The 57,671-nt window shown below is 50.2% G+C and carries 53 protein-coding genes and 3 pseudogenes (1 of these 56 running past the window's edge); 21 read left to right on the top strand and 35 right to left on the bottom strand.

The features are described from left to right. The 12 genes from tssM to tssH form a co-directional block, all read right to left on the bottom strand. A protein-coding gene (gene tssM, locus ACUTQ5_RS13845; RefSeq protein WP_445651738.1) for a type VI secretion system membrane subunit TssM crosses the window boundary here: on the bottom strand, positions 1–1,782 show its 5' portion. 2,046 nt of this gene lie to the left of the window's left edge; the window shows 1,782 of its 3,828 coding nt (coding positions 1–1,782); the start codon lies at positions 1,780–1,782; the stop codon falls past the left edge of the window. Positions 1,783–1,793: 11 nt separating this feature from the next. Then, positions 1,794–3,161: a type VI secretion system protein TssL, long form gene (tssL, locus tag ACUTQ5_RS13840; RefSeq protein ID WP_445651737.1), complete on the bottom strand. Its 1,368-nt coding sequence runs from the start codon at positions 3,159–3,161 to the stop codon at positions 1,794–1,796. Further along, complete coding sequence (gene tssK, locus ACUTQ5_RS13835) at positions 3,161–4,507, bottom strand: type VI secretion system baseplate subunit TssK (RefSeq protein ID WP_445651736.1); 1,347 nt, start codon at positions 4,505–4,507, stop codon at positions 3,161–3,163. The genes tssL and tssK overlap by 1 nt, the downstream gene beginning before the upstream one ends. A gap of 3 nt (positions 4,508–4,510) precedes the next feature. Then, positions 4,511–5,044 (bottom strand): type VI secretion system lipoprotein TssJ, encoded by a 534-nt coding sequence (tssJ, locus tag ACUTQ5_RS13830; protein ID WP_445651735.1) that lies wholly within the window; start codon positions 5,042–5,044, stop codon positions 4,511–4,513. A gap of 153 nt (positions 5,045–5,197) precedes the next feature. Continuing rightward, entirely contained in the window at positions 5,198–5,683 is a 486-nt protein-coding gene (locus ACUTQ5_RS13825; protein WP_445651734.1) for an Hcp family type VI secretion system effector, read from the bottom strand. A gap of 182 nt (positions 5,684–5,865) precedes the next feature. Beyond that, entirely contained in the window at positions 5,866–7,365 is a 1,500-nt protein-coding gene (tssC, locus tag ACUTQ5_RS13820; protein WP_445651733.1) for a type VI secretion system contractile sheath large subunit, read from the bottom strand. Positions 7,366–7,380: 15 nt separating this feature from the next. Beyond that, positions 7,381–7,905, bottom strand: coding sequence for a type VI secretion system contractile sheath small subunit (gene tssB / locus ACUTQ5_RS13815; RefSeq protein WP_445651732.1), 525 nt, complete (start codon positions 7,903–7,905; stop codon positions 7,381–7,383). A 91-nt stretch (positions 7,906–7,996) separates the two neighbouring features. Next, positions 7,997–8,503, bottom strand: a complete 507-nt coding sequence (locus tag ACUTQ5_RS13810) for a fimbrial protein (protein ID WP_445651873.1) — start codon at positions 8,501–8,503, stop codon at positions 7,997–7,999. Positions 8,504–8,574: 71 nt separating this feature from the next. Further along, entirely contained in the window at positions 8,575–11,220 is a 2,646-nt protein-coding gene (locus tag ACUTQ5_RS13805) for a fimbria/pilus outer membrane usher protein (protein ID WP_445651731.1), read from the bottom strand. Between the two features lie 84 nt (positions 11,221–11,304). Next, on the bottom strand, positions 11,305–12,072 hold the full coding sequence (locus tag ACUTQ5_RS13800) for a fimbria/pilus periplasmic chaperone (RefSeq protein ID WP_445651730.1): 768 nt from the start codon (positions 12,070–12,072) through the stop codon (positions 11,305–11,307). Positions 12,073–12,178: 106 nt separating this feature from the next. After that, entirely contained in the window at positions 12,179–12,721 is a 543-nt protein-coding gene (locus ACUTQ5_RS13795) for a fimbrial protein (protein WP_445651729.1), read from the bottom strand. Between the two features lie 80 nt (positions 12,722–12,801). Then, the gene (tssH, locus tag ACUTQ5_RS13790; RefSeq protein ID WP_445651728.1) at positions 12,802–15,510 is read right to left on the bottom strand and encodes a type VI secretion system ATPase TssH; all 2,709 of its coding nucleotides are present in this window, start codon (positions 15,508–15,510) and stop codon (positions 12,802–12,804) included. Between the two features lie 395 nt (positions 15,511–15,905). Here tssH and tssF point away from each other — a divergent pair, with 395 nt between their 5' ends. Genes tssF through ACUTQ5_RS13755 form a run of 7 tightly spaced genes read left to right on the top strand, consistent with a single transcriptional unit; the run spans position 15,906 to position 24,637 of the window. Continuing rightward, positions 15,906–17,786 (top strand): type VI secretion system baseplate subunit TssF, encoded by a 1,881-nt coding sequence (gene tssF, locus ACUTQ5_RS13785; RefSeq protein ID WP_445651727.1) that lies wholly within the window; start codon positions 15,906–15,908, stop codon positions 17,784–17,786. Beyond that, entirely contained in the window at positions 17,783–18,802 is a 1,020-nt protein-coding gene (gene tssG, locus ACUTQ5_RS13780) for a type VI secretion system baseplate subunit TssG (protein ID WP_445651726.1), read from the top strand. The genes tssF and tssG overlap by 4 nt, the downstream gene beginning before the upstream one ends. Before the next feature lie 53 nt (positions 18,803–18,855). Beyond that, positions 18,856–19,941: a type VI secretion system protein TssA gene (locus ACUTQ5_RS13775; protein WP_445651872.1), complete on the top strand. Its 1,086-nt coding sequence runs from the start codon at positions 18,856–18,858 to the stop codon at positions 19,939–19,941. Then, positions 19,942–20,937, top strand: a complete 996-nt coding sequence (locus tag ACUTQ5_RS13770; RefSeq protein ID WP_445651725.1) for a fimbrial protein — start codon at positions 19,942–19,944, stop codon at positions 20,935–20,937. 13 nt (positions 20,938–20,950) lie between these two features. Beyond that, positions 20,951–22,309 (top strand): GlcNAc-transferase family protein, encoded by a 1,359-nt coding sequence (locus tag ACUTQ5_RS13765; protein WP_445651724.1) that lies wholly within the window; start codon positions 20,951–20,953, stop codon positions 22,307–22,309. After that, the gene (locus tag ACUTQ5_RS13760; RefSeq protein WP_445651723.1) at positions 22,306–24,132 is read left to right on the top strand and encodes an OmpA family protein; all 1,827 of its coding nucleotides are present in this window, start codon (positions 22,306–22,308) and stop codon (positions 24,130–24,132) included. Before ACUTQ5_RS13765 ends, ACUTQ5_RS13760 begins: the two co-directional genes overlap by 4 nt. Before the next feature lie 13 nt (positions 24,133–24,145). After that, positions 24,146–24,637 (top strand): DcrB-related protein, encoded by a 492-nt coding sequence (locus ACUTQ5_RS13755; protein WP_445651722.1) that lies wholly within the window; start codon positions 24,146–24,148, stop codon positions 24,635–24,637. A 69-nt stretch (positions 24,638–24,706) separates the two neighbouring features. Here ACUTQ5_RS13755 and ACUTQ5_RS13750 read toward each other — a convergent pair. From ACUTQ5_RS13750 to tssB (ACUTQ5_RS13740), 3 pseudogenes are all read right to left on the bottom strand, one after another. Continuing rightward, a pseudogene (locus tag ACUTQ5_RS13750) lies at positions 24,707–24,920 on the bottom strand (IS3 family transposase); the annotation flags it as partial. A 157-nt stretch (positions 24,921–25,077) separates the two neighbouring features. Beyond that, positions 25,078–25,296: pseudogene (locus tag ACUTQ5_RS13745) on the bottom strand (type VI secretion system contractile sheath large subunit); the annotation flags it as partial. An 89-nt stretch (positions 25,297–25,385) separates the two neighbouring features. Next, positions 25,386–25,712 (bottom strand): annotated as a pseudogene (gene tssB / locus ACUTQ5_RS13740) (type VI secretion system contractile sheath small subunit); the annotation flags it as partial. 890 nt (positions 25,713–26,602) lie between these two features. On the opposite strand from tssB (ACUTQ5_RS13740), the gene ACUTQ5_RS13735 reads away from it, so the two are divergent. Beyond that, positions 26,603–27,097, top strand: coding sequence for a hypothetical protein (locus ACUTQ5_RS13735; RefSeq protein WP_445651721.1), 495 nt, complete (start codon positions 26,603–26,605; stop codon positions 27,095–27,097). Between the two features lie 149 nt (positions 27,098–27,246). Here the strand turns inward: ACUTQ5_RS13735 and ACUTQ5_RS13730 are convergent, their stop codons facing one another. Next, entirely contained in the window at positions 27,247–27,675 is a 429-nt protein-coding gene (locus ACUTQ5_RS13730; protein WP_445651720.1) for an organic hydroperoxide resistance protein, read from the bottom strand. A 122-nt stretch (positions 27,676–27,797) separates the two neighbouring features. Next, complete coding sequence (locus ACUTQ5_RS13725) at positions 27,798–28,535, bottom strand: DsbA family protein (RefSeq protein ID WP_445651719.1); 738 nt, start codon at positions 28,533–28,535, stop codon at positions 27,798–27,800. 97 nt (positions 28,536–28,632) lie between these two features. Between ACUTQ5_RS13725 and ACUTQ5_RS13720 the strand changes: the two genes are divergently transcribed. Beyond that, on the top strand, positions 28,633–29,559 hold the full coding sequence (locus ACUTQ5_RS13720; protein ID WP_445651718.1) for a LysR family transcriptional regulator: 927 nt from the start codon (positions 28,633–28,635) through the stop codon (positions 29,557–29,559). 38 nt (positions 29,560–29,597) lie between these two features. On the opposite strand, the gene ACUTQ5_RS13715 is transcribed toward ACUTQ5_RS13720, so the two are convergent. After that, positions 29,598–30,242 (bottom strand): monooxygenase, encoded by a 645-nt coding sequence (locus tag ACUTQ5_RS13715; protein ID WP_445651717.1) that lies wholly within the window; start codon positions 30,240–30,242, stop codon positions 29,598–29,600. Positions 30,243–30,857: 615 nt separating this feature from the next. After that, positions 30,858–31,586, bottom strand: a complete 729-nt coding sequence (locus tag ACUTQ5_RS13710; RefSeq protein ID WP_445651716.1) for a hypothetical protein — start codon at positions 31,584–31,586, stop codon at positions 30,858–30,860. Between ACUTQ5_RS13710 and ACUTQ5_RS13705 the strand changes: the two genes are divergently transcribed. Next, positions 31,585–31,848 (top strand): hypothetical protein, encoded by a 264-nt coding sequence (locus ACUTQ5_RS13705; protein WP_445651715.1) that lies wholly within the window; start codon positions 31,585–31,587, stop codon positions 31,846–31,848. The two genes, ACUTQ5_RS13710 and ACUTQ5_RS13705, sit on opposite strands and share 2 nt — an antisense overlap. A 634-nt stretch (positions 31,849–32,482) precedes the next feature. Here ACUTQ5_RS13705 and ACUTQ5_RS13700 read toward each other — a convergent pair. Together ACUTQ5_RS13700 and ACUTQ5_RS13695 are read right to left on the bottom strand one after the other, a co-directional pair. Beyond that, a complete protein-coding gene (locus ACUTQ5_RS13700; RefSeq protein ID WP_445651714.1) occupies positions 32,483–32,938 on the bottom strand; it encodes a hypothetical protein in 456 nt (151 codons plus the stop codon). Beyond that, entirely contained in the window at positions 32,916–33,728 is an 813-nt protein-coding gene (locus tag ACUTQ5_RS13695) for a winged helix-turn-helix domain-containing protein (protein ID WP_445651713.1), read from the bottom strand. The genes ACUTQ5_RS13700 and ACUTQ5_RS13695 overlap by 23 nt, the downstream gene beginning before the upstream one ends. A gap of 477 nt (positions 33,729–34,205) precedes the next feature. Between ACUTQ5_RS13695 and ACUTQ5_RS13690 the strand changes: the two genes are divergently transcribed. Further along, positions 34,206–34,598 carry a hypothetical protein gene (locus tag ACUTQ5_RS13690; protein ID WP_445651712.1) on the top strand — a complete coding sequence of 131 codons (393 nt, stop codon included), beginning with the start codon at positions 34,206–34,208 and terminating at the stop codon, positions 34,596–34,598. Positions 34,599–34,814: 216 nt separating this feature from the next. On the opposite strand, the gene ACUTQ5_RS13685 is transcribed toward ACUTQ5_RS13690, so the two are convergent. The 10 genes from ACUTQ5_RS13685 to ACUTQ5_RS13640 all read right to left on the bottom strand — a co-directional run bounded on the left by ACUTQ5_RS13685 (position 34,815) and on the right by ACUTQ5_RS13640 (position 44,674). Further along, entirely contained in the window at positions 34,815–36,509 is a 1,695-nt protein-coding gene (locus ACUTQ5_RS13685) for a Wzy polymerase domain-containing protein (RefSeq protein ID WP_445651711.1), read from the bottom strand. 341 nt (positions 36,510–36,850) lie between these two features. Beyond that, positions 36,851–37,645: an MrpH family fimbial adhesin gene (locus ACUTQ5_RS13680; RefSeq protein ID WP_445651710.1), complete on the bottom strand. Its 795-nt coding sequence runs from the start codon at positions 37,643–37,645 to the stop codon at positions 36,851–36,853. A 229-nt stretch (positions 37,646–37,874) separates the two neighbouring features. Then, positions 37,875–38,438, bottom strand: a complete 564-nt coding sequence (locus ACUTQ5_RS13675) for a fimbrial protein (RefSeq protein ID WP_445651709.1) — start codon at positions 38,436–38,438, stop codon at positions 37,875–37,877. Then, on the bottom strand, positions 38,435–38,926 hold the full coding sequence (locus tag ACUTQ5_RS13670) for a fimbrial protein (protein ID WP_445651708.1): 492 nt from the start codon (positions 38,924–38,926) through the stop codon (positions 38,435–38,437). The genes ACUTQ5_RS13675 and ACUTQ5_RS13670 overlap by 4 nt, the downstream gene beginning before the upstream one ends. A 14-nt stretch (positions 38,927–38,940) precedes the next feature. Then, positions 38,941–39,363, bottom strand: coding sequence for a fimbrial protein (locus tag ACUTQ5_RS13665; protein ID WP_445651871.1), 423 nt, complete (start codon positions 39,361–39,363; stop codon positions 38,941–38,943). A gap of 78 nt (positions 39,364–39,441) precedes the next feature. Then, positions 39,442–40,098: a fimbrial protein gene (locus tag ACUTQ5_RS13660; protein ID WP_445651707.1), complete on the bottom strand. Its 657-nt coding sequence runs from the start codon at positions 40,096–40,098 to the stop codon at positions 39,442–39,444. Positions 40,099–40,127: 29 nt separating this feature from the next. Next, entirely contained in the window at positions 40,128–40,871 is a 744-nt protein-coding gene (locus tag ACUTQ5_RS13655) for a fimbria/pilus periplasmic chaperone (protein WP_445651870.1), read from the bottom strand. Between the two features lie 25 nt (positions 40,872–40,896). Then, complete coding sequence (locus ACUTQ5_RS13650; RefSeq protein ID WP_445651706.1) at positions 40,897–43,425, bottom strand: outer membrane usher protein; 2,529 nt, start codon at positions 43,423–43,425, stop codon at positions 40,897–40,899. Between the two features lie 89 nt (positions 43,426–43,514). Then, positions 43,515–44,051: a fimbrial protein gene (locus ACUTQ5_RS13645; protein WP_445651705.1), complete on the bottom strand. Its 537-nt coding sequence runs from the start codon at positions 44,049–44,051 to the stop codon at positions 43,515–43,517. Between the two features lie 98 nt (positions 44,052–44,149). Beyond that, positions 44,150–44,674, bottom strand: coding sequence for a fimbrial protein (locus ACUTQ5_RS13640; RefSeq protein WP_445651704.1), 525 nt, complete (start codon positions 44,672–44,674; stop codon positions 44,150–44,152). 714 nt (positions 44,675–45,388) lie between these two features. Between ACUTQ5_RS13640 and ACUTQ5_RS13635 the strand changes: the two genes are divergently transcribed. From ACUTQ5_RS13635 to ACUTQ5_RS13590, 10 genes are all read left to right on the top strand, one after another. Beyond that, positions 45,389–45,745, top strand: a complete 357-nt coding sequence (locus tag ACUTQ5_RS13635; protein WP_445651703.1) for a FaeA/PapI family transcriptional regulator — start codon at positions 45,389–45,391, stop codon at positions 45,743–45,745. Between the two features lie 55 nt (positions 45,746–45,800). Further along, entirely contained in the window at positions 45,801–46,493 is a 693-nt protein-coding gene (locus ACUTQ5_RS13630; RefSeq protein WP_445651702.1) for a helix-turn-helix domain-containing protein, read from the top strand. A 25-nt stretch (positions 46,494–46,518) separates the two neighbouring features. Further along, complete coding sequence (locus tag ACUTQ5_RS13625) at positions 46,519–46,914, top strand: hypothetical protein (protein WP_445651701.1); 396 nt, start codon at positions 46,519–46,521, stop codon at positions 46,912–46,914. After that, positions 46,911–48,521: an FKBP-type peptidyl-prolyl cis-trans isomerase N-terminal domain-containing protein gene (locus tag ACUTQ5_RS13620; RefSeq protein WP_445651700.1), complete on the top strand. Its 1,611-nt coding sequence runs from the start codon at positions 46,911–46,913 to the stop codon at positions 48,519–48,521. The genes ACUTQ5_RS13625 and ACUTQ5_RS13620 overlap by 4 nt, the downstream gene beginning before the upstream one ends. 150 nt (positions 48,522–48,671) lie before the next feature. Next, a complete protein-coding gene (locus tag ACUTQ5_RS13615) occupies positions 48,672–48,809 on the top strand; it encodes a hypothetical protein (protein WP_445651699.1) in 138 nt (45 codons plus the stop codon). 433 nt (positions 48,810–49,242) lie between these two features. Further along, positions 49,243–49,827, top strand: coding sequence for a fimbrial protein (locus tag ACUTQ5_RS13610; RefSeq protein WP_445651698.1), 585 nt, complete (start codon positions 49,243–49,245; stop codon positions 49,825–49,827). A 49-nt stretch (positions 49,828–49,876) separates the two neighbouring features. After that, entirely contained in the window at positions 49,877–50,572 is a 696-nt protein-coding gene (locus tag ACUTQ5_RS13605; RefSeq protein ID WP_445651697.1) for a fimbrial biogenesis chaperone, read from the top strand. 15 nt (positions 50,573–50,587) lie between these two features. Beyond that, entirely contained in the window at positions 50,588–53,095 is a 2,508-nt protein-coding gene (locus ACUTQ5_RS13600; protein WP_445651696.1) for a fimbria/pilus outer membrane usher protein, read from the top strand. 21 nt (positions 53,096–53,116) lie between these two features. Next, the gene (locus tag ACUTQ5_RS13595) at positions 53,117–54,184 is read left to right on the top strand and encodes a fimbrial protein (protein WP_445651695.1); all 1,068 of its coding nucleotides are present in this window, start codon (positions 53,117–53,119) and stop codon (positions 54,182–54,184) included. Between the two features lie 49 nt (positions 54,185–54,233). Beyond that, a complete protein-coding gene (locus ACUTQ5_RS13590) occupies positions 54,234–54,770 on the top strand; it encodes a hypothetical protein (protein WP_445651694.1) in 537 nt (178 codons plus the stop codon). A gap of 296 nt (positions 54,771–55,066) precedes the next feature. Here ACUTQ5_RS13590 and ACUTQ5_RS13585 read toward each other — a convergent pair whose 3' ends face one another. Genes ACUTQ5_RS13585 through ACUTQ5_RS13570 form a run of 4 tightly spaced genes read right to left on the bottom strand, consistent with a single transcriptional unit; the run spans position 55,067 to position 57,442 of the window. Further along, entirely contained in the window at positions 55,067–55,558 is a 492-nt protein-coding gene (locus tag ACUTQ5_RS13585; RefSeq protein WP_445651693.1) for a type VI secretion system baseplate subunit TssE, read from the bottom strand. Next, the gene (locus ACUTQ5_RS13580; RefSeq protein WP_445651692.1) at positions 55,548–56,336 is read right to left on the bottom strand and encodes a type VI secretion system accessory protein TagJ; all 789 of its coding nucleotides are present in this window, start codon (positions 56,334–56,336) and stop codon (positions 55,548–55,550) included. Before ACUTQ5_RS13580 ends, ACUTQ5_RS13585 begins: the two co-directional genes overlap by 11 nt. Before the next feature lie 45 nt (positions 56,337–56,381). Continuing rightward, on the bottom strand, positions 56,382–57,164 hold the full coding sequence (locus ACUTQ5_RS13575) for a TagK domain-containing protein (RefSeq protein ID WP_445651691.1): 783 nt from the start codon (positions 57,162–57,164) through the stop codon (positions 56,382–56,384). Positions 57,165–57,181: 17 nt separating this feature from the next. After that, positions 57,182–57,442 (bottom strand): PAAR domain-containing protein, encoded by a 261-nt coding sequence (locus ACUTQ5_RS13570; RefSeq protein ID WP_445651690.1) that lies wholly within the window; start codon positions 57,440–57,442, stop codon positions 57,182–57,184. Between the last annotated feature and the right edge of the window lie 229 nt (positions 57,443–57,671).

The raw sequence follows: 57,671 nt of genomic DNA, 5'->3' as shown, positions 1-57,671 counted from the left end.
GCCATACTCCGGCAAATATTGTGAAAGCGTCAACAAACGAGGAAGCAACTTGTCATTTGACGTTTTGACAAAACGATTAACTTCGGTGCGCAGCCCGTCGACTTTTGTCTCAACAGTGTTCAGATACTCAGTATTGTGACGGTAGCTGTTATAAAAGCCGTTCAGCAGGATAACGGCCATCAAAATACACACCGAATGCCCCAGAAAACGTTGCAGGCGATACTTCGATTCGTTAGCCAGATTATGACGTGCCAAATCAACATCTTTTACAATGACGTCACTGAACAGTTGCTTGAGAAAATACTGTCGCCCATAGGACACATCGTTGATGAGAAAATCACGCTCGCCAGGCTGCTCAGTCAAAGAGGCTGTTACCACCGGGGCTTTATTCTCGACGTAATTGGACCATTTGCGAATGATGCTTTGATTATTCAACAGGCTAAAATCAACCGGCTGATGGCTACTTGAGAAATAGATGCCACGCAACAGGGTAAAGCTCAGCGTTTCATCATAGCGGGATGCAAAAAAGATGTTGTGCACCACCTCGGCCACCATGCTGGAAAGCAGATGGAAATCCTGAGGCAGCGCGTACATTTTCTTGCGATCCCGATTGTCATATTCTTCCTGCTGACGCACGATCATATCCCGTTCGATACGCTCCTCAAGCAGAGAGAACTCTGCTTTTATCTGGTCGTGCAATTCCGATACGGAATCGGTTCTGGCATCGCCATACGGGAAAGTCACTCCCCAAACCTGCTCCCGCTCCTGCTCGGTCAGGATCCTGAAATATTCCGCAAAGCCGGGCAGTTGGTCCAGTTTAGTGACCAAGACATAAACCGGGAAACGCACGCCCAGCGTCTGACGTAAATCGTCTACTCTAGCTCTCAAACTGGCCGCCAACTCAAATAACTCCGCCTTGCTACGCCCCATGACATCGGCGGCGGAGAACGTGAGTACCGCGCCGTTCAGCGCTTTGACCGGACGATACTTTTTAAGCGCTTTGAGCATTGCGCGCCATTCGTTGAGGTACTTTTCCGGTTGGCTGACATATTTCCCGGCGGTATCGATATAAATGGCGTCATTGGCAAACCAGCATTCACAATTACGTGTCAACGGCGCAGATTTGCCTATCCGGTTAAGCTGTTCCGGCAACGGGAAGTTCTGCCCTGAGGCCAGGATAGCGGAGGTCTTCCCGGCATCTTCGGTGCCGAGCATCATGTACCAGGGCAAAATATCAAGCGGCTTACGTGCCAGAATCACGCGCTGGAAGAAGGAGAGGTTGCTGCGATTCTTATTAACGTAATCGACCGCATTACCGATAACGGAGGCAACTTCAGAGGTGTCATTTTCCTCCGCAGACACTTTATTACGGGCAAATTTATCGAGCAGCGTCGGATTATCTTTTAATGCCAACAACAGCAACCACAGGCCATACAACAGTGTAATCAGCAAGATAGCCGCAATAATCGCCAATCTGACGCTGACCGGTTCTACCGGGTATTTTTCCCCCACCAGCAGGAAGGGGCCCAGAACCCAGACCAGCACGCAAAGTACGGCGGCAACGACAATGAAAATAGGCCAGCGCAGCCAGAAACTCACCAGGCAAAACGCCGCCAGCAGGATGAAAATAACTCGCGACTCTACACTAAGCAGGGGACGTGATTCACCAAATCCGAAAAACGGCCCAAGGAACCAGATGGCGGCAACCAGTAGCGCGATGCAACACACAATCAGCAGCGTCTTCAGAAACCGCGCCGCGAAGACTCTATTAAAATAAGACATTGTCATTCTCGTTAATACGTGACAAAAAACTCTACGCGGCGATTCTTCGCGCGCCCCTGAGGAGTAGCATCGGAGGCCAGCGGCTTGTTATTCCCAACCCCTTCCACTTTCACCTTGCTTTCAGGCAACCCTGCAGCAATGAAATAACGAGCCACTTCCGCTGCACGTTTTTCCGACAGCACAATGTTATTAGGCAATCCCGGCCGATTAATGGGCGTTGAGTCTGTATGGCCAACAATAATGATATCCCCGTTGACGCGGCGCACTTCGTGCGCCACACGCTCGATGACCTTCACCATTTCAGGCTGAACTTTGGTCGAACCGGATAAAAACAGCGAATCCCCCTTCAGCACCACTTTGCTCTGCCTCTGCGTTTCATCAACGCTAAGTAACTGTTGCTGGATTTCGTTACGGAGCAAAACGGCCAATCTCAGACGCATTTTCACTGGCATCGTGGCCACCTTAATATTTTGCATAGCATAAATATTATTGGTAATGCGATCGCCGCGCACCGACAGCCAGTATTTGCACCAGATAAAGGCCGAAGCCACCAATACACCTGCACACAGCGCGGTCAGCCTTACAGGAATGATCGTCTTCTCCCGACGCGCCGGTCCCTGCGGCTGGAGCCCATGCGGCGACAACGCTGGCTGGGTAGTATTGCGAGTACTTTGGATCAGGGTCAGCAGACGTTGGCGGATTTTTGTCAGTTGGCGGTCGCCATCTTCAATAATGCTGTAGCGCCCTTCAAAGCCCAGCCCAAGAATGAGCAGCAGCACTTCGAGCACATCGGCAAATTCATTGGGATTCATGGAGAGACGGCCTATAAGCAGGAAGTATTTGTTCCCACCATCGTTGTCCCCCTCAAAGTGGTTCAACAAATTGCTCTGCGACCAGCCAGACTCGAGCCCCCACGGCGCGGTATGCGCCGCCTCGTCAAGCGCGGTGCAGAGGCAATAACGAACTATCGCCATCTTTTTCCAAGGAATATTCACTTCGTCGCAAACAATGCTGAACAGATTGACCTCGCTTTTGAGCGTATTCTTTAAGATCTCGACATGAGCGATGTCGGCAATCCGCTCCGGCATATCGCTAAGCGCACGTAGCAAAGGTTGAGCCGCCTCCAGTAGCGGATTCTCGGCCTTACTTACTTTCAGCATACGCTGCTGTACGCTTTCGCTTTTCACCACCCTTTCATTTCTGAGCCCTTTATCGTCAGCGCCGGATGCCGTATTCTGGCCGGATTGTGCTGTACCTGACTCCTGAATCCAGTCGCCCTGCTCATCAAGAAGGAACTTCCCCTGCGCTTGCGGAGAACTTTCCTCATTGAGAACAGGCTCGGAAGAAGCCGCTGTTTGCTGGCTAATATCGTCTTTCATCAGCCCCTGATTCCCCAGAGATCCATTTTCAAGCCAGGAAACTCACCGGCAACGTGCAGCGCCAATGCGCCGGTAACCGAGATCCGCTCCCAGAAAGGTCCATTTTTAAGCAATTCGAAATAGACATAGCCTGTGCTGTAAGGAATTTGACGCGGCGGAACCGGCAAGCCTTGTAGTACCAACCCCGGCAAGTGCGAACGAACCAGCTCGTGCAACTGCTGCGGGGCGCTGATTTTGGCTTGCGCCTGGAACTGTTGCTGCAGAACATCCATTGGCAATTGCGCGTGCACCGCCAGCACCAGGTGAGAGAACGAACGCAGTTCATTAGGCAGCATCGATGCCGACCAGACGCCGTTGCCCTTAGCGTGCAATTCGATAAGTTGGCCTGCCCGCACCAGAATCTGATTAAGCAAGTCATGCACATCGTCCACCAGCGGACGAATTGAAGGATAAAGCCTGGCATGGTCATACCCTGGCGCACTTTTCGGACGGCGAGTTTTGGTGCGAACAAAGGTCGAAAGCTCACCCGCCAATTTTGACAACTCTTCATACAGCACAATTGGCGGCAGCTCGGGGATATGACGCAGATGATCGAGGATCGGCTCATATTTGTTGAAAATTTGCAGCAGCAGGTAATCGACAATCTCCGCGCTGGCACTGGCTTTGCCATCCGAAGAGGACAGACGGTTCGCCAACATTTCGGCGCGCATTTTCACCAGGCCATTCAGGTGCGTCAGCCACTCACTAAGCAGGGGATTGGCCGCATAGCCGGTTACCGGCGGAATATAATCGTCCAGATGCAACAAAACGCTACCGTCCGGCTGAATGGCCTTCACCTTGGTCAATTCCAGACCTATCCACGATTCGGTCATTTCCGCTTGTGAAACCAGCTTTAACCTGAGCTTGGCAAGTTGCACCGGCTTTGGCCCCTGACGGATAGAATTGGTGTCGCAGAGTTCAGCTTCCTCCGCGCGAAAACGCGCCAGTGAACTGGCGTCATGTTGGCTAAAAATGGTTTCATCGCTGTTATCAAGGCGCAGCGGCACAGCCAGATAGAGGCTCTTGCCCAGATGCTCAGGCAAAATCGTTAGCGGTTCCGGCAGGTCCGCGTGATCGGGAATGTCGAAAGGCGTGCCATCCGGCAATACGCCGCGCGCGGAACGCAAGACCAGTTTCCCATAGCTCAGCGCCTCACGGTCGATTTCGTATTGCGAGAACCCCCAGAAGAAGGGACTCAGCGTCGAGGCGCGTTTATGAGCGTAATATTCAAAATAACGCTCTTGCTGTTGAAAAAGTTGCGGGCGCAAAAACAACCCTTCACTCCAGACGACTTTATTCGTTTTCACGATTTAATCCATTTTTTTAATTGTAATTGCTGATTTTTGGAAATGCGCATTCAATTCAAGCGAATCATTGCCAAAAAATCCCCGCCACCACGATTTTTTCTTTTCTGGTAAATCCCAACTCACCAGCCAGATAGAATCGTTAAGATCGCGATATGCACCAATAAAACCCAAAGTTCTGGTATCGCTGTCCGGCTTGATGAAAACAACACGCGACTCTCCAGGTTGGAGTATCGCTTCATAAATCTTTGACGCCGCGACTTGCAGAGGCTTACTGCCACCATCAACAATTTCAAAAAAATCGGCATTCACGAAAACATCGGCTTCCTTTACGTTGAAGATAAAAATATTTAGTGGTGCCGGCTCACCCTTTCCATTGGGGTTGATATCTTTATCTGCAATCAGATTGATTTTAATTTCACCGCCAACTGGTTCAGACCGATTGCTGCCACAGGACGTCAAAACGACTGCCAGTAATATTGCTACCAATCCCTTCAGCGGATCCAGCCGGTATTTTTTTATTTCTGTGCTGAAAAACATATCCCTAACCACGCAACCTATTTTTTCTGAACTGTGTATTCTGAATTGACGACTTAAACAGAGGATAGGGAAACCTGCGGCTTTCCGTATCTAACTACCTAATGGGAGTTTTGCCGCCGAAGCGGCAAAACTCTTTTAGCTTGCCTGGCGATATTAGCTGCGCAGGTTAGCTTTAACATCGTAGCTGGTAGAAATAACGCCAGATTTGGCGCCTTCAGCATTTTGCATCACATAATCTTGAGTCATCTTAGTGAAGGCAAAGGTAACTCTTTCACGCGGACGAGTTTCATCCTCTACGGAACCGGCCGTTTCAACGCAAGTAATAATTACATCAGTGAATTTAATAGTCAGATATTCAAGAGGATCACCGCCCGCTTTACGTACTACGAACTGAATGTCCTTAATGTGTTTACCAGACAGACAGTAGCTCAGCAGATTGGTACTGGCTTTATCGACATAGTGCTCGAAGCAAAAATCTTCTACCGTCGCTTTGCCGGAACCACCACCGGAACCACTGTGCATATTTGAATGCTGAGCGCTGGCCCAACGCCATGAAAGCACCTCGATCTCATTTTTATGAGTAGCATCCAGAGATTCACCTTCGATGCCATCAATTTTAATAAACATATCTTGAGCCATAATATTTCCTTATTTACTTTCATTAAAAATGTCACACAGAGTGCAACAGACCAAACTAAGACAGAGAAAAGTTCTCATCATGAAAAAAAATCTCTGGCCTTTTACAGCGCGCAAGAAATCCCAGCGCAGCCGTATCTATTAAGAAGAATAAAATGAATATTCTTCCGGTTTACTTATCAGAATCAGGCAACATTTTTGAGCGAAGGTAATTTGGCAACCATACGCAGAGAAACGGTCAACCCTTCCAGTTGGAAATGCGGACGCAGGAAGAACTTCGCTTGGTAATACCCCGGGTTGCCCTCAACGTCTTCCACCACCACTTCTGCCGCAGCCAATGGACGACGAGCCTTAGTTTCCTGAGAAGAGTTTGCCGGATCCCCGTCAACGTAATTCATCACCCAGTTATTCAACCAGCGCTGCATATCTTCACGCTCTTTGAAAGAACCGATCTTGTCACGCACAATGCATTTCAGATAATGAGCAAAGCGCGAGCAGGCAAACAGGTACGGTAAACGAGCGGAAAGATTGGCGTTTGCCGTAGCGTCCGGGTCGTAATACTCGGCAGGCTTTTGCAAAGACTGGGCACCAATAAATGCCGCATAGTCTGTATTTTTACGATGGACCAGGGGAATAAAGCCATTCTTGGCCAGTTCCGCTTCCCGACGGTCAGAAATCGCGATTTCAGTCGGGCACTTCATATCCACGCCGCCATCATCGGTCGGGAAAGTATGGCAGGGAAGGTCTTCCACCACACCGCCGCTCTCAACGCCGCGAATCATGGTGCACCAGCCGTAATTTTTGAATGAACGGTTGATGTTTACCGCCATTGCATATGCCGCATTAGACCAAACATATTTGCTGTGATCCGCGCCGTCAGTCGTTTCTTCAAAATTGAAGTCATCAACAGGATTATGCTTGATTCCATACGGCAGGCGAGCGAGGAAACGCGGCATCGCCAAACCGATATAACGAGAATCCTCAGACTGACGCAGCGAATTCCAAGCCGCATATTCCAGGTTTTGAGTAAAGATTTTCGTCAAATCACGCGGGTTGGCCAACTCTTGCCAAGAATCCATCTGCATTACGGACGGCGCGGCACCAGTGATAAATGGCATATGAGCAGAAGCCGCAACCTTACCCATCGAAGACAGCAGATCCACATCCTGTGCACTGTGATCGAAGTGATAATCCGCCACCAGACAGCCATAAGGTTCACCGCCGAGCTGACCATACTCCTCTTCATAGATTTGCTTAAATAGCGGGCTCTGATCCCAGGCGATGCCTTTGTAACGTTTCATGTTGCGTCGCAGGTCATTTTTTGAAATGTCCATAAAACGCAGCTTCAGCTTTTCATCGGTTTCAGTGTTATAGACCAGATAGTGCAAACCACGCCACGCACTTTCCAGACGCTGAAATTCTTCGTGATGAAGGATCAGGTTTATTTGTTCGGAAAGCTTGAGATCAATTTCCGCAATGATCGCCGCGATGTTTTTATATGCGTCATCGGCCATCGTGATCGAGGAGTTCAATGCCTGTTCGGCAAGGGTCTTCACCGCGATTTCAACCGCCGTTTTCGCCTGATCGGATTTCGGCTTAAACTCACGGGTCAGCAAAGCATTAAAATCATTTTGCGTTCCGGCCTGAGTCATAGCCTGTTTATTTGATTCTGCTTGAGTTGCCATAGTTCTCTCTCTACATCACTTTTGGGACGCGGCTTCATCAGCCTGTTTTGGCTTGGGAGCTGAAGCCAGAGTATTCAGCAGCGACTTGTCGTTAAGCACTTTCATAACCAGACTTTCCGCGCCTGCTTTGCCATCCATATAGGTTTGCAGGTTGGCAAGCTGGGTCCGTGCCTCAAGTAACTGCGATAATGAATCGACTTTGCGGGCAATAGCGTCGGGAGCAAAATCATCCATGCTCTCGAAGGTCATATCGACCATCAGTTGCCCTTCTCCCGTCAAGGTGTTAGGTACTGCAAACGCCACGCGCGGCCGCATTCCCTTCATACGTTCGTCGAAGTTATCGATATCGATGCTCAGGAACTTCCTGTCGGTAACGGGAGGCAATGGCTCCAACGGTTTACCGGACAAGTCGGCCAGCACGCCCATAACAAACGGCAGTTCTATTTTCTTTTCACTGCCATAAATCTCCACGTCATACTCAATCTGTACACGTGGCGCACGGTTACGTGCGATAAATTTTTGCGAATTGCTTTTGCTCATAGTAGTCAACACTCTTTAATAACCGTTTATGGATAAACCGTCGTTCGCCTGATGGTTAACGTTCAGATAATTAGGCAGCCTTGCCTCCCTGTTATTTATAAACAAGCTCAACCCTTGCTACAGAATGAACTTTCCCAGCAGTAACGGCTGAGTCCCCCTTTGCATAATAACTCGCTGTAAATCTGTGACTTAATGATTCAGCAGCAGAAGAAATAACATAATCCTGCCCTGTTGTAGCATTATCAATAATAACTTGAGAGTTATTTTCTTTTCGTAACCGAATTTGCACATTGCGACTGAAAAGAACACCTGCATCATTAACTAAATTTCCCGTTTCCGTATCTGAACCAGAAACGCTGCTGTTAAAAAATACCGTCACGGTTCGGCTGGCAGGACAATCTTTCAATGTAATATCAAAAGGCACACTTCCCGCTTCACTGCCATTTTTTTTGAGAGCCCCTACCGCTATCCGGGGTAAGGTAACAACCTCATTAATGCCGGCGTTATTAATTACCACGTTACAAGTTTCGTCGATATATTTACCTGTAAAGTAAACGTCTATTGAGCAATTTGTCGAGCAGGCCATCGCCGTTAACATCGATTGAATCGCAATAAACACCGTATATAAAGCAATACGGATAGACTTCATACCCGGAGTGATAATAATAGTTAATGACATAAAACCTCTACCTGGGTAATAGCACCAGAAGCGCTCTTGATTTTATGGGAAATATCGTCATCCGAATAAATGGTACAAAGGCGTACTCCAGATGAATCTTTCACGTACAGGTTATTATTCTGTGCTTGCCAACCGCGAACAAATGCCATCCCCCCTTGCCCGATAATGCCAATATTGTTGTTGCCTTCATCAACCATATTCATACCAATCGGCAACGGTTTACCTTGCTTGTCATGCACCACCAGCACGACAGGATCGCCAACCATTGTTTTCACATCGATTTTTAGTGCCGCTCCCAGGCGCGGAATGACGATACTTTCGCTTTCCAATACATCAACAGTATCTGGCAGCCCCTGGGTGTTCACCGCGACGGTATTCTCGCGATAAGGCGTCAGGGATGGCACGATGGCATAACCATTCGAATCAATTCTTGCACCATAACCGTTGAGTATTCTGGCACCTTCAGCACCCGGCGCATTGACCAGCGCAAATGGATAGTCACCCAAACGCGGTCCTGCGGTTATGCCACCACCATGCGCCACCAAGCTCCCGTTCGCCGAGAATGAAAGCTGACGCGATTTATTACCTACCGAAGCGGTAGAGCCAAACTCTCCCATCGGGGAGTTGTAGTGTATGTTGCCGTTAAAAACGGTTTGGGAAGAATCATTCTTCGCTCTGGAAACCGAAGTCCCGATACCATAGTTCAGCTCGTTTTGCTCGCCTTGGCTACCAATAGCGTTTGCTTGAATCGAACCGGCGCCATCGTTGTCGTGGGAGACGGAAGAATAAAGCGAGCTAAATACAGGTTTCTCCGTAATGTTGTTTTGCCCCAGAGGAACGCTAAAGGACAGCATAACGCTATTCACATTCCGTTCTTCGCTGCTATAGGATCGCGAGGCCGAAATTCCCCAAGAGAAATAGCGCTCGGACTTGTTATACGAAAGCTGGTACTGGCTGGTCGATGAGCGGCCCCCCCAGTAATTGTAAAAATTGCCGGTTAAATTTAGCCTTCCACCATTCCATAGCGGCTGACCGACATTAATGGTAAAACGCTGCCGGGTACGATAATCCACCATATAGCGATCGTTCTTTTCGCCATACCTGTCCAACGCCGCATCTCGCAGGCTGTAAAACCCGCTCGATGAATAGCGATAAGCCGCCAAAGTGACGTCCGTTGAGGTTGAATCCACATATTTGCTAAACCCGACATTGAAACTATTACCTGTAGAAACCTTGCCATTTTTCAGTTCGCTGCGCGCCCTGGTAACATCTACCGATACGCCGCCTAGTGGCGTATTAAACGCATTCCCCAACCCCAACGCGGCGTAATTGTCAGAAAGCTGGCCACCGCCATACAGCGTATACATATTGCCGATGCCGTACTGATAAAAGCCCTCCGCCAGCCCAGGTTTTTCCAATAACGAATCATCCTGCAGCTTGCCTACCGTAATGCCAAAACGGGAAACACCAGCATGCAGCAACATGGGGGGAGCCGAGAAAGGCACCACCTGAGTTTTCTGCCGGCCATCAGCTTCTGTCACCGTTACCAGCAGATCGCCACCGTAACCCATTGCGCCAATATCGCTGATTTCAAAGGGCCCCGGTGGCACCGTAGTTTCATAAAGGGTTCGGCCACGCTGAGTTACCAACACTTTCGCGTTGCTGTCGGCCACACCGCGCACTAAAGGCGTGTAGTACCGCAGCCCTTCCGGCAGCATGAGTTCGTCAGACTGCAATTGAATGCCCCGTACGGTCATACTGTCAAACAGATTACCGCTGGTCGTGCTGTCACCAAGTGTTAACCGGCTTTTCAGTACCGGTACGTCTCTCTGCAGGTAGGTGAACAAGGATTGAGTATGGGCCGAAGAACCGCTGCTCCAATTGGTGTTGATGCGTTTGCGCAAACGCCAAGCAGAAAAGTTCAGACCCGCCATCGCCCCTAAACTACCGCTAACAGCATGTTCATCATTGCCTTTAAAGAAACTACTGGTTGACTGCTGAACGTAAAAGTTAGAGTTATAATCTAACAGCCCTATCGTCACACCAGAGTCCCAAGAACTCGGATCGATATAACCACGCGGATACTGCACCACATAAGCCTGGGGGACCACCAGGTCGAGATAAAAATCCCCAGAGTCATAATTGGCCTTAGCACCAGCAATCCACTTACCAATCATGGCACACTGCGCTTTTTCCTTAATTCCGCTTTTATCCGTCCTCTTTGCCATTGAAACATCTGTTACCTTGAGGCCCAGACTGGTCAGTTCGTGTTGATTAAAGCAAGGCTGGGCACCAATTTGACCTTCAACTTGCCTGAATACCACTTTACGCTGCCCCCGATTTTCACCATTGACGGCAACCGAGACCGTATATTCACCGGCTAAACTTGGATTCCCCTGATAATATTGAGAAATGTCGACGCTGAGGCCGTGGATAAACGCACCATTAAACTTCACATTTTCAGGTTGCGTATTATTTTCAAGTATTTCCGGTACATTAGCGGAATTACCCTGAGCAAATACAGAAAAACTGATCCCTAAAGAAGTAATAAGGACACGTCGGATCGCATGCGTTAACTTAGATACACACATTGCTTGTCGCGCATATTTTTTTATTTCTTTCGGTTGCACGTCCATGTCTCCTGAACACAAGGTGTGAATGCCAGAGCGATAATCAAAAACCGTTCCTACCTGAACGAAGAATCACCACTATTTTGCACACTATTCTTCTTTTATGGTTAATCTCTTTCCTGATGCAGGAATTAATTGATACTCAACCACACTGCCATAATCGCTAAGCATATTAATATTCACACCATTCGCAGTCACTGGTGCATTATTTTTATTTTCCAGTAAAAAATCTTTACTGCCAAAAGGTGGAATCATATCAACGTTCAGAGGATATTTAATAGCACCAGAGATTATTGATGCCGAATCGAACGAGTAATAATACGGCGTAGGATTGGTTACTTTAATGCCTTTCGCCGGGCTGATAATTTCCCAGTGTAACTTGCCAACTTCATTCGTACTGCTGCTTTTTAGCACGCTTGGCCGATAAAAAATTTTAATACGCGTTCTGAATGCCAGCTCAAGGTGATCGGTTTCCTTCGCCGTCTCTTGCATCGGCGGTACTTCCAGCAAATTAAACCAAAATACGGACTCTCGATCCTGCGGTAAAGCCATACCGTTGTAAATAAGGCGTATGCTTTGCCCTTTTCCTGGTTCAACACGATAAATAGGCGGCGTCACGGTAAACGGAACTTTGACGCTATTAATATCATCATTAGCATTACCATCGTCAACCCAAACCTGCGCCAGCAAAGGTATACTTCCCTTATTGGTAGTTCTCACGGTTTGCTCGCGCTCAGCTCCCGGAAAAATAATTCGAGTCCCAGAAATGGTCATGCCGGCAAAAGACATCTGGGTCGTTAATATCAGGCAGAAAAAAGCCTTGGTTAACGTTGAAAAAATTCCACTTTGATATTTCATAACACTACCCTGTGCGCGTTGCATCCCACCTTATAAAAGGTAAAACAGGAACGTTTCTTAATAAGGGGCGATAATTCGCCCCAATGCCAACCTTGAGGCTGATTTATTACGGGTAAGCTAAGGTATAACGCGCTTGCGCATAAACCATACCAGCACCAGTGGCTGCCGTTGCGTAATAACCACCATAGTAGGTCATGGTGGCACTACCTTTATCGTCGACTTTCGCCGCGGTGCCCGTGTCACCCAGTTTCAGTTGTGTCGTCCCATCGGTGTTGTACAGGCGAACCTGAACCTCCGTGGCTTTGGTTTCCGCGCCCTGATACTCGTTTTTTAGGTTCCCTGTTGCGCCATCCAGGCCGCTACTGCCAATAGCTTCAAAATGTGCAGCAACTTGAGTAAGACCCTTCGGGCAGTTTTCAGCCGTCAGTTGGAACATTTTTGAACCGGCTTCTTTCCCATTAGCATTAAGAGTCTGAATAGCAACTTTTGGCAAAGTAACTATGCGGTTTTGAGAGCCATTCTCAATAGAACAGGTCTCAGCAGTCAACTCACCATTAAAGGTTACGGTCCCCTGAGTAACTTCATCCGCAGCCAAGACGGAAGTCGATACCGCAGCCAGCGCGCACAGCGTTAACGTTAATTTACGCATTAATAATTCCCTATATTTATGTTTTTAAATTAAATTCATCGATTAACATATCATTTGATGCTTTCTGATTTTAATTTTAATCACTCTATCGGCAGATCCTCCATTGACATAACAACCTCAATTGCTTTCTCTTGTGAATAAATGACACGAATAATTATTGTTTTATTCTTTTCTGCATCAGCACCTGTCAGGTTTAAAACGGTAACGCCAATTTTTGGCAGAATATTTTTCTCGATAAAACGGATTAACATCCTGGCCCCAGTTTCAGCTACCGGACATTGCTCAACCACGTGCTGAACCAATTCTTCGCTGAAGGTCAGCGCAATACCATAATTCGCTTTTGCCCGCTCAGCGATACGGTTCAGGTGAATGTTGACAATCTGCCGCAACGAGGCAGTCTCCAATGGGAAATACGGTATGACAGTGACCCGCCCCAAGAAAGCGGCGGGGAATACTTTCAGCAATGCCGGCTGCAATAACGTTAATAAGCGGTCTTCATCCGGCATCGTTTCCGGATCCGCGCAGGCGCTGCTGATTATTTCACTACCTGTATTGCTGGTAAGTAAAATAACGGTATTGCGGAAATCGATATGGCGACCTTCACCGTCCTCCATCGAGCCTTTATCGAAGACCTGGAAGAACAGCTCGTGCACATCCGAATGCGCTTTTTCCACTTCATCGAGCAGAATAACGCTATAAGGTTTACGCCGAACCGCTTCGGTTAATACGCCGCCTTCCCCGTAGCCCACATAGCCTGGCGGAGACCCCTTCAGCGAAGAAACAGTATGCGCTTCCTGATATTCGCTCATATTGATGGTGATAAGATTCTGCTCGCCGCCATAAAGCTGGCTGGCGATCGCCAATGCGGTTTCTGTTTTGCCGACACCAGAAGGCCCCACCAGCATAAAGACGCCAAACGGTTTTTGCGGGTCAGCCAGGCCAGCACGCGCAGTCTGAATGCTCTGGCTTAGGCAAGTCAGCGCATATTGCTGACCAATCACTCTTTCAGAGAGGCGCTGCGGCAGCTCCATTACTGCACTAACATCATCCTTAAGTACCTGCCCTACCGGTATTCCGGTCCAGTTCGCTACGATAGAGGCAACCACACCGGCATTCACTTCAGCCTGCACAAGCGGCTGCTCACCGCGAATTTTTCTCAGCGTTTCCTCTAATTCATTCAAACGCGCCTGTAAATACTCGACTTTTTCTGCTTTCGGGACCTGAGATTCTTCCACCGCAGCGGCCAAAAGTTGCTGACGCGTATCGATGATGCTGGCAACCAGCTCGCATTCCTGCGCCCAACGGCGATCGAGAAGCTTCGCCCCTTCAGCATGCTCAGCGATGGAATTCTGAATAGACTGGACGCGTTCACCGTCTTCTTTACCAAAACCGATCGCTTTTTCGAGCAAAGACAATTCCGTCTGCGCCGACTGGCTGCGGAATTTCAGTATTTGCAATTCTTCCGGCGGAGCATGCTGCGCAACGGCAACCCTGGCACAAGCGGTATCCAGCAGGCTAATCGCCTTATCAGGCAATTGACGGGCAGGAATATAACGATGAGAAAGGCGCACAGCCGCTCGTATCGCCTCGTCCATGATCCAGACGCCATGATGCTTCTCCAGCACCGGCAGTAGCCCGCGCAGCATGGCGATAGCCAGCTCTTCGGAAGGCTCTTCAACTTGAAGCACCTGGAAGCGACGCGTCAGAGCCGGATCTTTTTCAATGTGGCGCTTGAATTCGCTCCACGTAGTGGCACCGATCGTACGCAACTGACCACGCGCCAACATGGGTTTCATTAGATTGGCGGCATCGCCCGTACCGGCATTACCGCCCGCACCAACCAGCGTATGTACTTCATCAATAAACAAAATCACCGGCTCGGCGGAATTGACGGCTTCTTCCAGGACCGCTTTTAAACGCGCTTCGAATTCGCCTTTCATGCTGGCACCCGCAGAAAGCGCAACGACATCCAGCGCCAATAGGCGGACGTTCTCAAGCGAAGGCGGCACTTCACCGGCAACGATAGCCAACGCCAGGCCTTCCACCACGGCAGTCTTACCTACACCGGCCTCACCGGTCAGCAATGGATTGTTCTGCCGACGGCGCAGCAAGATATCTACCAGGGTATTTATCTCTTTATCGCGCCCCAAAACCGGATCAATTTTTCCCTCACGCGCCAGTGCCGTCAGATCCGTCGAATACTGCGACAGGCCGCCCCCCTGTGCTGATCCCAATGCATTACTGGCTTCGCCAGGAACGCCAGCTTCGCCTGGAATAACCGCGCCGCCGGTCAAATCGCCTTCTTCGGCCGAATCGCGAATGATATAACCGAGATCTTTGCTTAAATGCTCCAGCGGGATCTTTTCGAACGCCGGGGAAATGGCAAACAGCGCACGGCGTAATTCCATGGTGGTGAGCAACGCAATAAGCAAGTGACCACTGCGGATGCAATTATTGTGGCATTCCAGACTGGCAAATACCCACGAACGCTCGATGGCCAGTTCGATATGGTATGAGAAATCGGAGATAGAGCTCGCACCTGCCGGTAGACGCGTTAATGCCTGCGCGAAATCACGCTCCAGCATTTCGGCGTCCACTTCAAAGTGCCGAATGATATGCTTGATATCACTATCTTGCTGTTGATATATCTGATTTAGCCAGTGCACCAACTCAACGTAAGGATTACCACGCAGTTTGCACAACGTAGTCGCACTCTCTACGCTTTTAAACAAACTAGTATTTAGCTTGCCGAATAGGTTTTTTCTGGTTATCGCCACGATAAAACTCACCCTGTTTTAATTCTTCCATAGTGGATCTGAGAACCGTTTTGGTTACAAAAATCCGGCGTAACGGTACGCTGCTTTGTAAGAATTCTAATTAAAAAAATTGAAATAAAAACCCTAAAACGCGACGCATAACAATTTTGAGAATTAAGCCCGGAAGTTATTCTTAGTCTTAATCATTAATTTTTATTTTTTAAGAATAAAGCCCGAGGCGCATTCTTAAAATAGCAACTGGGATTAATAATACCATCGTAAAAAACAATTAAATTTATAGAATCGCTACCGTTAAAGAGAAAAGTTCGGCAGAAGGCCAGCGGGACACTTTTGATTTAATTTCGGGTATTGTTCTCCTGACCAACAAGAAAAGTTCTTTTTGCCGTTATAAATTGACAGGGTGCTAAGTGGAACACAACTTCCTAGACTACTACAATCGAGAGCTGACATTCGTCAGGGAAATGGCGCAAGAATTTGCCGAACGACATCCTAAAATTGCCGGGCGTTTAGGGATGCACGGCATCGAGGTTGCGGACCCTTACGTGGAGCGTTTGATTGAGGCATTTTGCTTTTTATCTGCCAGAACGCAAATAAAACTTGACGCTGAATTCCCTAAATTCACCCAGCGGTTACTGGATCTTATCTATCCAAACTATAATTCCCCCACCCCCTCTATGGGTGTTGTCCAGCTGAAACCTAATTTGAGCGAGGGGGATTTAACGCATGGCTATAAAATCCCCAAACAAAGCGCTTTCTATAGCAGGATCTTGCCTGGTGAAATGACCCGCTGTGAATTCAGGAATAACCAAGACGTTACCCTATGGCCGCTGGAGATAGCAGAGGTAAGACTGACGTCCGTACCACCGGATATTCCTAATTTGGAAAGTTATCGTCTCAATCATCATCAGTTGAAAGGCGCACTGCGGATAAAACTAAAACTGCAGGGCGACCTTGTTTTTTCTGCGCTAAAAGGGCTGGATAATCTTCCTTTTTATATTCAAGGTGATGAACGCGTTGTGTCTCATACCTTTGAGCTTCTGCACGGCAGCCATGTTGCGACAGTGATCCGCAGTGAGAATAGAGAAAAACCTCAGCATCATGTCATCAACAATCAACCTCTGAAATTCGAAGGCCTGGATCCGGACCAGAGCCTTTTGCCCCTGCAGTGGAATATGTTCCATGGTCACACTCTGATTCAGGAATATATTGCCTGCCGCGAAAGATTTTACTTTTTCTCTCTCACGCAGTTGGGCACGGCATTGGAAGAAAATAATACAAATGAAGTGGAGATTATTATTCTCCTGAATAGATTACCGCAGGATTTAATCGCCCATCTGGACAGCTCACGTTTTTTGCTGTTTTGTACGCCGGTGATTAATCTTTTCCCGAAGAGGGTAGACCGCATCGAAGTCAATCGGGCGCTGAACCACTTTCATATTGTCCCGGACCGTAGCCGCCCGCTCGATTACGAGATTTTTTCCGTTAATAAGGTCCTTGGTTTGCAGGCGGAAACCAGTGAGGAGCTGACATTTAACCCGCTTTATCAGACCCGGCACAGCGACACCGGCAATTTCGGGCGCTACTTCTCGGTAAAGCGTGAAGTCAGAACAAAAGAAAGCCTCAGTCGTAAATACGATACCCGCACGCCTTACAGCGGCACCGAAATTTTTATCTCGCTGGTCGATCAACAAGAAGCGCCCTACGGGGAGCAGATTCGCTATCTATTGGTCGACGCGGTGGTTACTAATCGTGATTTACCCCGTTTGCTAACCAGCACCGGCAGCTTTGATCTCACTATGTCAGATTCCGTTCCCATCCATGGCGCCCGATTCGTAAGCTCGCCAAGCGCCCCGCGCGCGCCGTTCGCCTTAGGCGAGTCGGCATGGCGGCTAATTCGCCAGCTTAGCTTTAACTACCTGCCATTATCTGACATGGACCATGCTCAGGGGGGCGAGTCGCTGCGTAATATGTTGCGGCTTTTCACTACCGCAGCCGATCTGGATTCCGTAGCGCAAATTAACAGCCTGGTAGGGTGCAAAACCGAACCCGTGGTTCGCCGTCTGTCGAATGAAGGGCTGCTGGTTTACGGACGCGGAGTTTGCTGCAGCTTGACCGTAGACGAAGAGGGTTTTTCCGGAGTCAGCCCCTATCTCTTTGGCCTGATAATGGAAAACTATCTGGCGCGCCACGCCGCCATCAACATCTTTACGGAGACTGAACTGCATTCAATGCAGCGTGGTTTAATCGCGCGCTGGAAAGCGCGGCCAGGCAGGCGAGGTGCGCTATGAATCATCGCGACGCCTCCCGGCAACCTGCAAATCTGGACAACTGGTACGACATCGATAAACCCTGGGAAGCCGGTTTTATCAGCATAATGCGGGCTATTGCGGCCCGCACGCCAGACTCTCCACCGCCGGGCAAGGCAACGCTGCCTTCACAAGAAGGCTTTCGACTTGGGCAGGTTGCCAGTATGGCATTCTCGCCACGTGAAATTTCCGCCATTAGCCAACAGGACGAAAAAATCAAGCTCCAGCTATTCGGTTTAGGGATCTGGGGCGCACAAGGCGCCATGCCGCTTCATCTTTCCGAACTGGCCTACTCCCGCTACGAGCAGCACGATCGTACGCTAACCGATTTTGCGGATATTTTTCACCACCGGGCACTCAGCCTGTTTTATCGCGCGTGGTTTTTATCGCAGGACACCGCCTCGCTGGACCGCAAAGACGATGAACGTTTTTCGTTTTATGTCGGTAGTCTGATAGGGCTGGATCCTGCCGAACTCCCCCCTGCGCCGCTTCCGATTCATACCCGGCTGGCCTCTTCTGCACACCTGATTCGAGAAGCGCGCAACCCGGACGGCTTACTGGGCGCAATGCAGTATTACTTCGAAGTGCCGGTCCGTATGGAAGAATTCGAGCTGCAATGGATTTTTCTGGAAAGCAAAGATCAAACCGCGCTAGGCGACGATCACTACGCCACATTGTTAGGCGACGGTGCCATTCTCGGCAACACCGTACTGGACAGGCAATGCAAATTCAAATTGCTGATGGGACCGCTAACGCTGGCCCAGTACACCCAGTTTAGTCCGTGGGGCCGCGATTTGTCGGTACTGCGCGAACTGGTGCGCAGTTTTATTGGTTTTGAATATGCATGGGATGTAGAGCTAGTGCTGGCCGCCGATCAGGTACCGCAGGCCACGCTGGATGGCAGCCATCAACTGGGCTACGCCAGTTGGCTGGAGCGAAACACCTGCGATTCGCCAGTCTCCGGCATGAGCTTCGAACCGGAAATGTATCACCGCTAGCGGCTCCCTACGGGCCGATTACGCAGCCACTCATGGATGAAAGTGAAGTCGCTATGAATCAGACACACAGCCTGAACTGTTCAGATTATTACCAGCACCTTATGCAACCCATTGAGGGTGATGCCCCCTGTGGTGAGAACCTCGATTACGATCCTGCCTTTATCATGCTGCAATCCAAGCTGCAGCCCAAACTTGGCGTTGAGTACGGCAATTTTTTTGAAGCGGCGGAGCCGATTAACTGGACGGAAACCGAGCGTGAATGCCAGACCTTGCTGCAAAAAAGCAAGGACATCAGGCTGATTATCATCCTGATGCGCTGTCAACTACGCAAGATTGGCCTCCCTGCTCTGGCGGAAGGGCTCGAAGCTCTGCATTCCTTGCTTCACGCCTGGCCGGACGATCTCCATCCGCAGCTTTTGGACGAGGGCGAATTTACCCCCGTTCTGCGCGCTAATGCCCTGGCCGAACTGAATGACGTCAATGGTTTATTGGCAGACTTGCGTAACCAACTGCTGCCAAAAGCTGCCGGTCTGCAAGTCACCGTCAAAGAATTCGAGAAAGCGCATCAGATTCCGCGTGAAGAAGGAGCGCTTTCGGATACTGCCGTCGCCGCACTGATCCATGAATGGCACAGCAGCGCCCGCGAAGAGATTCGTCCTTTGAGCCAGGCATATCATTTCATACTTGAAATGAAAAAAGCGCTCTCGGAGATGCTGGCGCAAGAAGCGCCGGAGTTTGACGCTTTGGTCAGTATTCTGAAGTTGTTCTCCGGCGAATTCGGCAGCGAACCGCCTGCTGCGGCGGCTCCCTTTCCTGACTCCATTCCCGCCGCAGTTGGCGGGCAAGACGACTTGCCGGCACCCACCGTTGAAGCGCCCGTCGCTGCTGTGAAGACCGTATCTCCCCAGGTTGAGGCTGCGACATGCACTGTGCCAGAGGTGCAACGCGGCATTGGCAGCCGTATTGATGCGTTGCATCGCCTACAGGAAGTTCGCAGCTGGTTTGCCATGACCGAACCCAGCAGCCCGCTGATTCAGGTATTGAAGTACGCCGAGGATAGCATCGGTAAAAACTTTGCCGACCTCTTAAAAATGTACCCTCCTGAAATCGTTGCAGTGCTGAATCAAGAAAAGGAATAAATGATGTTAAAGATCTCTATCATTATGCTCTCCGCCCTTATTCTGTCGCCCAATGCCGAGGCCGCCTGTAAGCTTGCCCGTGGCTCGCTCACCAAGCTGAGCATTCCTTCGCAGGTAATTCGCATTTCTGCTGATGCCCCGGTCAGTACTTCAAATCCTCTGGCTCAGTTCGATAGCCCGACAACATCGCAGGATATTGGCTTCGATGATTGCATAGCGGGGACACCATACGGTAAACGTACGATAAATCTCCGAAACCAGAACCCGGCGACAAAAATCTTCCCAACCAATATTCCCGGCATCGGAATTAGAGTGCTTGCGAGAGCTGGGGACGCTACCGGCGACTTTCCCTCAAGCGGTGCCGTCACATTTCCTGGTGGCGAACAGATAGGGACATTCGATATCAAGGCAGGGCTTGGTTATCGCATTCAAATTTTTAAAACCGGTAGTCGACTTTCTCTACAGCATGGAGAGAATACTTTCCTACCAGCCGGTCTCATTGCTTATAACTACCTGGGGATAGCGGATCCGGCCTATTTCACCACCGATCTGACCATCGGTGAAATGAAAATTACCAGCACGCCGGCCTGTACCTGTACCTCCGATAAAGCGAAAACCGTCAATTTTAACGATATCACCCCTTCACAGTTAAAAAACGGCGTTACGCGCAAGCTGGATTTCGCCATTGTCTGCAAAAGCGACTTTGGCTCCTATTCGGCCAAAGCATCGATTATTACAGCGACCCCCTCCTCTGATGCCTCGTATATCCGTGCCAAAGATGCGGCAGGCAAACAAGACCGGTTAGGAATAAAAATCACTGATAGTGCCGGTAAGACAATGAAAGTCGACGGCAGCACGTCGGAACAAAAAACCGGTATCTCCAGTCTTGGACCCGCTGAGTTTGCCTGGAATGCCACACTGTTCGCCAGCAGTCAATCCGCCCCAACAGGGGGAGTTCTCTCCGCTAAAGCGGAAATCGTTTTTGATATTCAGTAATAGGGATTTTTATATGGTTCGGGAAAACAGGGATAACCCAGCAACAATTTTTATCAGCATAGCCAGTTACCGTGATCCGGAATTGCAGTCCACGCTTCAGGATATGCTGCAGCACGCCGCACATCCTGAAAATCTGCATATCGCCATTTGCTGGCAGGATAACGAAGAACGGGATGTTTTCGAACAGACTGGGCTGGAACCGATAGGCAAGCGGTTCGTCGCGGGCAATGAGGTCTTTGCTTATCGCTATCATCAGGCTCGCATCGATGTTATTAGCATACATTATTACGCCAGCCAAGGAGCCTGTTGGGCACGTAACCTGGCGGAAACGCTATTTGATAATGAAAGCTACTTCCTGCAGATAGACTCCCATTGCCGCTTCATACCCAACTGGGATGAAGAAATGATCGCCATGTTACGACAATTACAAGCAACATCGCCTCTGCCCATTATTTCTTCTTATCCCCCTGCTTATACGCCAGGAGACAATGAAGAAGCGAGCAAGATATCTAGTGTCACCCGCTTACTTTTTCGCGCCTACGAGGACAGGATTCCGATGTTAGGTTCCACGATTTTTGAAGCGACCAAACCGCTCCGAGGCAGCTATCTCGCAGGCGGATTCACCTTTTCCACCGGGAGTTATGTTAAGGCCGTTCCTAACGACCCGCAGATATTCTTCGCTGGTGAAGAAATTGCCATGGCCGTGCGTGCATTCACTCACGGGTACGATATCTATCACCCGCATAAACCGCTGCTCTGGCACTACTATCAACGCGCGGAACACAACAAGATCTGGGGTGATCACACCAATCAGGCTAAGGATGATGGCATGGTTGAAAAAGCGTGGTGGGAATGGGACAACGCCTCGAAAAAACGCGTCAGAACCTTGTTGGGGCTGGAAAGTGATGGGGCTGCCAGTCTGGCTCCCTACACACTGGGCAGTAAGCGAACCCTAAGGCAATTCGAGTATCAAGCAGGGATTTGTCTGGAAAACGGCACAGTCCTACCTGAAGTGATGGGCCCATCATTGATAAATTTTTTTGCTGATCCTCCCATTGACGAGCAGGAATGGCTCAACCGCCAATACGCCTACTACAAGAAAACCATCACACTGAATGCGTCGGAATATAGCACCATTGAACCGGGCATGAGCGACCTGCACTTGAACGTTTATAACAAGGAAAATGTCCTGCTGTATAAGCGCACACTGGGAACCGAGGAATTTGAGACGTTACGGAAAAAATCGCCACATGACGGGCTAACCTTATCAATCGAATTCAAAACTGCCAACACAGTTCACCCCGCCGTCGTACGGTTATGCCCGTGGTCTACGGCGTCAGGCTGGGGTGCTATCACGGAGAAAGCCTGGTGAAAAGCGAAACCTTTTTTTGCAGGCTTATTGGGATCGATACCCTGTTCTCTTTCGACGGGATCATTCCTTCCGCTGCAGATTTTCAGCTCAAGCTAACCTCGTTGATAGAGCAGCTCAATAAAGCCTTGCTGGCGGAAAACCAACTGCCAGCAGAGAGCGAAGCGCTCTGCCAAGCCTTGTGCGGTTATTTCGACATGCGTCTCACCAACGCCCCGCAGAATAACTCCTTATCCTGGCAACGTTATTCATTGATGCACTACTTTTACGGTTACAACGAAAGTCAAGAGGCCCCTTCATTACCCGCTCAGTTGGAGGTTCTCTTGAAGACCGGCAGCGACGTGATTTTCCGCTACGCCTGGAAACTGCTGCTGCTCCTGATGAAGGAAGAAGGGCAAACTGAAACCTTGGTTTCGCTACGCTCAGCTTCCCGTGCCCGTTACTTTTCCCGTGTTCGCCCCCACTTAACGCCACCGGAACCAGAACCCACCCTCTGGGGATCGCAAAACGATACGCTCTCAGATTCGCCGCGCCTGATGGTGTGTGTTATTGGGCCATTTGCCGGCAAATGGTTTAGCCAATCTGATCTTTCCACAAGCAACGACAGCGGGATTGTTTGGGTTGTCGCTGAGCACGCGACGTCACTGGTTAAACGACTCGAGCATTTGAAGGAAAGCTACAGTTCGATGGCTACCCTCGCTTTTTTCCCGCTGCTTGCCGACGGATTTCAAAACAGCGGGATCATGATTGAACAAATTACTGCGTGGCAGTATGCCTTTTCATCTACGCGACTTCCCGATCACTTGCCCTGCATGCTGGGGCTGTATACGCGCCTGAGCCAACAGCGTTATCCACACGATCCCGATAGAGCAATCTGGACCGGAGGTTTAGCGGCTCCTCCCTACGGGGAGCTAAAACTGGAACCCCGCCTTATTGAGCTTATTGACGAGCTTGATGCCAGCGATGATGGCAACGATGTTTACACCATTCAACGACACGCGCTGGGCTCTATGTGCGTAGTCTGGCTTGCCGAAAATCGGATACTGAATGCCCTGCAAACGTTGTTTGACAGCACACAGCTCGATCTCGCCGGCGTTACGCTGGCCGACCACGGGCAAGGATTCACCCGCCACGGCGCATGGTCCCTTTGGCTTGCGGAAAAGTATGGCATTCTGCCAGGCCTTGCTGCCTCCTTAGCTATGCATCCACTCCCTGCCGTCCCCCTTCCGCCTGTGATGACAGAAGATCCTCTTCTACCGACGCCGGTTTTGCCTCTCGCCAAACCTCATCCTCCGCAACGACGCAGAAAAACAGCCTTCACACTGTTGGTGTTATTTGCTTGTGTGGCAGGTGGTTTGGGGTATTACAGTTGGCAATCTGGCGGTGAAATACGTGAGCAGTTGAAACAGTCGGCATTTTTTAACGCGCTGTTCGGAGACTCCAGCCTAAACACTGACGTTGTGCTATTCACTTTGAGCGGCAACACACCGTTATTCGAAAACGGCAGCAGCAACCTAATGCCCAGCAGCGAAAAACAACTCGCTGAAATCGTACCAAAAATGACGCACATCCCAGGCCAAATGTTCCTCATCATCGGTCATTCTGACAATACCGGTTCCGCCGCTACCAACCTTGCGTTGTCAACCGAACGGGCGCGTGTCGTTCGGGACTGGTTGGTTGAACACAGTGGGTTATCTGTCAACCAATTCCTCATTGAAGGTGCAGGGAACTCACGTCCGGCCGCCAGCAACGCCACCCAAAAAGGACGCGCGCAAAATCGCCGCGTTGAGATTATTCCACTATCTATGCAAAACAATCAGGATTGAGAGAAATTCGCTTATGAGCAAAAAACCTGTGACTTACCCACTTAATGAAGGCACTTTCGTAACACTGGATCCGCAAGAGGATAGGACAATCAATATCCTACGCTATATGGATGACGAGAATACCCCCTACAATATTCTGATTAATCGTGCCATATTGGAAGAAGGTCAAACCGTAGATGATTTTTGTGAAAAGCAATGGGAAAAAATGAAACGTTCCGTCCCAGGATTTGAAGTGGAAGGGAAAAACCTGAAACATGAAATTGGCCCGGCTAAACTACCCGTCCTACAGACTGCCAATAAATTCCTGGAGGACGGCGGCTGGGTTCGGCAGGTCTCGTCCATCATTACGCTGCCTTGGCACCCACAGATAAACCCAGACTCTCGCAAACTGTTGGTGTTTACGTTGGCGGTAAACAATGATTTTACCGAAGCGCAACGCAAGCATTACGTGCGTATTATCAACAGCTTTATCCCTGTAGAAACCCCAATCAGCGTCGAAAGTTGACTCTTCCCTTCGTTCTGCTCCAAGGCCCCATAAAAGGCCTTGGGCATTAATTATTTATATCTCGACAAACTTTAGCAGGCAGTAAATTCGGTGTACACGCTTGTGGTTCCAAACGTGGTCCTGTCTGAGAAGCACCTGAAGAAGCGTCTTAAATCCGCAGCGAGGGTAACATTCAACCGCCTCGGATCACTGCTTCATCACGTCGTGTATAGGGCTGATAACGAAACACCGCCCTGCTCAGCGATAAAGTCCTGCATGCTTGCCGTATGCTCATCGTAAGTGCCCGGGTTTTCCACCCGGTTAAGGTCGGTTCCTGGACACGCTACCGCCCATCGCTGTTTCCCATGAAGGGGACCAGAGCGCATGCGGTCAGGCTGGCAGGCAGATTGTGGTTTTCTTTACTCAATGCCCACCGTGCAGGCACTCAGAAAAAACGGCGGGCACTCCAGGAACACCTGCATCCCCGCCGTTAAACGTTCATCCGCGATCGCATCCGACATCGTCTGCGCGTCCTGCCAGATGTCCAGCGCACTCAGCTCAGAGACCGGGTTCAGGTTGATTTTTTCAAACAGGGACGCGTAAACGCCACCCGCAGCAGGACGTTCCAGCACCACACTCTCACCACCAGCCGCATTCTCATTTTTTACAGACATCAGCATCTTCCTTATTAATCCGTTAAATCATCGTGACCGTTATGGCTGTCTTGGGGCCAAGGCTGAAAGTTCGGCTCAGAGTTCTGCACTTAATGCCGGGAAACCTGCTCAGGAGTGAAATCCTTCATGCTCAGGAAGGTCAGACTGATATTGTCTTCACTACCATCATCGGCAAGCGTGTTTTTAACGGTCAGATTGACTTTTGGGGAATATTTGGAAAGAACTGAATCAAAATTATTTTTGTTCAAGTTAACTTTTTTGCGCTCAGACAATGGTGCAGACTCCTGATCATTACTGAAGTCGCCCGCCACCAGTAATTTCAGAGGGAGCTCAGTTTTCTTGCTCGCGCCCCCCGTATGCAAATCGAGTTTCAGATTAATGCGCGCTTTAGGGATTTCGGACTGAAAGGAAGAGTTAGACATGGCTGTCCCTGTTCTATGGAGTAATAGAAACGGTCAATGCCAGTGAGAAATTAATAAGAAAGGCTTACCCTGCCAGAACAACATCCCTGCTTACGTCATCCAACGTAAATCAAAATCCCGGAACTAAAAAGCGGGTGTATTCCATCCACCAGCATGCCGACACTGTATTTTTGAGTATTTCTCTGAAATAAGAAATTTCAGATAAGACCCAGTAGCCGGAGTGTAGGAACGTTCTCTGCCTGATCGGAAATGAAAAAATGTAACAAAATTTTACAAAGTCAACCTTTAACACCAACAGATCATCTTTCTGATTTATAAGAATTTTCCTTAAAAACCACTTCAATCCATGTGGAATAAGGGTGTTCAGCAAACGATCAATTGAGCTTAGGGAGTATATTTGTACAAAACACCACCAATCACGTGAAATATCTGATTTTGTACTTTTATCAAAAAATGAGAAGCAGGACGTGACTGAGCATGTGAAAAATTGACGACATCTTCGGGTTATCATCATTTCTTATTATTCACTTAAACGAGGCTTATTTGTTTTCGTCAGAAGAAAGGAAATTTCACGACTGCCCTTTACTCAAACCATAGGGCAGGATCGTCTACCGGGGTGGGGCCAGTCCAAACAGGCTATTGAGGTGTCCGGAATTGCTGATCAACTACAGCAATGGTGGGCTGATTTTCTGGGGATCAACAGAGAAGGCATGATTTCTCCGTTTGATTATGCGAAATTGACGTTGCCACGAACCGGATGTGAGCACGCATGGACACCCAGCCGATAAAGACTGGGTGTCTACTCTGACGTTATTTTTTCAGTAAAGGCACCCTAACCCGAGATGATTGAGTGGCAGGGGCAATAAAACAGGTCTAAAAAGGAAAATGAAGTGAAAAAATGGATATTGCACAGACTCGCATTATTACTGTTAGCAGCCCTGCCCTTCTGCAGCGCGCAGGCCGAATTATCAGTCACCGCCCATAACACCGGCGAGTTGGCCGGCACATGGGGGGGCAAAAATTGGTATAACGTTAACGGGCATGCGCTTTGGCGACAGCAGGACGCTGCAGCTATTCAGGTGAGCTGCACGGCCGTGCTGGGCTGCGCGCTGGCAGTCGGCACCGTCGTCGGCGATAAATTCTACCCAAGATACGGGTTTATCCCTGTCGCGAGGGGGATGGCTTGGGAAAAGGCCTACACGCAGTGGATTTACACGCACACGACCGATATGGCCTTTACCTACCCCGAGCCGGCAGAGCGACTTTCCGCGCCCGGGGCCTGCAGCACAGTCGGTTTATACTGGGGTCGCGAGGAAGGCGACGGTTACTCACAGTGGTTGCCTGTCCCCGGCAGCCTTTGTGCGCCTATCAGCGGCCCCCAATAACAGGGTGAGTCGCGTCAGGCCCACCCTCGACTCGCGGGAACCGGTTCAGATGCCTTCCCCGACGGCTCAGAGAAGGAGACCAGGCTATCCCGTCATCAATGGTACAACCCGTCTTCGGTAAAAAATAATCAGACGGGTGACCTCATCTGTCAGGCCACAAGGTGAGTGAGCACCTTAATGTTATCGCGGACGGCATTGGAATAAGGGCAGACGACATGGGCTTCTTCGATCAGCTTTTCCGCCTGTGCGGAAGACATGCCGGGTAATGTCACCCTCAGTTCTGCTTCAATGCCAAAACCGGTGGGTGTCGGCCCTATACCGACAAGACCCTCGACATTAGTACCTGCCGGTAAGGCTATTTTCTGCCGCGCTGCCACATACGTCATCGCGCCAAGAAAGCAGGCTGAATAACCCGCGGCAAAAAGCTCTTCGGGATTGGTTCCCGGTACGCCTGCCCCACCAAGCTGTTTGGGGATGGAAAGGCTGACGTCCAGCACTTTACTTTCAGACCAGGCGCGACCATCGCGGCCCCCCGTTGCAGTGGCTTTTGCTGTATATTTTACATCTTCAACTTTCATGGTTTTCTCTCTATGTCTGAAATAATGTGCAGATAAATGTGGTTTTTCCGCCCATGCCAACCGTTTGACAGAAAAATTGCAGGCTGGCCATACTTTTGCTAACGCATTCAACCTCGGGCAATTCAGGCACTTTTTCCTGCCCCGTCCTGACCATAGACGACTTTATTAAACAGGCCTTCAAGATTTTCAGGCGGCAGATATCCATTGATGAACGTGCTTAATCTGCCATTTCTCCTGAAACAGACTGTCGGAAATGATTGCACGCCTGATATTCTGCAGAACCTAAACTGTGCCTGTGTAGCAGACTTGATTTCATTACTTTCAAACCAGGAAATAAAATCCTCAACCGGAATGGAATGTAACTCACACAAACTTCTGTAGAACTCTTTTTCCTTGGGATCCTCACCAGAAACATAAAACTTTTCCTGAATGCTGCGAAAAAAAGATAGCTTCTTACTTTCTCCAATAAAAATCCCGGCGGTGATGACGGCCCGGCAGGCCGGCTCTGTGTCATAATTGAAGGAATGCCTATCAAGTAGTGTGTAGCTGAAAGGCTTTCCTGTTTTTAACGCGATATAAGCCCATTCATTTCTGAGAAATTCCGTAAATTCCGGCCCCCACAGATCCCCCCCTCCGGCCCGCAATCCTCCTGTTATCACGTTGAAGCCGATGTCGTTTTTTTCACACAGGTTTTCCAGCGCAGAAAACGTATCAGACCCACCCCAGCACCACGAACACATCGGATCGCCGAAATAATAAAATGAAATATCCTCTTTATTCCCGACATCCGAAAATAAATGGGCGTTGATATCAGGCACACTCTCGGCCAAACAAATACCTTTTTCATTTTCGCATTTCATTGTTGTCTCCTGTTAATTAGTATGCGGGTATCTTATCAACCGCCCGGTCAGGTACAATGCGCTGTATCCCAACAACTGTGTGCAGAAAACCTGAACGATGGACAAACTCACCGCGATGCAGACCTTCATAAACGTGGCCGAGGCTGGCAGCTTCAGCCAGGCGGCCAGGCTGATGAATGCACCCAAAACGCGGGTATCGCAGCGAATTTCTGAGCTGGAAAAAGAGTTAGGTGTCAGGCTCCTTGAAAGAAATACCCGCTCACTCAAGCTGACACCCGCAGGGGAAAACTATCTGTCGCGCTGCAGGGATATTATTGGCGCCCTTGATAATGCTGAACACGAAGTGCGTGGGGAGGTTTATGGGGCCCGGGGACATATTCGCGTTGACATACTGTCCCCCATAGCACGTTGGGTTATTGCACCACGCCTGCATGAGTTCATGGCGCTTCATCCTGACGTCACGCTGAGCATTATCAGTAACGACAGTTTCGCCAGACTCTACGAAGACAACGTGGACTGCGCCATTCGCGGCGGCGAACTGAAAGATTCGGGCATGATATCTCGCCACCTATGCAACGTAGAACTGGCGCTTTATGCTTCACCTGAATATGCGGCAACGCTGAGTGAAAGTCCGAAATTATTGTCTGACCGCGATCTCATTACCTGGCTCAGCGCCGATGAACGCAATTTGGTGTGGTCGCTGAAGCGGGAAAATGAAACCCTCACGCTTCGCTCGGAAGCTCATCTTTATATGAACGATCATGATGCCGCACTGCTACATTGTGCGGCAGGAAAAGGAATATGTCCGGGGATCGGTGCAGGGGTGAGCGAACTGGTCTCTGCCGGCAGGCTGGTGCAGGTATTTCCTGGGTGGACCCTTGCCCCAAGGCCGGTCAGCATCGTTTATCCAAGCAGAAAGAATCTGCCGCAGAGAGTCAGTCTTTTTGTTGAGTGGGTATGTCGCACCGTTTCACTGGCTGAAAAAGAGATTAACAGCATCAGCAAAGCGCTGACGCTGGAGTAGGCTTGGCCCCATGAAAAGCGCTTGCCGGCATAACGTTTTCAACGGGGCGGTAGCGAGATCTCAGATAACGGGATATTGATGGCGTACATCTTACATGTGGCATTACAGAATCCGCCGCGCGCCAGGCGAACGCGGTGCTCATGAAGGAAACGCCCGGCATTCTCTTCGTCTCTGAAGACAAAAAGCCCCCCGGCAGCCTGTTCTTCAGCATTCTCCGTCCAAATTTTCCACATCAGTCCTGCTTCCGCTGAAAAATCATGGGCAAGCGGGCCATAGGTTGCCGACATCTCACGGCCCCAGGGGCCCTGATGAGAAAAGTCGGTTTGTATAAGATACAATGCCTCTTCTTTGTCAGAGCCGCAACTGAACGGACGTGTATGAAGAGGTGCTGAGTTGATGGCTGAAAGGGGTTCATTAACCTCAAAAACGTTCATCTCAATGCCGGAAATCCCCGCCAGTGACAGCCTTTCGGCATGCATCCGGCCGTAACGCAAGGCATCATCCCGGTTGTCAAAAAGATAGATCCCCCCTGCTTCGCAGGTTAAGGCATTCTCGGTCCAGAGTTTCCAGTACAGGCCGGGCTCCTGAGCAATAGTTGAAGCCAGGTCGCGGAAATTCTCGGTCATGGCATGCTGCCAGGGGCCCGCATACGGGAAATCCACCTGCAGGATATGAAGTGTCATTTTTTCGTACCTTCTTATTTTTTCATTTGATAATGGAACTGTGACGTTGTTGAGGCGCTGATAGTAGCAGGGGGCTGAAGACAAACAATAACCCGGCCCAGAGAAACAGTGTGCAGGAAAATTGGACAATCATGCATAAGCGATGACGACCAAGTCGTCAGCCTGCTGATTAACCTCGTTGAAAATAAAACAGCGGTTTTTAACCCTATTTTCTTAAAGAAAGGCAGTAATTCGCGATCATTATCATCGAACGACGCGTCAATTCGTTCGTTGTCAGTGTGAAAAATCTCACCCGTGGCCTTGCTGTGTGTCACCCGCGCTGTTGCCCTCAAGGTGTTACCCTCGATGATGCGATTATCCGTGGAGGTTAGCCATACTGACCGCGTGCTGCGCAGTGTGTGCAGCAGCGGGCCCGGTAGCGCTGTGGTTTCCCCTTACTCTTGAGATAAATCTTTCTAACAAGAAAATCTCTTGCAGGGCACAACAGGGAAAAAATAAAACCAACCGACCTGAAAATCTCAAGCACTAAAATAAGTTTAAAACCCATAAAAATAAATCAACGCAACAGTGGGTTATACTTATTTATTAATGCAATCGTCTTGATTTTATTTTATCTTACAAAATATCAACCTTGAAAAGCGCAAACCCACTCACGGTTTGCCCAAGTGTCCCTGTATCGGTAACAACAAAGAGCGGGTTAAACGTATAGGGGCCAATGATATCCCGTTCAGCCGTAGAACCGCAGCCATCACAGGCAGATATTTTCACCCGGACACCGCCATTCATCACGATTGTATCCTTCATGTCCAAGGTTGTTACACTTACACGCACCCGTACACTAAGGGGATTACAAATAACACGTACTGCCGCAGTGCCCCGCGTCGACTTACCCACTTGAGTGATTAAGTTTACATGGTTCAAGACTTCAGCAGAGCAGGATTTTGTGGGTACCGGGGGGATGTATTGATTATAAATATAATATCCGTACATGCCCTTTGGATAACATTTAATGATAAGGGTATTCTCTCTTTTCCCTCCTCCAGGAAAAATCACCGACGTCAAAGTCTCGCCAGAATACCTATTTACAAAATCAGATGCCGCCTTCTCATTCGGACAATCCAAGCTAGCTGAAGGCTCCTGTCTGGCATAAACATCTTTTTTTTCATCGCTGTATTCAATGTAGCCCAGAGTACCAGCATTTTGAGAGATCGCTGGAAAAAACATCATATCCGCAGGAGTGCTCGATCCAACAACAATATAACCATTGTTAATTTTTTCCGTAGCAAACACGGCATAAACCATAGGCGAAAAAGAAAAAAATAAAGAAAAAAATAAAAACCTCATGATTTACCACCTCAACAAACTAGCACCTAAAATAAAACCAAGCACTATTAAAGCCCCAGCAAGAAATATAAAAACGACGGGGATTATTACCCTCCCCCCACTCAACGAGACAATTATTGCAAAACAGAAGCAATTTGAAAATATAAAAAATGAGATTAAAAAAAATAAAAGACATAACTCTTTCCCAATATTAATTTTACAACTTTCACGACCTTTAATATCAAAAAAGAAAATAAATCAGAATAAAAAACCATTGAAATAAAATGCTTAACATTATCGAACGTTAATTTAAAAGGTGCGTTATAATCATCTAAAATTAGAAGGGAATGTGAGCACGTATCTCAGGCTGGACGCGAAAAGTACTTGATTGATAAGTCTCAGAGAACACCTCGCCAAGAAACTAATAGTTTGAAAACTAACAGGTACCTATTTGGTTGCTGCCGTATTAAATACCACCTGGCGCCTGAGCACAAAATCCAGCGTGGGTAGTTCGACATACCATGCCATTCAGCACACAAAGACACCCAGCCGAGATGATTGAGTGGCAGGGGCAATAAAAACAGGTCTAAAAAGGAAAATGAAGTGAAAAAATGGATATTGCACAGACTCGCCTCGTCGAAAATAAAACAGCGGTTTTTAACCCTATTTTCTTAAAGAAAGGCAGTAATTCGCGATCATTATCATCGAACGACGCGTCAATTCGTTCGTTGTCAGTGTGAAAAATCTCACCCGCAGCCTTGCTGTGTGTCACCCGCGCTGTTGCCCTCAAGGTGTTACCCTCGATGACGCGATTATCCGTGGAGGTTAGCCATACTGACCGCGTGCTGCGCAGTGCGTGCAGCAGCGGGCCTATCGTTGGCATGCAGAAAATGACGGACGGCCCCCAAGCCACGGATTCACTCTCGCTTGCAGACCATGGGAGTCTGCCAGGGAGATGACAACAGATACTCCTGTCCCCCCAGGGGGATAATTTTAAACTTCACCTCGTCATATCTGAACAATTTAAAAATAACCGCCAGGTCAGGATTGCGTGCGCCAAAACGGACCGCGTAATAGCTGCCTTCCTTTTTATAGGTAAACTCTACAATTCTCTCGACCAACTGAGGCTGAGCATTGGGGCAGGTATAACTGCCCGAAACAACTACATAGCCTTTCCCATTACCGTGCATGGCCAGAAACAATTCGGTAATGCTATCCCCCTGACAGGTATTCGCCGCCATCCGGGTGTGTATGCGAGCCTGGCATTCAAATCCGCCATCAAGTTCTTGTCCTACACTTTTCCACCCCAAATACCCCAGGAGAAGTCCCACCATTATCAGCAAAAATACGCTACTTTTCGTCTTTATTTTCATAGTTAAAAACATAGTCATTATCGCAAGGCAGCTTACTGTCGTACGGACAATAAACCACTAAATGATTGGTAAACGCTTTGCCCACCGAATCTATCGTACTGTCCACGAAGAAATACACGTTTGCTTTACGGGTACAGTCCAGCGGCTTACGGCGGAGCCGCGTTTTGAAAACGTTGATGGCTTCCGGCCTTGCCATGGCTTGGGCCCCGCCCCCTGCCAGATAAAACCGACACTGGTCAAGGGTGAACACCTGCGTTCTCACCGGGTGCCGCCAGAGACTCAGAGACACACCGAGCGCCATCACGGCCGCGCAAAGCGAAAGGGCAACTATGAGCCATTTTCTTTTAGTGGAACCTTTGATCCCGACAACCGGGAGCTGCTCTTCAGACACCACCAATTCAGAGAGTGGACTCAAGTCTGCCGCAACAACCGGTGATGCCTCTGCCTTTTTCTCCTCGTCGTCAATGACGCTGAGGCTCTCGGCCTCAAACACAAAACCATGTTTAGGAAGGGTGGTTATCAGGCCCGTCAACCCACACTGCGAAAATGCTTTTCTCAGCATGGAAACGTGATTGTTCAAATTATTACTGGAGGCATTAAGCCCTCTGCTCTCCCAAATTTCATTTAAAATAACCTCTCTACGTAAGGGGAGCCCGTTATTTTTCACAAATAGCAACAAGAGCTCATTACCCACACTGCTCAGCGTGAGCATATCTATACTATTTTCAGGACAAAAAAGCGTGCCATCTGAAGAGTTGTACTTTGCAACTCCATTAATAATGTACTTCATAAAACTCCCCGGTAATAACTCTCCGTAATTGTATTTATTTTCTACATCTCCACAAGCCTGCCGTCCTGTCCTCCCTGAGGTTGTTCTCCCTTGCAGTTCGCTCCGCCCCCCCCTTGTATTGTAAAAGAAAATTCCAAAGCAGCGCACTGGCCTTCCGGCCTGAATCGCCCAACCCCCCTTTTATTCAGAACAAAAATCTAACTAATGTTAATAATCAGAATTAAAATCTATGCTCAATAAAACAATGATATATATGACCGTTAGGATTTTACTGAGTGTTAGGATTATTCCCATCAAGCAGCACACCCCAGGGAGATGACGCTCAGACGTGTCCACGTTGAACACTGAGCTGCGGAACCATGACAGCCCCTCAGGGCGTCACGCAGTCAATAACAATACGCCTTAAAAACACCATTACGTTGGGGAAACTTTTTCTCCAAGAGATTTTTTTGCAAACCAAAAATACAGAAGAAAATAATGAAAACTGTAAGTAACGAGCCCTATTTTGAAAATAGCAGACTAGTCCTAATCAATAATACCCTGACCTTAAAAGAAGAAAATATCTCGGTACGACTGAGTGTCCTGCAAAACACATTCCTCATGTGTTTAGTCAGGGGTATTACGGAGAGGCAAGCCATTATTCAGGCAATATGGCCAAGCACCCATTGGAAAGATAAAGGAAATAACTACAAACAGTTGCTGTTTCAAACCCGGACGACTTTGAAACGCCATGGCTGTCCTGAAGACACGCTAATCCTCTCCCCGGGGAGGGGTATCGGCTTAAATGTGAATTTGATGAAACCCCTTGGCCCGGCGTTTGATGAGGGCGCATACCCCCTACATGACCAGGGGTTGATGTATATCCTTTAGCACAGAGAAGTCGTTTGTCAACGTGACACATAAAGGTCCTGCAGATGCCTGTACAACGGGGCGCGAATATGCCAGCCCCGTTAATCATCCACAGCGCTGATTGCTCAGTCAGAGAATGAACTGCACCTCTAGATGGCCCCACTCTTAGCTTAGTATTCTGGGTGATAATTGATTTATACCTATATTAATATAAAAATCAATAAACCACTCTGGAGGTTATTTAAATCGCGGATCAGAAGGGAATAGTAACTCGGCCTCTTGGTGCAATGCATCCGCCTCAACCAATTTTTTCTGATAACGCAAAATTATCAGAAGATTTGCATAGACGTTTTTATCGATACGATATTTCAAGTAATCTTGCGCCCATTGGGTATACCCTTCCAGTAATTTTTCATCTCCGGTCTGGTTAAAACGCAACACCCCATACAAATGACGATCAAACTGCCAACGATCTTTGTGCACCCAGGTCAGCACCACAGGCAATGCCAACACCTTGTCCATATTGTTGAACCGCTGTTTTTCGGACTGGGTTAACAGCATACCGGTATAAAACGCCATCACCATGATGGCCATGCCAGCAGCAGATAATATAAACACAGCGCTCCCCACCAGGGGTTGCCAATATGTTGGCAGCGAATAACGATGAGCAGTAGGAGAAACCAGGCGATCCAGCATCGCTAGCAACAGCAAGAATACCATCCAGTGTATGGCAGAAAGATAAAATGGGTATTCCGTCTGTGTATGTAACAATATGGGCAGCAACGAAAAACATAAGGCCATTCCTTGTCCGGCAGAGTCCTTACCATTATGAAAAGCCACACTATCATATCGCCAGGCCTTGAGAAGTAAGAAAATCCCTGCAACTATTAGCAGCAACATACCTGTCAGACCGACCATTCCTCCCTCAACCCACCACAATAGCAGTTCATTGTGCGGATGACGGGCAATACCTACACCTTCGGTTGATAAGCCCTGCGCCAGACGAAAATGCTGGAAGCTATATTCAAAACCTCCGTAGCCCCAACCTAACCAGGGTTTCTCCGCTATCATTTGCAGCGTGGAGAACAACATAGCAGAGCGTGCCTGATCAGAACCATCATGGGGTTGATAGGCCATATTCTGGTCGAACTGCATTACCCCGATGGCCATCAGTACACCAGCTGCGATAGGCAAAGTTGACAAACAACAACGCCATGGCATTCGCCGGCCGTAGTACAGTAAAAACAACCCAATCAGCAAGATACCAGCCAGCCAGCCGGTGCGTGATTGTCCCCAGACGAGCGTCGCCGGGAATACCGCTAGCATGACCCCCAACGCAGCACTGCGGCAGCACTCCCAATATTTTTGCCTTAAAGCAAAGCCTGGCAATAAAAACACCATTAACGTTAACGCCAAACCGGTAGCCAGAAAGCTGGCTAACAGGTTGGGTTGCTGAAAAATACCGACTGCCCGACGGGTTGCAAGCGGTGCCCAGGCATCCGCTAACCCAGGGAGAAAGAGTTGTAATAGAGCCAACAACGCCTGTATCCCAGCCGCGATGATTATCAAATACACGACCCACCGCTGCCAGCACGCCTGCAACCGCAATTGTAAACACATAAAGTAAAAAAATACGCCCGTAAACAAACCTAATGCACGCCAGCCTGCGCTCTGTAACCATTCAGGGCGTGTATAAAACAACGGTACCAGCAACACGACCATGGCACACATAATAAGCCGACTGGTTTCTGTTACCCTAATTGCACGCAAAGGCAACCTGAGCCAGCACGACAATATCAGTCCTGTCATTAATAAATAAGTGATTATATTATTAGGCATGGCCAACCCCACGCCCCCGGGATTGGATATATAGAAAGAGAGCCCGCCAAGTGCAGCAAAAATCCATAAGAAAGTAATATTATTTGTTCTCATACATAAGCCTCACCAGAATATTAAACTGCTTTCATCCAGGTTGGGGGTTATTCATTTTTCGCTATACCGAATAAAAATTCCACAACGCAAATAAGCTCAGCCGTTACTCACTTCCGCGGTCACACGCAACCCTTAATCCATTTTTTCGGTTTGCTACGAGCCAACTCAGCCTGCCCCGCTCCTGGGGCGACTATACACGTCATAGATTGCGGGCTAATCCTGAAGCCGCACTGATGGACAAGTACATTAACCCAGCGCCAGTAGAACTGCCTTGACCACCTGCCGCATACACCGCAAGTGGTCATCACTTGGAAGCATTTTGCAAAGGTAGCCAAGCTCCATCAATCATAGCTAAGGTTCACGATGACACTTCCACGAAAAGCGCCAGGTTTACCGAGGTCACGCCCCCCCAGTCGTCCTTTGAGATTTACTGTGTTCCATCCCCCCCCACGGAATTTATAGGGGCGCCCATAGCCGCCGCCCCAATCGAGTTCAGCATAGATATCATCCGTTATGCTCAGCGGAATCCGTTCCCCAGAGTTGGTCTCAATGACGAGATCAACCGAGGCCCCTATTGTACAAGACACGTTCACAGTCGTAGAGGCCGTAGCATTCACTCTATCCGCAGTGATTGTACCAAAATCCAGCTGCATGCTATTGGAGAAAAAGCTACATGAGGTAGCTTGTACAATACCCTTGGCGCAGTTCGAAACGAGAGTGCCAACTTTCAGGTAACCATCAATGCCAGCAGCGATGACGACACAAGGCTTATTCCCCAGTAGCGGTTCGAGGTAATCTCGCCCAACCCTCCCTTTATTCTGTACACCCGCCCACCATGTATCAAGGTATTCAAAGGTTGATATGTGCCTTCCCGATTGGTGAATCCAATCATCTACGTCAGTAGCAGAGTAGTGTGCACCGTTAGGGAGCCAAGATTCGTCGATCGTATAGAAGTGGAGCCTGCACCTAGATTCGCCGTAACATGGGTTACGGATGTGGCCAGGGGGACCAACAACGGCGGCCGAAAAAAAACCATTAACACTGATAGGGACCTCCACCACAGATATGGTAAAATTGGCATATACTGGAGCAGATACAACAAGCAGGAATAACCTAAAAAGAGAAAGAAAATTCATAATACGGTCCTAATATTCGCCAACCTTGCATCTGGGAAAACACTAAATAACTAGTTAGGGACTCTAGGTGCTTCCCTCAGCAATCGGTGCCGCCCTCAACATACCCTCACCCCGTTTTTTCACCGTGCTGTGCGCGTCCGCTTATTGCCATTGATAACACACTACGATACATCGACATTGGACGGGGAGGCATAACCAACCGCAGGCAAACTCCCCTTGGGTTATTGCCCTATTCATATTCCAGACTAAAGGTGGCGGTGGCACTAAAGGGCCCGCGCACAATCGCCTTTTGAGCTAACGCCTTCGGCTCGCCCTGCACATAGGTATGAATCGTCAGGGTATTGCTGCCGCTCACCAGCACCTGCGCCTGTCCGCTTTTATTCACCGGCAAAGGCTGCCCTTCGGGGGTTTCCATACCAATGGCAATACCGTTGGCCTGGCTGCCGCCGTCCAATGCCAGCATTCCCGGTAGCGCGGCGTTTTCGGTGCCGCTAAAGGTGACTTTCACCGTTTTCCCCAGGCTCAAGTCACATTCCGCCAGGTGCAGCGCAAACGCCTTCCCCAGTGTGCGGGTGTTCAGATACAGGTATTTATCGATCACCGTGTCAAAATCCAGTACCACCGTTTCATCTCCCGGAGGGATCACACAGGGTTCCGCCACCAGCGCCCCGTGCAAACGCATATTGTCCGCACTATGGAGTGATTGACTGAGCAACAACAGCACTCCCGCCACTCCATACAGCCAACGGGCGCTGTAAGCCTTCCCGGCCAGCAAAGAGGATAAGCTCGTCATTGATACACCGCCAATAAAGTAGCCGTAGCCTCAAACACCCCTTCGCTTAAGGTTGAGCCTGGCCGTTTTACCGGCACCGCCTCCAGCCGTGGTGGGCTATTAAGAGTAATGGCAACCGGTTTGTTCAGCTCAAAGGCACTGCCGTCACGCAACAAACGAATCCCCAAGTCGGTTGCATTCGTTTGCAGCGCCGCTGTGTCATAGGTGGTCGGCGTCCCGATCACCGTCAGCGTCAGCGTCATCTGCCAGACATTTGCCCCTGAGTCGCAGGTGATCTGGTAATTCACAGGCTGCAGATAGTTGTTGCCATTCACTTTCGTCACCCCAACCCGGCTGCCAAAATCAACGTCCACTTCGCCACCGTCGTTAATGGTGCAAGGCGGCGGTTCAATCAGTGTGCCGTAGAACTTCATGTTCTCTGCAGCCGACGCCTTGCCCGCGAGCAGCCCGCTGAGCAGCAGGCCGGTAAATACCGCGTATTGCATCATTTCCAGGCCCCTATTCACTGGTATTCCACCTTCATGGTCGCCCCGGCGGAAAACGCCCCGCCGCTCAACGTCGCGCCCGCCTGCTTGACCAGCACAGCCTCCAGCGTCGGCGTGTTCGGATAAGTAAAGTTCAGCCAGCTATTTAACGGTACACGATTGCCGTTCCTGACAAACGCCACCCCCAGGTCGGCGCGATTGGTTTGCAACACGCCGCTGTCAAAACCGGCACCGTTGCCGGAAACCTGCATTTTCATCGCGTTGGTCGGCGCGTTTGTGCATTCCACACGATAGGCCACCGGCATTTTTTTGTAGCTGCCATCCACCCGGGTGGTCATAACGTCATTACCAAAGTTCACTTCGATCACATTATTGCCGTTAATCACACAGGGCGGCGGTGCCACAATGGTGACGGTTACTGTCAGGGTCGTCACCGCCATTAACGGCGTGCTAATAATCAGCAGCCCCGCAGCCCAAGGGAGATATCGCCAATTCACGCCATACATGTTGTGCTTTCCTTAGTCATAACTGAGCCTGAAATCCACATGGGCGGAATACGCACCGGCTTGCAAGGGTGCGCGGGTCCGCTCCGGGGTCACGCTGTAGTTCAGGGTGTTTTGCCCCACGGCCAGCAGCAACGGTGCACCACGCCCCCCGAGACGCACATCCCGCCCTTGTGCATCCGCAATACGCAACGCAAGCCCGGATGCCCCCGCAACCCTAACGAGCTGTGGGTTGTCGGCATCCGCCGGGGCCATAAAGCTCACCGAAACCGCTGGTTGCTGGGCATCCCATAACAAGTTACCGCTGCGCGTATCCCGGTTATTCGCGGCGCTACGCAGACAATCTTGCAGCCGCAACTGTACGGTGACCGGTCTGCCACGTGCACCCACGCTGGCAAGTTGAGCGGTGCCTGTTTGCCCCAGATAGACCGCTTGGTCGGCAGATTCCATGTCCAGCCGGCAAGCACTTTCACTGAGTGCACCATGCACATGCAGTTGGCCGTTGGCTCCTTCTACCTGCCAGTTGTCTGCCGCTGCCGCCACCGGTAACAACAGCACCATGGCGCATACCACCAGTGGGATCATCATCACCATGGCACTGATGACCAGCACGTACAGCCATTCATGCCATTGATGGCGATGGTTATTGATATAGCGAAATACCCCTTGCATGCTGCCGTTCCTTATCCGTTAGCCTGTGGTTAGTTGCCGCTCTTACCCGGCATCACCTTGCAGCTTGCACCGTTACACTGGAAGGTCAGTACCGGACGACCGCCAAAATCATTGACATAAGTCAGCACCGGCGCATTGCCCAACGCGGCTGCCGCAACGCCCAACGTTTCACTACTTTTCGGGGCGATCATCAGCGGGTTAAAACCACTGGCACTAGCACCGCCTTTATGGCTGGCGGCATCCACCAACGTGACGTAATACGGTGTCGGGTTATTTACCTGGTATTTATCGCCCTGCTTGGTCAGGGTCAGTTGTTCCTGCCAGGGCGCCGTAGTCTGGGCATTGACTACTGCAATGGCTTTTGGCCGATAAAACAGCTTGATACGGGTTTGCAGCGCCAGTTGTAGCGTATTGGGCTTGTCGCTTTTCGGTGGGATCTCGCGTAAATTGAAGTAAAACAGCGTCTCGCGATCCTGCGCCATCAGGTTGGCCGCAGGTAACCCTTGCACCTTCACCTGGCTTTTCGCACCCGGCTCCAGGCGTTGCACCGGCGGCAGCACCGTCAACGGGCTGCTGATTTTGTTGCCTTGGGCATCTTCAATCCAGCCCTGTGCCAAATAAGGCAATTGCTTGTTCTCATTGCTAATACTCAGACTGACGGATTTATCTTCACCGTTGAAAATCACCCGAGTACGATCCAGAGAAATCGCTGCACTGGCCTGCTGTGCCAGTAACAAAGCGGCGATTAAAGTTACTGTTGAATTCAGTTTCATCATTAAGGACTCGTCGAAAAATAAATTAAGGGTCTGTTTTGGCCAACGGGCCACACGGCAACAACAGGTTTGCCAACTGGCTGGCCTGCAACCGCTCGGGCAACGTAAAACCACACTGTGCAATACCGCCCCAGTTCACACTCATGGTTTCACCGGCATTGATGCCACTGAGGTAAACGTTGCCGCCGTCGTTGATGATGCCCACTTCCTGTCTTTTGTGGTTCAGCACGGTGGCGCCAAATGGCGGTGCACTGCCGTCAGCCAACCGTACAATAGCCATCGCTTTTTCACCGGAGATCACCTCAAAATGCCGATAGCCGATCGCCCCCTCGGTCAGGGTGGCCTGCGTCACCGAACCGTTCACCTCGGCGGTATCCGGCAACCCATTCAAATCAATGTTGAACTGGTTTCGGTAGTAATTGCTCACGTTCACCATCACTGCTTTACCAAACCTGTTACTCTTCGTCGGGGTGCTATAACCACGGATCGGGATCCCTTCGACACCGTCTGTGTCCAGCATCATGCGCGTACCTCCTGCCGTGCTGTTGCGGTGCAATGCCGCGCCTTGCAAGGTCGCCGTAGCCCCCCCCTGCATTGATAATCCCAGTGAACTGTACTGGCCCGCTTGGTAACTGGCACTGGCACTCACTTGATTAATGTCGCCCTCGTGGCTGTAATAACCACTCGCCATTGCTCCATTACGTGACATACCGCTGCTCAGTTGATAGCTGTCGCGTTCGTTCACACGATCGTAATAACTCACTTGGTTACTGTTGTTCTTACTGTTGACGCTACCGTTGTAGCTCAGACTGCCGTTGTCACCCCAGGGCATGGACAGCGATAAATACATGCCATCGTCGTTCACACCGTTATACTTATTGCGATAAGCGGATAATGACAGGCTCAGGTTTCTGAAGCTCCCGACATCGAAATAGTGCGCCAGGGTCAATTTGTACGTATCATTCGCTGGGCGATCCCAATAGGTCTGGTGATGGTAGTCAAGGAATGCACTCAACCCCAGATCGCGGAACTGCTGATTAAAGGTGATGTTGTACATTTCCTTGCTGCTGTTGATCCGCGAGCCAAACGCCTGCGCATCCAGATACTCACCCATCGTCATATAATTGCGCTGTGAGAAACGATAAGCGGCGAAGGTCACCTGACTATCGTAATCGTCAAAGCGTTTGGAGTAGCTCAACCGGTAGGAACCGCCGCTCAATGTGTCTTTATCCTGTAACTTAGCCCGTGACTGTGTGGCGTCAAAAGACAAGGCACCAAACATCATAAGGTCACGGCCAACGCCCAGTGCCAGAGCGTTGTAATCCCCGCCAGCGACCGCACCGCCGTACAGTGACCATCCGTTGCTCACCCCCCAGGAGAATTCACCGATGCCAAATATAGGCCCATTACTACGGTGCTGATAATCTGAAGGGCGGCCGGCGCTCACTTTGTAACGTACTGATCCTGGGCGCGTCAGGTAGGGAATACTGGCAGTGTCCATACGGAACTCCTGCACGCTGCCATCCTGTTCTTCGACCCGCACGTCAAGCTGACCATTCACCGCATCATTAATGTCCTGGATACGGAACGGCCCCGCCGCTACCTGGGCTTCATACAAAACTCGCCCTTGCTGGCGGATCACCACTTTGGCGTTGGTACGGGCGATACCGGTCACCTCAGGCGCGTAACCGCGCAGGTTCGGTGGCAACATATTATCGTCGCTCGCCAGACTGGCACCGGCAAAACGGAAGCTCTCAAAAATGTCGGAATATAAATAGTTTTCACCGACGGTCAGCTTGGCGCCGATGCGCGGAATGGCCCGATAAGCGTAATACCGGCTCCATTCCCACTTATTGCGGTTTGCCGCTCCCCCTCCGCCCTGGTGTTCCAGCCGTGATTGCCAATCCGCCCGCAAACGCCATGCACCGAGGTTAGCCCCTGCTGTGCCATTGCCGCTCAGGTTATAGGCTTGCGTGCCTTGTTTTTGCTGGCGCTGGCTCTGCGCGTTCAGGTTATAATCAAATAAAATTCCAGGAATCCCATTATCCCAACGCGCAGGTGGGTCCCAGTTTTCCGCGGTATACTCCAGATAAGCCTGTGGAATATTCAGATACAGCGCTGCTGCACCTAAATCACCACGAACTTCCATGCCGTCTAAACTACGCGGATCCAGACATTGTTCCTGATGCCACCATTTCAGTTTCGCTAATACAGCCTCTTTTAACCCCAACTGTTCAACCAATTTCGGGGAGATACAGGCTTCGCTGCCTTTAGCATCGTCATCTGGTGGATAAAACACCACCGGTTGTTCCTGAAGCATCTGTTTATTGATATGCACAGTGAAAAGATAATCACCAGGCATAATAAAATTATTGCGGGAGAATTGGTCCAAATCGATATTGGCGCGGTCGTTAACATCCAGCACATCGGTGTTAAACTCTATATCCCTGGCCAAACCACTCGATGTGTTACTAATTATCGCCAGGCAAATGAATACACTTAAAATACGCGGTCGTGCATTCCATGCACGGTAACCCGATGAAAGAATTAACATCCGCAGACCTTTATCTATTATAAAAAAGTAAAATATTACTAATCTTCTGCCATTGAAATCTCATGCCGATAACCTCACAAAACAAGCGGTCAGTAATAATCCATTTTGTAACGCACAGTGGAGTAATATCTCCCTGATTCGACAATCTGATTGTTTCCAACTAAACGCATGCTATAGCTCAGCATCATTGCTTTGGGTTCAATTTCACTTTTTGACAACGGTTTCCCTGGTATCGCGCTCTGGCCTTGTGCATCAGTAATTTGTAAGGCGATTCCTTTTGCTTCACCATACAGACCAAAAAGACCTGAATCATTTTCACCGTCAAAGGTTATTTCAAAATAGCGCCAGTCTGCTTGTGCAGTCGCAGATCGTTCCAAAACACAATTGACCAGCTTAATGCTAAAAGGGTGTGACTCCCCCTGACCGTCGCGGATAATGCGGCTGATAGGCATATGACCGAGATTAATAGTCTGATCCCGGCTTTCGGTATCAATGGCGCAGGCAGACGCGATAATTCTCCCTTGCATGCTTACTTCGCCGCTTCCTTGATTGGCTGCAAATAACAATTTAGAAAACAACAGCATACTGGCACACAGTGTACGCAATAATGTCAGGCTTATTGTCATTCGAAACATGCTTGATTATCCGTTCATTGCCACCAACACATAACTAAGAAGCATGCGGGTTACCCCGCATGCGGCTCTTTATTCAAAAGCTTATTAACTTACTGGTATGCCAGGGTGAAATCAGCTACAGAGTTAAATTCACCTGGAGTGATAGCGGCAGAAGCGCCATCGCCCTGCAGGTGAGCAGAGAAACGCAAGGTTGCCTGACCATCTTCAAGCTCCTGTGGTTTACTCGCTTTACCTAATGCCAGCGTTTTTCCATCAACATCATTAATAGAAATACTAGCCCCGCGTGCGCTGCCCTTCATTGCGAGCATACCAGGCTGAGCATTAGACTCGGTTCCTTTAAAGGTCGTAGTCACGTTTTTGGCAGTGCTAATGTCACAACCAACCAACTTAATCAGGATATCTTGTGGCGTTGATTTCCCGCCATTTTTCAGTTGAGCCGTAGCAATGTCGCCCAATTTTACCGTTTGGTCCAGAGTACCCGGATCAATAGAACATGGCGCATCAATGATAGAGCCTTTAAAAGTCACAGTGCCAGCACCCTGATTAGCTGCGTTAGCCATAGATACAGCACCAAAAGTCAGTGCTGCTGCCAGCATAATTTTGTTCAATTGCATTTTGTTATCCTTAATTCATTAACGATGATGAACCGGCGTTCAGACATCGACACTAATCCCCGCCTACTTTGTTATTCCCATAGCAGCAGGGCTCTATTACATTCATTAGAATATGAATGCATCTCACGCAAAACCTTTCTGCCAGAAATCTGGCAGATTAATGAATTGCATCAAATCAGTCCGTGTGTGTATTTCATATAATTCAAAGTAAGAAAAACCAAAATCTACCTTTCGAGAAAATCAAATAGATAGTCCGTTAATTTCTAGCGGTACACACTGCGAAAAAAAACGAGTTACACATCACAATTGAGCCCACCACGATGAGCTCAACTGAGAGAATTATTACAAAACAAAATTAATTTTAAAACGTAAAAAATTATATTCAAAAAAATACACGATATAACTCTTCGACTATATTAAATTTCTAATTTTTGCGATCTTTAATATCAAAAAAACAAAAACAACAAGAATAATATTCTGAAAAAAATCCATACACCAACATCATAGATCGCGCTTTCTAAATGTGCGTTATAATCATCTAAATAGAGGAGATTGTGAGCACCCATTAAGGGCCTTGCTGAAAAGCAATTGATTTATAAGCCTCATTAAAATCCATCACCGGAATATTATTAGCGTGGGAAGGATTATTCACGTTGTGGGTGATGGCCTAATTAAACTTGTAGCTATACAGGCGATGAAAGAAGGAGCCATGGAATGAATACGGTCTTTGAGCAAAGAATAGAGGGTTTGTCGCCGGTTGAGCTTCTGATTGAAGCCGTCACCCAATTGTGTGCCACACAACAGGGGCGAAACGCCTGCGCGCCGGAAACCTGGCCCAGCACACGTGATATTGCCGAAAACTGTGATTTCAGCATTTATAAGACGCGTTATTTATTGATGAAAATGGTGGCTAAAGGATGGATCCAGGTAACCCCGCGTCCGGTAAAAAATACGCTGCGTTGGTATATCTGCCCGGAAATAAACACCCAAGGCTTTTGTGGTAAAAAAGAGGAAGACCTCGCAAGCCATCTGAAAAACAGGCTTCCCACAGTCAACCCTGATGTCCCCTAAAAACCGCATGACTGACCAGTGTAGTCTTGCCTGGTGTTTAATAAGGAGAACAAACATGAAGTCCTATGCGACTATCTTGATTGTCGAATCCAATCAGTATTTTTCCCGTGGATTTATGCACGGGCTCTTGAAACATTTTGACAGCCTGGAAATCCCGATCATGTTTACCCACTCGCTTGTGGATAAATCGATTGCTGATGTGGTGTTTATGGCGGCCGAGTTGGAGGGCGCGCAGCTGCGTTATTTAGCTCAGCGTGAAACAGCCCCTCCCTATCAACATATCTATCTTTTTAAGGAAAGGCCGGCTCAGGCAGATAAAGTCCTATACAAAGCGCTGAATGGCATATTTTATCGCTATCAAAGTCTTGATTGGGCGGTGCAGATTGTGGCACAAGCGTTACGGAACATATCGGTTACCAAGACGCGTTATCGCCGGGCGAGACCTGCAATTCCTCTGACCGAACGGGAAAGAGAGATCCTGAGCTACTTATCCAAGGGGCAACGTTCCTGTGATATCAGCCGCAGGTTACGCATCAGCCAAAAAACAGTGAGCGGTCATAAGCGCAACGCCATGGAGAAGCTGGGACTCAGCCGTTCGTCAGATCTCAATTACTGGCTGTTGCATGGTGGAATAAATCAACTGGCCCACACAGCGTCACCCGGCGTACGACCGATGTTCGCTTACCGAGCATTTTCTTCTTCGCAACCTCATTTAATCCCTTCCCTGCCGCCACTGCGGGCGGAGTAAAACACGTATTTATCAGAGAATGACTATGCCTAACTGCACTGCCCTGTCCGTGTCACTGCTAATTTTCACCACACTGCTGAGTGGGTGCAAAGCGCCTGCCCGTCCTTCTGCAACCGGGACGACGCCAGCTTCCACATCAGCCGAACCACTGGTAGGACAGGAAGTGCAACGCCTGCGCCAATGTCAGCAACAATTAAAAGCGCTCAGCACGCTGCAAGACGCCAGTTACCCGGCCACCCAAGGCGCGTTTGATCGACTGATGCGTGGTGCCGCGCAATATGCAGGCTTGCGCACCAGTGTTAATGAAAGCACGCAGGACACCGTAGATGCCTTGTACCGGTATCGTGTGAACCTACTGTGCGCCCAAATCAATCAAGCCGTGCTCAATCGCCTGGCGGAACAAGGTGGAACGGCACCATGACTATTGGCCTCATCCCGTTCCCGCTGCGCAGCAGCCCCCTGATGCTCGGACTCATGATGGCGATTGGCCTGACCACGTCGGGCTCTGCGCTGGCGACGCCGAAGGCCGGTATCCCGGCGATCTTGCAATTTGCAGAACAATATCAGCAACAATCCACTGTGGATAACACCCCGAAAAAAGAAAAAGCGCCGGCTCAAAATAGCCACGAGGTCTCCGGAACGAATCCTCAGCTAAAAAAAAGCGTCACGACAACGACCCGCTGGCAAACCAAAGAAGCAGAGATCCAACGCCAACAAGGGACCATTGACCGCCTGGAGCGTGAGGTGGCGGCGCTGAAAAAGACCCTGGCGCTCAGAGCCTCCGCCCCGGCGGCCACCGTCGCCTCCCCGCCTCAACCGCCGGTGGATCTGCAGCAATGGGGGAAACTGGCCCAGGGCCTGCGCCAGGCACTCGCATTGACCCCCAATGAAACCCAGGCCCGAGAACGTCTGCGACTGGCTCAGCAACAGCAGATGCAAGCCCAGACCTTGCAAGATCGGCTGCAGTCAGAAAATCAGGCCCTCAAAACACGACTGTCGACCCTGAAAACACAGCAGCAGGTCGCCGTCACCGATGCCCAGGCCGACCTCAAAAACCGCTTGCAAGCGGCTGAACAAGACAGGGCGACGTTGCAAACCCATCTATCAGAAGCGCAAAACAGCACCCAGAGCCTGAACGCAACAACTGAAAACCTGAAGGCACAGTTGGCCAGGGCAAAAACGACCGAGGCAGAACTACGCCAAACACAAACGCAACAACAACAACAGCAGAACAAACTGCAACAACAACATACAACGCTACAGACCGAGCTGGACGCAAATATTACCCGCGTGGCCGATTTGACCGCGGAGCTCACGGCGTTGCAAAAGGTGGTACCGGCCAAAATCCAGGCCGAGAGCCTGAAACAGCCCTCGGTGCGGCAAGACTACGCGGCCGGTGTCTCTCTGGGTGAAGAAATTTTACAAATGCATGCTGAGCGCCAGCGTTGGGGGGTAAACGTCGATAAAAAAACGCTTCTGGCAGGGCTTATCGACACCTTCAATGGGCAACGGCAACTCGATGAGCCAGCCCTCAATCAGGCGCTGGCCGACTCGGAAAAACAAGTGACCAAGGCCAGAGAAAATGTTTTCTCAACCCAGAAAAAGCAGGGTGACGCTTATCTGGCCACGTTCAAAAAAGACAAGCGGGTGAAAACCACTGCCGGCGGGGCCTGGTATCGCATTGATTATGCCGGTGATAACCCGATCCCCCCTGATGCCACCCTGGATGTGGTCGTGAAAGAAACCCTGACCGATGGCACAGTCATTCAGGATATGGAGGCCAACGACAGCGTGTTGTCCCAGTCCCTGGCACAGTTCCCGCCGTTATTTGCCGATGCTCTGCGTCAGTTGAATAACCACGGTTCTTTAACCTTGGTGGTACCACCAGCGCTGGCGTACGGCGATAAAGGCTATCCACCAAACGTGCCGCCTAACGCGACCATGGTATATACGTTGCGCATTGCCGAAGTGTACCCCGCCACACAGAAAAAAAAGGCGACACCTGAAGCCGCATCGCCTTCCAGGTAAGCGTCTGCTGCCAGGAAGACCCGTGTTAAGCCGTTGACGTCTCCTATCCGTCAACGGCTATTTTTTAGCGCCGTCGATGATCTCATAAAACGGCAATTTATTGTGGAAGAGGCCAGGCCCTTCCTGTGTGACTGCACTAAGGATTTTTTTGTGAAAACCTATTACCACTCCCTGAAAGAAAAAGTCGCCACACATCCTTATACTCGCCGAGATGGTTGCCTGCTGGTTATCGGTGTCAGCCTGTTGTTTTGGAGTCTGGTCATCGCGAGCCTGATCTGGCTGTGGTAATACCTTGCCCCGCGGTGATGACACCCCAGCCAGGTAATGACGGTCACCGTGGGAGCAATTAAAGGAAATAAAAGAGATAGATTATTTTATATAAAATGTGACTCCTTCGTTTTACGCTAAACCGCCACACCCAAGAAACGAAAAGTTATAATAAACACCTTCTCGTCACGCCTTGTTTTTAAATGATATTTATCCGCGTTCGAATGCATTATAAAAATTTATATTTCTCGTTACTCTTTATCCCATATGAATTATCATGTTTTTACTGAGCCCGCATAGCGTTGCGCCTCAGTCATTCACCTTACGTAATATAGGAACAGTGATATATCCGTCTGACGCTCCCCGTGGGAAACGTAGACTGTCTTTACGGCGGAGCGCCTCAATATATACCTCATAGATACCTATAACTCACTATATGGAATTTGGAGTCAATATGGTTAATAAAATCCTGTCACTCTCATTATTGGCGGCCACACTCGGCTCAACCGGTGTTATTGCCGCAGATCAATCTGCCGGTGGCGTTATTTCTTTTTCGGGTGCCATTACGGACACCACCTGTACCATTAACGGTGGCAAAAGCGCTGACTTTACCGTCGCCCTCAGCCCGATTTCTGTAACCGATGCCGGGACCACCGTGGGCCCCATCACCAAAAACAAGAAGACCTTCTCACTCACCTTCTCCAACTGTGCACCTGCTGCGGGAACCGCCGGTGTCCCGCTCAAAATCTACTTCTCCTCCGCGGATACCATTTCCACCGACGGGAAGTACCTGCTGAACGATACCGTGAACGAAAACGACGCCAGCGTCGCGAAAAATGTCGGTTTCTCTCTGGCAAAAACCACCTCCTCTGCCCCGCTGGCGCTGAATCAGCCGCTGGTGACTGACCTGAAAGGCAGCAACGTCAGCCCGGATTCAGAAACGCTGACACTGGATGCGTATTATTACAAAACCAATGCCGAGGCAGCCAAAGTCGGGGCTTTACACTCTAACGTGACCTACACCATTTCTTACCTGTAATTGAACTGTCAGCCAGGCTCAAAGGATGAGCCTGGCTATCGGGAGCCTTATGATTAAAAAAATCCTCCTCGCCGGGTGTATCCTGGGGGCGGCCCCTGCCTCGGCCAATGTCGTGATCAATACCACCCGCGTGATTTATCCGGAAGCCCATAAAGACGTTGTCGTACAATTGATCAATAACGGTGATACCCCGTCCCTGGTGCAAACCTGGATCGACGCCGGCGATATGAACTCCACCCCCGAAACCGCCAACGTGCCTTTTTTATTGTCCCCCCCCGTGGTAAAAGTTGCCGCCCAGGGTGGCCAACAATTACGGATAAAAAAAACGGGCCCTCGCCTCGCGGCCGACAGGGAATCGGTATTTTATCTGAACGTACTGGATATCCCGCCGGTACCGGAAAATCTGCAAGGGCAAAATACACTGCAACTCGCCGTCAAATCCCGAATAAAGCTGTTTTATCGTCCCCGCGATCTGAAAATAAAACCCGATGCCGTGGCCGACAATATTGCGTTGTATCCGCGCGGTGATCTTCTCGTCATCAAAAACGACGCCCCCTACCATTTCACCCTGGCAAACCTCACCCGTGGCACACAGCAGAATCTACTCACCGATGCCGTCATGGTCGCGCCGTTTTCGACCGCCACCATCCCGACGCGTGAGCCGATCAAAGCCAACGAGCACCTGACGCTGAAGTACGTTGACGACCTGGGTGCGTATCAAGAAAAAGCCATCACGTCTCATTGATGAAGGGAAGCCATCATGACTATCACCCACGCATTCGCTTCGCGGCTGGCGCTGGCGTTCCTGCTGCTCGTAAATCGGGCAGCGGCCGTCGAGTTTGACACCCGCTTACTGGCCGGCAGCTCGTCGCAGGCCGATCTGTCACGCTTTTATCGCCACACCGACCTCCCGGTCGGGCCCCAGACACTTGATGTGTATGTGAATGACAGCTGGAAAGGGCGCTTCACCCTGCACCTCGGCGAGTCGCCTGAACAGACCACCATCAGCGCGCGCGACGCCGCAGCGTTAGGAATAAACCTCTCCGCGTGGGAAACGGGCCCGACGCGCGTGACGAATCTCCCCTTGGGCGACCTGGTGCAGGGCGGCAGTGTCCGGCAGGAAACCGACACCCTCAGCGTCAGGCTGTTTGTGCCACAAGCCCATCTCCTTCGCGCGGAAAGCGGTTATGTGGACCCGCAGTTTTGGCAACAGGGTGAGCCCGCCCTGCTGTTCTCGTACAATACCACCTACTACCATTCCCGGTTCCAGACCGGCAGCCGGGGCACGCAGGATGACCTGTATGCCGGACTCAACGCCGGCGTGAATCTGGGAGGATGGCAGTTTCGTGACAACAGCACTTTTTCACATTATTCCGGTCGCGACAGCCACTGGCGGAACAACACCCGCTATGTGCAACGCGCCTTTTCCTCCCTGACGTCGACACTGACCGGGGGCGACTTCTATTCACCCAGCACCCTGTTTGACTCGATCCGCCTGCGGGGGGTATCGCTGGCGTCGGACATGAGCATGCTGCCCAATGCGCAACAGGGCTTCGCGCCCGTAGTCCACGGTGTGGCACAGACCAATGCCCTGGTGAAAGTCGTGCAAAATGGCAATGTTATCTACCAAGAGAATGTCCCGCCCGGCGCCTTTACTCTCGACAGTATCCAACCCACCGGCTCCGGGGGAGATCTGCGGGTGATTGTGAAAGAAGCCGACGGCAGCGAACAGTCCTTTAGTGTGCCGTTCTCGTCTGTCCCCAACATGCTCAAGCAAGGGATCGCAAAATACGGGCTGCTCGCCGGCAAGGTCAACCAAAGCAACACCCGGTACGATCCCGATTTTTTCCAGGGGACCCTGCAATACGGTGTGAATAACCTCGTCACCGGGTATGCCGGCGCGTTGATCAGCGAGGATTACCGAGCCTGGTTGTTAGGCAGCGGCTGGAACCTGCCGATAGGCGCGGTGTCGGTGGATCTCACCCAGGCCGACACCCAACTTCCCGGCCGCCGGGAGCGCGGGCAAAGTTATCGCATCGCCTACAGCAAATTTCTCGACACCACCGCAACCAACTTTACCCTGGCGGCCTATCGCTATTCGACCCAGGGGTATTATAGTTTTTCAGACGCCATTTACAGCCATGAAGGTTTTCGCCAGCTTGCCGAACGGCCACACGACCTCTTGGGGCGTCCCGGCAGCGAACCACTCGAACAGCTGGATATGAATACGCTGGACGCTCTGCGTTCCGCCCGCCCCCGTAACACCTTTACGCTGAGCCTGAACCAGCGGCTCGGGGAGAACCTGGGTACAGCCTTCTTTTCCGGCACCCAGCGTGATTACTGGAGTGAGCAGGGCAACAGCCGGGAATACCAATTGGGTTACGCCAACGCCCTGGGCAAGGTGGATTACGCGCTCTCGGCCAGCCGCGTCCGCAACACCGAGCATCAGGAAGAAACACGCTTTTACCTGTCGCTCAATGTGCCTTTCGATGCGTTCGATAATACCGCCTACCTGAGCAGCAGCCTGTCGATGACGGACAGCCATTATCAACAGAGCCAGCTCAGCGTCAGCGGCGTGGCCGGTGATGCCAACCGGCTGAGTTATACCCTGTCCGGTGCCAACCAGTCCGGCGGGAACAACATGGCCGGCGTCAACGCCGACTACCGGACGACGTTCTCCACACTCGGCGGTTCCTACAGTGAGGCGACCGAATACCGACAGGCCGGCTTAAGCGCCCGCGGCAGTCTGGTGGCCATCCCCTGGCATCTGCTGCCCGCCAACGAAATAGGGCACACGCTGACGGTAATCGAAGCCCCGCAGGCCGCCGGGCTGATGGTGAACGGAGACGAGAGTATTGTCACCAACCGGGACGGGCTGGCCCTGGTGCCCTATGCCACCCCCTATCGCCAAAATACCCTCACGCTGTCCGATACCCAGGACGCGTCCGGGGCAGAGATCGTCAGCAACATTGGCCATACCGTGCCGTTCTACGGCGCCGTTAACCGGGTCACCTTTGACACAGACCGTCGTCAGTCCACAACGCTGACCGCCACCTTCCCCGACGGGACCCCCTTGCCCTTCGGGACTGAAGTCGTGGATCGTACCGGTGAGCCCGTGGGTTACGTTGGTCAGGCCAGCGTGCTGTACATCAAGACCGAACAGGCGCCCACGCACCTTGAGGTCAAACTCAACAAACGCGACGCGGGCCACTGTGTGATCACCCTGACGCCGACGGCTGTGAACGCCTCAACGGCCATTTGCCGCTGAGCCCCTGTGAGTGAGGTCATTATGAAAACCATCTATTTCTTCTCCCTGATCCTGGCCGGCCTTTATACCACTGACAGCCAAGCGGCCTGCTACGGTAACCCGCTGGGGACCGCACGCGCCATTGGTATTGATCTGTCGGACAAACTGAGCGCCAACACCCCCGAATGGTCTGGGCAGATCCAAACACAATTCACCGGTAATTTTGATTGCAATACGCGCAACAACCGACTCGGCTATTTCTCTCCCATCGCCGACAGCGCCCGTAACACACTGATCGTCGGCTTTGGGGATGGCAAACACTGGGTGAAGCTCCAAACGTCGGCCCCCGAGAAAGAGGAGATCACCCTCGCAGAAAGAGGGGCACACTCTGCCTCCGAGCTCAACATCGGCTACACCCTCAAGGCGACTCTGGTTAAACCGTCCGGCTCCACGACGGCCAAAAACAGTTACCGCATTGATAACTCGATGATGGTCTCCGATTGGACCGGTATGTCCCTGTGGGAAATCATCACCTGGCCAATCACCCAGGCAGGCAAGTTTTTATCCTGGCTGGCAGGCAATGGCTGGCCGGTGGACCAGCGGGACATGTATATGCAACCCTTAATGATTACTTATACCCCCCGGGCGACTACCTGCCAGTTTGAAAATGCCGGCCTGGCCGTCCAGTTGCCCCGGTTGGGCGTCGCCCAGTTGACCGGCAACCAACCGGGCTATACGCCGTTCACCCTGAATATGCGCTGCGACAACCGACTGGAGAACGGGGCCTCCGACAGGAAAATTGAGATGTTCTTGTCAAGCAACAACCTGTTGGCAACAGACAACAGCGTAATGATCGACACCAGCGCCGGTTCTGCCAAGGGCGTCGGGATCCGGCTGGCGCAAGCCAGTGCTCCCGGCATACCGGTGCGCCTGTCTGCGTCTGCCACCCACCCGGCTAACGCCACGTCGCTGTTTAACGTCACAGCCGGCAGTCCCTTGGAGGCCCGTTTCACCCTCAGCATGGGGGCTTACTATTATCCCTATAACCTCGCGTCCGCTGGAAAAGGAAAAATCAACACCAGCGCGACGCTCAATATTATTTATGAGTAACTGACACCACTGCGGACACCGTCACTGGGTAGGTAAGAAGGACATTTAAATGAGTGAACCCACGCAAATCGGTGTGAAAGTCGACAAAGCTTTAAAAGATGAGGTGGATGCTATTCTACGGGGATTAGGGATAAAACCGACTACGGCGATAGTCGGTCTTTATCATTATATCGCGCAACACCGGGAGTTGCCGTTCATCATTCATACGCAGGTCAATAAACCCAGCACCCTGCAACGTCATTTGTATATGGATTTCACGTTACTGAAACGCCTTCTGCAGGCGTTCTATGTCACCCGAGAACGCGGAGGAATGCTCAAAGACGAGGAGTTTGCGCTCTTAACCAATGTGCTGCGCGAATTCATCACGAATTTTCGGCAGACCGAGAAAGCCCGTGAGCCGGGGGATAATGCTTTCCATATGGACTGGACAAAAGCGTTTAACGGCGCTAAGCGGGCACTTTATGTTCTGGATGCCTACTTCCAACCTGACACCCCGCAAGGAGATACGCTGGACGAGAGTGGGATGATAAAACTGGCCCTGGCCTTGAAAATGCTCCACGACGCGGAAACGGGCACGACGCCCTGACACACCCTAAACCGCCCTCAATAAAAATGAGGACGGTTTTTCTCCCTACAGGATTAAAAATAGTAACGCAACCTGCTATTATTAATATGGCGATGTTTTATTTGATAAAATTGACAGCAGCAGGTTAGTTTGTCAAAAAGTACGGCTAATTATCGATGGGCAAGCATGCCAAGCTAATACTTGGCAATGTTCTCCTTCATCTGCTCCGCCAGATCCAGATGTTTGAACATCATATGCGCGGTTCCCTTCTGAGATCGCCCGTCAGTGCATATCCTGAGTAGTGTAGTTGGTGCCTATTATGGATACAGCGTCACACCCGCACTGTCCGTTTCAATGTCATAACGTGCCCCGAGAAAGAGATCGAAAGGCTGCGGATCCCATTTAACCAACGCCCGAATTTCAAACTGAATAATACCATTGCAAGCAGGGGACTGCGTGTCCCCCAGTAGCGTAATGATGATAGAGTCAGCGATAAGACGCGGCTCAAAGCGGATTATGGCCTCACGGATCATATGTTCCAATACGCCCCAAGAGCGCAGCGTTGCATAGCCACCGACTAGCGGCGAAATACCGAAATTAATCACCGATGCCGCGGTATCTCTATGACGCACCCTATCCAACTGATCCTCCATATTCGCCGTATTGAGAATATCAGCAATATTGCGTTGTATCAGTGTACGCATCGTGCGGGCATTAAAGTGATAACGATCCCAAGTTTCAATCTGTTTTCGTGGTTCATCATCCAAAAGGCGCTCCAGTAAACAAGGCAGGAAAGGTTTACGCTTCATGTTCACTTTCTACCCTGTTAAAAGTGATGTTTCCTGCCTCAAACAATGCGCACTCCCCACCGCTACTCATCCACATTTTACGCCCATTACCCACATATCTTTCCGATCCCTGTAGCTGCCACTGGGTTTGTGAGCCTGTTTTAAACTTATGATCTTTTTGCTCCATCAAAGGATAACGGGCCGGAATGAACCCATGTACTGGTTTATCCAGCATAAGCGTGGCAGGTGCCCACACCAAATCTAATAATCCTAAGGGGGGATTAACCACTAACGCATTAATACCTGATAAGGGTACCCAGCGATAACCACCAGCACAGATAAACTCGCAGATCGGCCCCAGTCGATCATCGCCATCTGCGAGCCAGGTAAATTCGCCCAGCGCCTCGCAATGCCCCGCACTCATAGGCGCATTTTCCAGCGCCTGTAACCGACATGCTTCCCCCCTTTCGTCCTGGCCAGCAGCATAAAAAGCATTCGCACGATGCAATTTTTGCATCCAGTCAGGCAGCGTGCCGTCCAGCGAACAGGCCTCACGTCTACCAGACAACACACTGTCCCGAAGACGCTCGCTAAATATCAGATTTTTATACAGCTCAACCTGACGTTGCGTCTCAGGGGCAATTTTTAACAAAGTATCGAGCTGCAGCAGTGCGCGATCCCATTCAGCCTGGAAACAATAAAATTTAAACAATTGCAAACGTGCTTCAATATTACCGGGTTCGCTTTTTATCCAACGAGAAACCCCGGAGACCCAGTCCTCCAGTTCCTGTATATCCATTCCTATCGTAACTCCAGTTTGCTCCATCCTTTTTCTCCAATATGGTTATAAATGGCTATCTAACCCCAGTTTATAAAGCTCGCGATAAAGTAATTCCGAAACATCCCAACGTTCAATTCTCGATAAATGTTCGGGTGCCAGCTCGATTAAAATATCAGGCTGCTTCTCTTCAATAATTTCCGCTTGATCCAGAGCCATCAGTTCTGTCAACACGCGTTCAATCAAGGAGCCTTCGTTAAAGATGCACTCCGACAACGTTTTATTTTTAGAGCTTTGGATCACGTGTTCCAGGTAACTATCGTGAGCAGGCAGTGAATTCTTCTGCTGTACATCCTGAGAGGTAAAAGTTCGGCTCTGATCACCCCAAAGTAAATAACGTTTATATTCACTACCGAGTTGCTTTAGCACATCACCCTGTATTTTTTCGGTGATAGCTGAAAGGTCAGATACCTCCCAGGGCGTATAGTGGCCACCGTGCATAAGCAGGGTGTCGAGATCAGGCAAATCAGGATCGTCCAGTAGCGGTGGGGTACTCTCTGATATAGACGTGACACGAAAACGAAAATGTCCCACCTGAATTACCATACCCATACGTAGCGGGTATGCTACGCCCGGCTGCAGATGCTGAAAGTCAATCACACTCTGATACTCGTCACTATGGCAAGTCATGACACAGTCAGGATCACTCCACCCGAACCGTAAGAAACCCCGCCTCCCTTCAGGCTTTTCGTCAACAAACTTACCCTGGCGCAGGCAAAAAAAATCTGCCTGCTCTGGTGCCAGGAACTCGCGCAATCGGTGATTCACCCCCTGCCAGGGCCAGTCCATCTGCAATTGCACTAACGTCAACCAATCAATACGTTGCCTGAACCGCAAGTAATGCTTGCGCCACAGGATGTCGTATCACCTAAACGTGCGGCGGGCGAACCATTGATAAACACCGTGCCTGAACCACTCGCGACCACTGATGCCCCATGCAGGCTGCAAGCGGCAACACTTATACCCACTACCCCTGCCGGAATACCGTTGATGAAAACGTTGGGCGAACCACTAGTAATAGCTCCGCCGTGCGAAATGGCATCTCCTATTCTTGCTGCTGGCTGCATCGTATTTCTCCTTATTACAGCTTGAAATGACCCAGGGTCGTAGTACCTGGGTCGTTTGATATTTTAAGGTTCCGGCGTCTGGCTTTCCGTTGGGGTCGGCGTCTCCGTTGGGGTCGGCGTTTCCGTTGGGGTCGGCGTCTCCGTTGGGGTCGGCGTTTCCGTTGGGGTCGGCGTTTCCGTTGGGGTCGGCGTTTCCGTTGGGGTCGGCGTTTCCGTTGGGGTCGGCGTC

Source organism: Serratia sp. NA_112.1 (assembly GCF_052691715.1).
This window is presented reverse-complemented; position numbering and strand designations above follow the sequence as displayed.

What these genes read in the sequence shown, in the direction of transcription:
- ACUTQ5_RS13600 (WP_445651696.1), top strand. Translation starts at nt 50,588, where the DNA reads ATGACTATCACCCACGCATTCGCTTCGCGGCTGGCGCTGGCGTTCCTG.
- ACUTQ5_RS13810 (WP_445651873.1), bottom strand. Translation starts at nt 8,503, where the DNA reads ATGTTAACGGCGATGGCCTGCTCGACAAATTGCTCAATAGACGTTTAC.
- ACUTQ5_RS13645 (WP_445651705.1), bottom strand. Translation starts at nt 44,051, where the DNA reads ATGACAATAAGCCTGACATTATTGCGTACACTGTGTGCCAGTATGCTG.
- ACUTQ5_RS13630 (WP_445651702.1), top strand. Translation starts at nt 45,801, where the DNA reads ATGAAGTCCTATGCGACTATCTTGATTGTCGAATCCAATCAGTATTTT.
- ACUTQ5_RS13605 (WP_445651697.1), top strand. Translation starts at nt 49,877, where the DNA reads ATGATTAAAAAAATCCTCCTCGCCGGGTGTATCCTGGGGGCGGCCCCT.
- ACUTQ5_RS13755 (WP_445651722.1), top strand. Translation starts at nt 24,146, where the DNA reads ATGAGCAAAAAACCTGTGACTTACCCACTTAATGAAGGCACTTTCGTA.
- ACUTQ5_RS13715 (WP_445651717.1), bottom strand. Translation starts at nt 30,242, where the DNA reads ATGACACTTCATATCCTGCAGGTGGATTTCCCGTATGCGGGCCCCTGG.
- ACUTQ5_RS13730 (WP_445651720.1), bottom strand. Translation starts at nt 27,675, where the DNA reads ATGAAAGTTGAAGATGTAAAATATACAGCAAAAGCCACTGCAACGGGG.
- ACUTQ5_RS13590 (WP_445651694.1), top strand. Translation starts at nt 54,234, where the DNA reads ATGAGTGAACCCACGCAAATCGGTGTGAAAGTCGACAAAGCTTTAAAA.
- ACUTQ5_RS13595 (WP_445651695.1), top strand. Translation starts at nt 53,117, where the DNA reads ATGAAAACCATCTATTTCTTCTCCCTGATCCTGGCCGGCCTTTATACC.
- tssJ (WP_445651735.1), bottom strand. Translation starts at nt 5,044, where the DNA reads ATGTTTTTCAGCACAGAAATAAAAAAATACCGGCTGGATCCGCTGAAG.
- ACUTQ5_RS13795 (WP_445651729.1), bottom strand. Translation starts at nt 12,721, where the DNA reads ATGCGTAAATTAACGTTAACGCTGTGCGCGCTGGCTGCGGTATCGACT.
- tssB (WP_445651732.1), bottom strand. Translation starts at nt 7,905, where the DNA reads ATGAGCAAAAGCAATTCGCAAAAATTTATCGCACGTAACCGTGCGCCA.
- ACUTQ5_RS13680 (WP_445651710.1), bottom strand. Translation starts at nt 37,645, where the DNA reads ATGAATTTTCTTTCTCTTTTTAGGTTATTCCTGCTTGTTGTATCTGCT.
- ACUTQ5_RS13720 (WP_445651718.1), top strand. Translation starts at nt 28,633, where the DNA reads ATGGACAAACTCACCGCGATGCAGACCTTCATAAACGTGGCCGAGGCT.
- ACUTQ5_RS13770 (WP_445651725.1), top strand. Translation starts at nt 19,942, where the DNA reads ATGATGTTAAAGATCTCTATCATTATGCTCTCCGCCCTTATTCTGTCG.
- ACUTQ5_RS13610 (WP_445651698.1), top strand. Translation starts at nt 49,243, where the DNA reads ATGGTTAATAAAATCCTGTCACTCTCATTATTGGCGGCCACACTCGGC.
- ACUTQ5_RS13690 (WP_445651712.1), top strand. Translation starts at nt 34,206, where the DNA reads ATGAAAACTGTAAGTAACGAGCCCTATTTTGAAAATAGCAGACTAGTC.
- ACUTQ5_RS13710 (WP_445651716.1), bottom strand. Translation starts at nt 31,586, where the DNA reads ATGAGGTTTTTATTTTTTTCTTTATTTTTTTCTTTTTCGCCTATGGTT.
- tssG (WP_445651726.1), top strand. Translation starts at nt 17,783, where the DNA reads ATGAATCATCGCGACGCCTCCCGGCAACCTGCAAATCTGGACAACTGG.
- ACUTQ5_RS13775 (WP_445651872.1), top strand. Translation starts at nt 18,856, where the DNA reads ATGAATCAGACACACAGCCTGAACTGTTCAGATTATTACCAGCACCTT.
- ACUTQ5_RS13580 (WP_445651692.1), bottom strand. Translation starts at nt 56,336, where the DNA reads ATGGATATACAGGAACTGGAGGACTGGGTCTCCGGGGTTTCTCGTTGG.
- ACUTQ5_RS13805 (WP_445651731.1), bottom strand. Translation starts at nt 11,220, where the DNA reads ATGGACGTGCAACCGAAAGAAATAAAAAAATATGCGCGACAAGCAATG.
- ACUTQ5_RS13705 (WP_445651715.1), top strand. Translation starts at nt 31,585, where the DNA reads ATGATTTACCACCTCAACAAACTAGCACCTAAAATAAAACCAAGCACT.
- ACUTQ5_RS13665 (WP_445651871.1), bottom strand. Translation starts at nt 39,363, where the DNA reads ATGGCGGTGACGACCCTGACAGTAACCGTCACCATTGTGGCACCGCCG.
- ACUTQ5_RS13650 (WP_445651706.1), bottom strand. Translation starts at nt 43,425, where the DNA reads ATGTTAATTCTTTCATCGGGTTACCGTGCATGGAATGCACGACCGCGT.
- ACUTQ5_RS13670 (WP_445651708.1), bottom strand. Translation starts at nt 38,926, where the DNA reads ATGATGCAATACGCGGTATTTACCGGCCTGCTGCTCAGCGGGCTGCTC.
- ACUTQ5_RS13620 (WP_445651700.1), top strand. Translation starts at nt 46,911, where the DNA reads ATGACTATTGGCCTCATCCCGTTCCCGCTGCGCAGCAGCCCCCTGATG.
- ACUTQ5_RS13570 (WP_445651690.1), bottom strand. Translation starts at nt 57,442, where the DNA reads ATGCAGCCAGCAGCAAGAATAGGAGATGCCATTTCGCACGGCGGAGCT.
- ACUTQ5_RS13655 (WP_445651870.1), bottom strand. Translation starts at nt 40,871, where the DNA reads ATGAAACTGAATTCAACAGTAACTTTAATCGCCGCTTTGTTACTGGCA.
- ACUTQ5_RS13825 (WP_445651734.1), bottom strand. Translation starts at nt 5,683, where the DNA reads ATGGCTCAAGATATGTTTATTAAAATTGATGGCATCGAAGGTGAATCT.
- ACUTQ5_RS13660 (WP_445651707.1), bottom strand. Translation starts at nt 40,098, where the DNA reads ATGCAAGGGGTATTTCGCTATATCAATAACCATCGCCATCAATGGCAT.
- ACUTQ5_RS13800 (WP_445651730.1), bottom strand. Translation starts at nt 12,072, where the DNA reads ATGAAATATCAAAGTGGAATTTTTTCAACGTTAACCAAGGCTTTTTTC.
- ACUTQ5_RS13685 (WP_445651711.1), bottom strand. Translation starts at nt 36,509, where the DNA reads ATGAGAACAAATAATATTACTTTCTTATGGATTTTTGCTGCACTTGGC.
- ACUTQ5_RS13625 (WP_445651701.1), top strand. Translation starts at nt 46,519, where the DNA reads ATGCCTAACTGCACTGCCCTGTCCGTGTCACTGCTAATTTTCACCACA.
- ACUTQ5_RS13575 (WP_445651691.1), bottom strand. Translation starts at nt 57,164, where the DNA reads ATGGACTGGCCCTGGCAGGGGGTGAATCACCGATTGCGCGAGTTCCTG.
- ACUTQ5_RS13700 (WP_445651714.1), bottom strand. Translation starts at nt 32,938, where the DNA reads ATGAAAATAAAGACGAAAAGTAGCGTATTTTTGCTGATAATGGTGGGA.
- ACUTQ5_RS13695 (WP_445651713.1), bottom strand. Translation starts at nt 33,728, where the DNA reads ATGAAGTACATTATTAATGGAGTTGCAAAGTACAACTCTTCAGATGGC.
- ACUTQ5_RS13725 (WP_445651719.1), bottom strand. Translation starts at nt 28,535, where the DNA reads ATGAAATGCGAAAATGAAAAAGGTATTTGTTTGGCCGAGAGTGTGCCT.
- tssL (WP_445651737.1), bottom strand. Translation starts at nt 3,161, where the DNA reads ATGAAAGACGATATTAGCCAGCAAACAGCGGCTTCTTCCGAGCCTGTT.
- ACUTQ5_RS13640 (WP_445651704.1), bottom strand. Translation starts at nt 44,674, where the DNA reads ATGCAATTGAACAAAATTATGCTGGCAGCAGCACTGACTTTTGGTGCT.
- ACUTQ5_RS13635 (WP_445651703.1), top strand. Translation starts at nt 45,389, where the DNA reads ATGAATACGGTCTTTGAGCAAAGAATAGAGGGTTTGTCGCCGGTTGAG.
- ACUTQ5_RS13675 (WP_445651709.1), bottom strand. Translation starts at nt 38,438, where the DNA reads ATGACGAGCTTATCCTCTTTGCTGGCCGGGAAGGCTTACAGCGCCCGT.
- ACUTQ5_RS13765 (WP_445651724.1), top strand. Translation starts at nt 20,951, where the DNA reads ATGGTTCGGGAAAACAGGGATAACCCAGCAACAATTTTTATCAGCATA.
- ACUTQ5_RS13585 (WP_445651693.1), bottom strand. Translation starts at nt 55,558, where the DNA reads ATGAAGCGTAAACCTTTCCTGCCTTGTTTACTGGAGCGCCTTTTGGAT.
- tssC (WP_445651733.1), bottom strand. Translation starts at nt 7,365, where the DNA reads ATGGCAACTCAAGCAGAATCAAATAAACAGGCTATGACTCAGGCCGGA.